Below are 53,717 nucleotides of genomic sequence, written 5' to 3' on the forward strand. Positions count from 1 at the left end.
CGCACCAGCCTGGACGCCCCCGGATCGGGCCGCAACTCCGGCCGAGGGAGGCCGGCGCGCGGTCAGCGGACGCCGTGGGGGCGGAACTGGATGCTGATGCGGGGGCCGACGGCCCGCGCCGACTTGGGCACGGCGTGCTCCATGGTCCGCTGGCAGGAGCCGCCCATGACCACGAGGTCACCGTGCCCCAGGGGCAGCCGCAGCAGGGTGGCCCCGCCGTCCCGGGGGCGGAAGGCGAGATCGCGCGGGTCACCGACGGACACGATGGCCACCATGGTGTCCTCGGTCGAGGAGCGGCCGGTCCGGTCCCCGTGCCAGGCGACGCTGTCGCGGCCGTCGCGGTACAGGCACAGCCCGGCGGTGGTGAAGGGCTCGCCCAGCTCGGCGGCGTAGTGGCCGGTCAGCGTCTCGCGGGCGGCCGTGAGCGAGGGATGCGGCAGGGGCTCGGCCTCGCCGTAGAAGGCGAGCAGCCGGGGCACCTCCACCTCGCGCTCGTACATCTGGCGCCGCTCGGCCCGCCAGGGCACGTCGGCGGCCAGCCGCTCGAAGAGCGCGTCGGCCCCGCTCAGCCAGCCCGGCAGGTGGTCGACCCAGGCCCCGGCCCCGAGCCGGGTCCGCCGCATGCCGTCGAGCGGACCCGGCACGATCTCGTCGCCCTGGTCGAAGAGGGAACCCTGGAGGCCCTGGACTGCGTGCATGACCCCAGCCTAACCCCATGAACCGAACATGTGAGCGAATCAATCGGGCTGCGGCGGCCGGTGCAGGCCGAAGGGCGTGCCCTGGTCGTCGTGGCACAGCCGGAAGCGGCCGAACCGGGCGATCGACTCCTCGCCGCTCCCCGGGCCGGCCTCGTCGACGGAGCCGCCGAGCGCGCGGACCCGCTCGAGGGCCGCGTCCATGTCGTCGACCGCGAAGAAGAGGTACGGGCGGGCGCCGGGGTCGTCGCCGTGCAGTCCGCCGGGGACGTTGGGCGTCCGGATCGCGAAGCCGCCGCCGTCGCTCGGGCCGGGCTCGAACGCCCAGCCGAACAGGCCGCCGAAGAACTTCCGGGCCCGCTCGCCGTCGCCCACGCCCAGCTCGAAGAAGGAAACCTCACCGGCCATCGTCGGCTCCCGTCACTCGCCCGTGGTCCCACGGTAGGTCCGGCCCCGTCCCGACGCACCCGGCCCCGTACGGCGGGTCGGGCGGCGGGACGGGCGGCACAGCACGGTGACCGCCACCGAGATACCGGCGACAACGGCTATCGCGGTGCCCGGGGCGAGGTACTGGGCCAGGCCGCCGGCCATCGCGGCGCCGAGGCCCTGCCAGGTCATCCGGCCGGCCGACTCGACCCCCTGGACCTGGCCGCGGATCCGGTCGGGAGTCTGTTCGAGGAGCTGTTCCTGGAGGGGCAGGGTGGCCGCGAACCCGGCACTGGCGACGAACACCGCGACCGCCAGGACCGGGACGGGCGGATGGACGGCGAACAGCAGGAAGGGGACGGCGAGCAGCAACCGCAGGGCGAAGGCGCAGCGGCGTCGCCGGCCGGCGTCGAGCAGCCGGCCGACGGCCAGGTCCCCGAGGAGCATGCCCGCCGCCCCGGCGGCGAGGAAGGTGCCCGCGTGGCGGGGGTCGTAGGAGATGAACAGGGCTTCGCAGCCGACGATCAGACCGTTCGGGACCCACAGGTTCAGCAGCAGCGTCCGGCGGCCGGGGTGGGAGAGGAGTTCGGCGTTCGTCGTCCAGGTCCGGCGCAGGCCGGGGCGGCGGGTGGGCCGGATCGAGTGTTCCCGGACGGTGGCCGCCACCACGGCCGAACCGAGGGCGGTCAGGGCAGCCGCGACGGCGAAGACGCCCTGCGGGCTCAGGTGCCGCAGCAGCACGGCTCCGACGGCGTAGCCGGCGATCGCCGTACCGCCCGAGGTGATGTTCATCAGCGAACGGGCGGGCGCGTAGGCGCTGATGGGTACGACTTCGGCGAGGAGCCCAAGCCGCGTGCCGGTTCCGAGGGACTGGAAGAGGCCCAGCGTCAGCAGCAGGGCGAACCGGGCAGCGAGCGGCAGCCCCGGTACGGCCTGGGCCCCGACCCCTGCCAGCGAGGCGAGTTGGAGCACGACCAGGGTGCGGCGGGGCCGTTTCCCGTCCGCGACCGACATCAGCGTCAGTGCGCCGAGGACCGTCGCGAAGGTGGCGCCGTACATGCTCACGGCCGTCAGGAACGGGGAGCCGGTCTGCCGGTCGACCAGGGTGCCGAGCGCGAACCCAGACAAAGTGCTCGCGGCGACGGTGAGGGTGAAGCCGGCGTAGAGGCCGCTGAACTCCTTGTTGCGGAGCAGCTCCCGGTAACCGGTGGAGGGGGTGGTGGAAGGGTCGGCGGCAGGACTCGTGCAGGGATGTGAGGGCATGAAAAAAGCCTCCGGACACATGCACGGGGCACGCACGCCGAAGGCCAGCGGAGCCATTCTAGCAGTCCTGGCCGTCCAGTTGGTGGACTCTGCCGGCTCCCCCGAACGGACCGAAGCCGCATTACCGCAGCGTAGGCGTGTGATCAGAGACTCACGGTCTTGGCCGCAGGCCCGGCGCACGGTAGCGTCACGGCGACATTTCCACATAGCGACGACGGCGAGACGGAAGTCCGGTGTGAATCCGGCATGGTCGCGCCACTGTGTGCTGCGACGGCACCCCCCGGGGTGGCGACGCGGCGAGTCAGACCCGAGGACCGTCGTCCTGCACCACCATATGGGACGCGTTGTTCCCCGAGGAGGTTCCATCATGGCCGAGGCTGTTGCTTCCGCTGCTGTATCCACCCCCGCCGGCTCCCTGTCGGCCCCGCTGCCCGTGCGCGCCGTCCTGCCCTGGGCGCTCTTCGTCGGTCTCCTGATGCTCGTCGCCCTGTACTTCGTCGGTGCCGAACAGGGTGCGACGGCCGTGTTCGCCGGCGAGGGCGTGCACGAGTGGGTGCACGACGGTCGTCACCTGCTCGGCTTCCCCTGCCACTGAGAGGCCACGCACATGTACGCCTCCACTGTCAGAGGTCTGCTGGTCCGCGGCATGCTCGCGGGCCTGATAGCAGGACTGTTCGCCTTCGCCGTCGCCTACATGGTGGGTGAGCCGCCGGTACGCGGTTCCATCGCCGTGGAGGAGGCCCAGGCCGCCAAGGACGCCGCGAGCGCCCCGAGCGGTCACGCCGGCCACGGTGGTGACGCCACGTCGGGCGCGGCCGCCGAGGAGGAGGAAGAGCTGGTCAGCCGACCGGTTCAGTCGACCCTCGGCCTGGCCACGGGTGTCCTGGTCTACGGGGTCGCGCTGGGCGGCATCGCCTCGCTCGCGTTCTCGTTCGCCCTCGGTCGCGTCGGCGGGTTCAGCCCGCGGGCCACGGCGGCACTCACCGCGGCGGGCGCCTTCGCCACGGTCTACCTGGTGCCGTTCCTCAAGTACCCGGCCACCCCGCCGGCGGTCGGCAACCCGGACACCATCGGACAGCGCACCACGCTGTTCTTCCTGATGATCCTGCTCAGCGTGCTCCTCGGCGTCGGCGCGATCATCCTCGGGCGGCGGCTGGCACCGCGCCTGGGCAACTGGAACGCGACGCTGGCCGCGAGCGGCGGCTTCATCGTCGCCGCCGCCGTGGCGTTCGTGTTCCTGCCGGACAACAGCGACGCGGTCCAGCCCGGTTTCCCCGCAGCCCTGCTGTGGGAGTTCCGGGTCGCCTCGCTGGCCGTCCAGCTGGTGCTGTGGGCGGTGTTCGCCGTCGTCTTCGGTGTGCTCGCCCAGCGGCTCCTGGCCGCGCGCACCGCTGGTGCGGACGTCGCGGCTGCGGATCAGCAGAAGGCGCCCGCCCTCGGCTGACGCCACCCGCCACGCCTTCGTGCCCGGGTTCCGCCACCCCCTCGTGGGGCGGCGGGGCCCGGGCACAGGTGCGTACGGGCAGCACGCGCCGGCGGGCCACCGCCTGCGCTCCGGGAGAAAGATCTGGCCCGTGGCGGTGGGGAGCGCTACGATCATCGTGATGACCACTCATTCTGCTGTTCACAGATTGGGGGTCCCCACCACGCAAGGTGAGCGCTGATGCTCACTCAGAACGTGCAGGGGAATTCCCGCCTTTCCTTCTGGCTCCGCGTACGCGAGTACGCCGTGCCGGCGTCCATGATCGAAACTGCGACCGCCCGCCGCTCCGCCGGTGACTGGGCCGGTGCGTGCGCCGCCGCAGGCATCGACGTCGATTTCAATCTGCGTTACCTGGCGCGCTCGCGCGGCCACGACCTCGCGGCCCGGATCCGGGCCGATCTCCGCCATCTGGCTCCCGACCTGTTGCGCTGGCACATGCCGCGCATCGCTCCCGACGGACTGCTGCGCCCCGGGCTGACCGTCCCACTGGCCCGCTACGACACGGCATCACAAGGCGATCCACGCCCCGTGCACCTCGTGGCGCGGACTCCGCCCGCGTGGGCGGACGGTGGCCAGCGGATCAGCCTCGCCCTCTGGGACGGCTCCCGCTCCGAGGCCGGCCCCTGGGGCGATCCGCGTCGCCGGGCCCGTCCCGACCGGCGGTTCCGCTTCGACCTGCACCGTCATCTGTGGGACGCCCGCAGGACCGACGAGCTGCGGGTCCGCGCCGGGGCCGACGTGCTGCCCGGCAACGGCCTTCCCGAGCCGGACCCCGAGCTCCTACGGGCCCTCCCGCCGGGGCACCGGTGCGCCGTCGACCGGTGGGCCGCCGAGGCCGGCATCCTGCTCCGCGCCGAGGGCCGGCACACCGGCGGCCTCGTCGTGCGGCTGGGATCCCGGCAGCGGCTGCTGCTGGACCTGGTCGCGGACGGCCCGGGCCCTCCCGTCCTGCGGATCGGGGCGCCCGCCGACGGCAGCGCCTCCGCGCTTGCGGTACTCCCCGACGCCGCGACGTGGACCCTGCCCGACCTGGAGCTGATCCGCGACGGATCGATCGAGGCGGGCCGGCTGCACCCGCTGGTCGCCTCGGCGCTGGTACCCGACCGTGCGCCCACCGGGCCGACCGCGACCGCGGACCGCGCGGGCGGGCCACGCGTCGTCGAATGCCGGGGAGATCTGCACCGGATCGGTCTGGTCGACGGGGTGCTGGCACCACTGGACCACGACCCGGCCGAGATCCGCCGGGAGGAGCTGCTGGCCGCGCTGACCGGCACTCCCCTGCCCTGCATGCAGGCCATCGACGCGGCGCACCGTCAGCCGGACTGCCTGACCGGGGTCCGCGAACGGCTGGACCACGGCGACATCGCCGGTGCGCTCGCCGTGGTGGAAGGGCTGCTCGGCCCCGACGCCCTGCTGCGCGCCGGGGCGCTGCGGGACGAGCTGGAGGCGGCCGCGCTACGGCGGGTCACCTACGGGCTGTTCCGGTCGGGCCTGACCGGACCCGCACCCGGCCGGACCCGCCCGCGAGACCGCCGCCCGCGCGACCACCGGCTCCACCCGCGCCAGGCACAACGCCGCTGACCCGGGGGCCCGTTCCCCGGGCCCGCCGGACCACACCCTCTCCACGAACCCACAGGTGATCACCCATGCCCTCGTACACCCCGTTCGCATCCGCCGGTACCTCCGACCGGCCCGGCAACCCGGGCATCCCCGGCATCCCCTCGGAGACGGTCCACGGGCACCCGTCCCGGCTCGCCGTCGCCGACGAGTTGCTCACCCTGCTGCGCGACACCACCACCGAACCGCGCCCCGACGACCAGCTGGAGGCACTGACCCTGGCCGTGGCCGCCGACCTGCCGGTACTCCTGTGGGGTGAGCCCGGCATCGGCAAGACCGCGGCCCTGACCCAGCTCGCCGAAGCGCTGGACCTGCCCCTGACCACGGTGATCGCCAGCGTGCACGAGCCGTCCGACTTCTCCGGTCTGCCGATCGTCGGGGACGATCCCGCGGAGCAGGGTGTCCCGATGGCCCCGCCGGACTGGGCCGTGCGGCTCGTACGGGCCGGGCGCGGGCTGCTGTTCCTGGACGAGCTGTCCACCGCACCGCCGGCCGTCCAGGCCGCTCTGCTCCGGCTCGTGCTCGAGCGGCGGATCGGCTCGCTGCAACTGCCGCCCGGGGTCCGGATCGTGGCCGCGGCCAACCCGCGGGGCTCGGCCGCCGACGGCTGGGAGCTGAGCCCGCCCCTGGCCAACCGGTTCGTCCACCTCCAGTGGGCCCACGACCACGACGTCGTGATCCGCGGGCTCGGCGGGACCTGGCCCCGGGCGACGCTCCCGCACCTGGACCCCGCGAAGCTGCCGGCCGCCGTGGACCACGCCCGCCGTGCGGTGTGCGGACTCCTCACCACCCGCCCGGCGCTCGTGCACCGGCTGCCCAGCACCGAGACCCGCCGGGGCGGCGCGTGGCCGTCGCCCCGCAGCTGGGACATGACGATCCGGCTGCTCGCCTTCGCGGAGGCGGCCGGATCCTCCAGGGAGGTGCTCTCCATGCTGGTCAGGGGGGCGGTGGGGGACGGTCCGGGGCTGGAGCTGCTGGCCTGCCTGGACCGGATGGACCTCCCCGACCCGGAGGAACTGCTCGCCGACCCGGCGTGCGCCGACCTCCCCGAGCGCGGAGACCGGCGCCAGGCCACGCTCGACGGGGTGGTGGCGGCGGTCCGCAAGCGCCCGGACAAGGCCCGCTGGGACGCGGCGTGGGCGCTGCTGGTGCGGGCGCTGGAAACGGGCGCCCCCGACCTGGTGGTCGTCCCCGCGACCACGCTCGCCACGCTGCGCCAGGAGGACTGGGACGTTCCGGAGGCCATCGAGCGGCTCGCCGGAGTGGTGACGCTGTCCCGGCGGGCGGACCTCTCGGCGGAGCGTGCGGCCGCGCGCACCGCAGACCCCGTGGGGGCCGGCCGATGAGCGCCCGCCCGGCGGGGGCACGTACGGCGCCGGCACACGACACGGGAGCACTTCCGGCGGAGCCATCCGTGGCAGGGGCCCTGGATCTGGAGAAGCTCTTCGCGGCCCGGCTGCACGCCGCCCGAGTACGGCCCTACCTGGCGACGGCGCTGTTCGCCCTGCACACGGTGGAGTCACGGCGGGTTCCGACGATGGCCGTCGACCGGCACTGGCGCTGCTACGTCTCGCCCGGGTTCGTGGACCGGACACCGGTCGAGGAGCTCGCCGGGGTCTGGGTCCACGAGGTGTCCCACCTGCTGCGCGACCATCACGGGCGCGGTGACCGGGTGGCACGGGAGCGCGGGCTGACCGGCCCGGGGGAACGGCTGCGGATGAACATCGCCGCCGACTGCGAGATCAACGACGACGTGTACGGCGAGGGGCTGGTTCAGCCCGAAGGGGTCGTGACACCGGAGTACTTGGGGCTGTCCCCGGGACAGCTCATGGAGGACTACCTGCGCCAGTTCGGGCTCGGGGCCCGGACCCAGGACCTGGTCTGGCTGGACTGCGGCAGCGGCGCCGACGGCCTGGAACGCGCCTGGGACCTGGGGCCGGACGGAGCGCACGGGCTCAGCGCGCAGGAGCAGGACGCGGTGCGGTTCCGGGTGGCGCAGGGGATCAACGGCCGTCCGGGCACCGCCCCCGCGGGGTGGCGGCGGTGGGCGGAGGAGGCCTTCCACCCGCCGCAGCCCTGGCGGGAGCTGCTGGGGGCGGCCGTCCGGTCGGCGGCCTCCGGGGCGGGTGCGGGCGAGGACTACAGCTACGCCCGGCCCTCGCGGCGCTCGGCCGCGGTGCCCGGGGCCGTGCTGCCGAGCCTGCGGCGCAGACCTCCCCGGGTCTGTGTGGTCATCGACACCTCCGGTTCGGTCAGCGACGACGAACTGGGCAGTGCGCTGCTGGAGGTCGCGGCGATCGCCCGCGCCGTGGGCGGCCGTAGCGACATGGTCAGCGTGGTCCCGTGCGACGCGGCGGCCCGTATCGTGCACCCGCTGTGCACCGGCGAGGGAATCCCGCTGCTGGGCGGCGGGGGTACGGATCTGCGCACGGGCTTCGCCAAGGCCCTCGGTACGGGGCCCCGGCCGGACGTGATCGTGGTCCTGACCGACGGACAGACGCCCTGGCCGGCCGGCCGGCCGCCGTGCCGGACGGTGGTGGGGCTCTTCCCCCGGCAGCGGGCGGGCCGGTGGAACGAGAACGATCCCGACTACGTGCCGGACGCGCCGCCCGCCTGGGCGCGTGTGGTGACCATCGGTTCCGGCTCCCGCTGACCCCGTACGCGGGGCGGTGGATCCGGCGCGGAGTCGGGGCGGCGGCCGGACACCCGGGGGCCGAATGTGACGGAAGCGGGCCGGACAGGATACGAAGACCCTCGTGAACGAAGAACCCCAGGCAGCGACCGTCCGCGTGTTCATAGCGCTCGCCCCGCCCGACGACGCGAAGAAAGAGCTGGAGCAGCGGCTGCTGCCCGCCTACGCCGCGTACCCGCGCATGCGCTGGAACCGCATCGAGGACTGGCACATCACCCTGGCCTTCCTGGGCGAGCTCCCGGTCAGCGCCGTCGCCCTCCTGGAGCCGCCGCTCGCCGGCCTCGCGGCGACCAGGCCGCCGCTGCGGCTCGGGCTGCGCGGCGGCGGGCACTTCGACGAGCGGGTCCTGTGGACCGGGATCGACGGAGACCTCGAAGGACTGCACCTCCTCGCCGCCGACGTACGGACCGCGGTCACCGACTGCGGCATCCCCTTCCACGGCCGGCCGCTGCGCCCCCATCTGACACTGGCCCGCGCCCGGCGCCACGACACCACCAGCGCGGTGGAGGCCGCCGCCGGGCTCGACGCCTTCACCGGCCGCCGGTGGGAGGCCGGGCGGCTGCACCTCGTCGGGAGCAACACGGGCCGCGGCCCCGGCCCCATCCACTACCGCGACATCCGCGCCTGGCCCTTCGACGGCGCGAACTGAGCCCGGCGGCGCCGCTACGCTGACAGGTCTTCCGGACAGCGAGGGGGCCGCGGGGTGACGGCGCAATCATCGGACGGGGCCGCGCGGCGGGCCGCGCGGGCGGACGAACGCAGGATGGCACTGGCCCGCGAGTGGGACGAGCTGGTGGAACGGGTGCGGGGGACCTCCGGCTTCGAGGACTTCCTGCGGCCGCCGGGGCTCGACGACCTCCTTCCGGCCGCGCGGGGCGGCCCCGTGGTCCTGGTGAACATCAGCCGCTGGCGGTGCGACGCCGTCATCGTCACCCTCCGGGGCGTCCGGGTCACCCCACTGGGTGACCTGACCTCCGCCGAGGTCCAGCAGCGCGCCGAGGGCTACCTGGCACTGCTGCGGGCCGTCGAGCAGGCGGTGCGGGAACTGCTCCTCGCCCGGCGGGCGTTCGAGAACAGCGCGCCCACCCTGGAGGCGACCCGGCGCCACTCCGCCGCGAGCCGCGCCCTGCGACAGGCCCGCGACACCATGGAGTCGGGGCTGACGGACCTCGCCGCGTGGATGGGGGACCGGATCACCGGCCCGGTCCTGGAGACCCTCGGGATCCATGACGCACCGGCGCCGGGCGAGGCGTACCCCCGGGTGTGGTGGTGCCCCACCGGGCTGCTCAACCTGCTGCCGCTGCACGCCGCCGGGCACCACTCCCCCGCGCCCGCCGGCGTCGCCCCGCGCACGGTCATCGACCGCGCCGTGTCCTCGTACACCCCGACGCTGCGCGCACTCCTGGAGGCGTCCCGGCCGGGCCGCCCGCCCGGCCACGGCGACCCGCGGATGCTGGTCGTGGCCCTGGCGGAGACGCCCGGCGAGCTTCCCCTCCCCGCGGTGAACACCGAACGCGACCTGCTGACCGGCCTGTTCGCGGACCGGCACACTCTGCTGGAGGGCAGGGCCGCCACCTGGGACGCCGTGCGCGCCGGGCTGGCCCGCCACCCCTGGGTGCACTTCAGCTGCCACGGCGACCAGGACCTGTCGGACCCCTCCCGCGGCGGGCTGCTCCTCAGCGACCGGGTCCTGACCGTCCAGGACGTCGCCGCCGGGCACCACCGGGGGGAGTTCGCCTTCCTGTCAGCCTGCAAGACGGCGACCGGCGGACTGACGCTGACCGATGAGGTCATCACCCTGGCGGCGGCACTCCACGATCCTGTACACCGGATACCGGCACGTCATCGGCACCCTGTGGTCCGTCTACGACCGGTCGGCCGCGGCCGTGTCCGCCACGGTGTACGAGGAGCTCACGGCGGGCGGGCGCTTCTCCCCGGCCCGGTCCGCGCACGCGCTGCACACCGCGACCCGGCGGCTGCGTGACGCCGAGCCGGACCGGCCCAGCGCGTGGATGCCCTTCGCCCACATCGGGCCGTAGCCGGCGTCGCACGGACACCCTGCCACCACCCTTCGCCCTTCCGCACTCCACCATTTCCACGTTCCGAGGAGCCTCATGGGCGTCACGCCCCCACCCGGCTCGCAGCCCCTCGATCTGCCCTACGAGGAGATCACCGCACCCGAGTACGCGGCGCTCGCGGCCGCCCTCTTCACTCTGGAGGAGGGCGGACCGGACGTGACGGTGCTGCGCGGCAGCTGCCCGAGGTGCGGGGCGGTCCTGGAGGTTCCGGTGGCGGCCCAGGTGTTCCGGCGCCTTCGCCTGATCCCCTTCCAGGACGTCGTCCGGCGCCTGCGGGCCGCGCCCCGGGCCGGCGATCGCGTCGAACCGATGCTGTGCACTTGCGAGGACACGCATCCGGGCCGTCCCGAGGGGCGGGCCGGGTGCGGCGCCTACTGGACGCTGCTGCTGACGGAGGAGCCGGGGTGACCGGCGCCGCTCCCCCGCCGCCGCGTGCCTCAGCCCCACTCCGCGCCGATCCGGCCGAGCCGGTCGACCAGCTGCGGGTCGGGCGATGGTTGCCAGCTCGTGCGCCGCAGCGACGGCACGGAGTTCGGACCCATTCCCCCGGGTTCGCTGCCGGACGGCTACCAGATTCCAGCAGGCGCCCCGAAGTCCGTTCAGACGGACATTCGTTGGGGTCTGGTACAGCTCGGCACCCCCTATCAGTGGGGCGGGATTTGCTCCGCTCCTCGGGGACGGACCCGAGGGGGCGATGCGACTGCTCCTCCCTCATGCAGATGGCCCACCAGGCCGGCGGCGTCTCACTCACCCGCACCCCTACACCCAGGCCAACGAAGGGGCCGTGGTGAGCACCGACGCCCTTCGGGCGGGGAAACGTGATCAGTTCCGTCAATCTCTTCGGGATCATGGCGCCTCGCAGTTTCAGAACGACTGGTTGAACTGGCTCGGCGACAGGTTCGCCCGGCGGCCCACTTCCACGGACAGGTCTGCGTCCGGGTGATCGGCAATCCACTGCTGGATCTCGCGCATCACTGGCCGGTGCGCGACCTGCGCCCGCATCTGGGCGCTGAACTGCCACTGCCCACCAGAGCGGCGCAGGAAGACGATCATGTACCGCGCCACGGTCACGTCGGCGTCCCGCCCAAGGCCCTCTTCCACGAAGGCAAGGGCCGGATCAATCCCAGCCATCACACCCGCGCCCGTAAAGACGGTGCCGTCCTGCACGAAGACCGGGGTCGGATCCACCGCGGCATCCGGATACGGAACTCCTCCACGGCTACGGCTTCGTCGCAGTGTTCGTCGCGGCCTGCACGATCCGCAACGCCGAACGAGCCCATCGCTACCACCGCGTCATGCACGCCTTCACCGATCAGGTCGAGAGGCTTCTCACGGCCGTCATCCTCTTCCTCGTCGGCGGCTTCATCGCCGACGGTGGCCTTGCTGCACTGACCTGGCGCGGAGCTGTCCTGGGGCTGATGCTCTTCCTGGTGATCCGCCCGGCCGTCGGCTGGGCCGTCCAGATGCGGGGCCATGCCACGGGGAAGGAACGAGTCGTCATTGCGGTGTTCGGTATCCGGGGCGTCGGCTCGTTCTTCTCTCTTGCGTACGCTCTGGGCCAGGCCGATTTCGCCACGCCCGCGCGCGAGCCGTGGGCCGTGGGCCGTGGGCCGTGGGCCGTGGGCCGTGGGCCGTGGGCCGTGGTGACGTTCACCGTGTTGCTCTCGGTACTCGTGCACGGCGTCGCAGCGACACCCGTCACGGCCCGGCTTGACCGCTCGTCCCCGGATCGATGACCGATCAAGGGCTCAGGGCCGAGAGCGTGGGGTGGCAGTGCCCCTGCCGATCCGACTCGGGTCGGGTCGGGAAGGGCCGTGCGCCGCAGTTGTCAGCTCGGGGTGCGGCCCGGGTCCGAGTGCGGGTAGAGCGGGGCGACGGTCGCCCAGTACCGGTCGAGGTGCGCGTCGGCTGTCTTCAGCGCTTGATTGCCGGCCAGGTCGAGGAAGGCGGCGTGCAGACCGACCACACGCTCGTGACCCGCGCCGGCCCCGGCCGTGGCGGGTGTCCGGCGCCAGGGGGCGCGGGCGGCACTGGCACCGTGTCCGCTGTTGCGTCGGGCGCGGGTGTACCACCACCGCCCCGTGAGGACGCCGGCGGCGACAGCTGCGGCGGCCAGGACGTGCAGACCGTGTTGCACGGCCATGGCTTCCTCCACGAAAGGAGCGTTGTCGGTAGGGGTGCGTCGGGCGGGCGGTGCCGGCCGGCTCGGGGAAGGTGGCCGGCACCGCGGCTGATCAGCCCGGCCAGGTGCCTGTCACACGCCGAATCGTCACAGCCCCCGACCGGTCGACCGAGGCCTTGACCACGGCGAAGATCGCCCCCTGGATGGCTGCGGCGAGCAGGATCTGCTTCCAGGTCCGGTCCTCGTCGGTGGCGTCAGGAGCATCGCCCTCGCCCTCGATGAGCTTCCACGCCTGCTTGAAAGCAGCGCCTGCGATCGCGCCGCTGAGGGCGCCCAGGGCCAGCCCAACAGGCTTGTAGGCGATCTTGGATGCCTTCATCGGCGACGTCCCCGGCTGCGGCGGACCAGTAGGAAGACGGCTACGGCAGCTCCGACCACCAGGAGCGGGGTGCGGTTGGCGCGTGCAGCCGTCGCTGCCTGCCCGGCTCGTTCCAGAAGCGGGTCGGGCGTCTTGTCCGTCGCGTACTGGCCCGCCTTGGCCGCACTTTCCCGTACATGTGCTGCGGCCTGCGCGGTCTTCTCCAGGAGCGGGTCGGGGGTCTTGTCCTTCACCGCTTGGACGGCCTGCCCCGCCGTCTCGCGGATCTGTTCGGAGACCAGCACTGCCTTCTCGGCGGCCTGGCCCTTGACAGCGGCCGTCTTCTCCTTGGCCTGGGCCTTGATGTCGGCCTTCGCGGCGAGGGCCTCGACGGTCCGGCCGAGCTCGTCGCGGGTGCGTTCGACCTGATCGCGCAGTTCGTCGGAGCCGGGGCCGTCAGGGGTAGGGGCGGGGGTGCCGATGTTGGTTCGGGCGTCGTCGTTCATCGGTGTGCCTTCTCCTTGATCTCGGCCAGGTCGGCCCTGACGCTGTCGATGGTCTGCCCGGGAGCCGGGGTACCGGCCCGAGCGATCTGCTTCCTTCCGGCCAGGCCGGTCCCGGCCGCCACGATCCCCAGGGCCGCGGTGATGAGGAGGGCGGACGCCCACACCGGCAGGACCAGCGCGAGAGCGGCAATACAGGTTGCCGTCAGCGCCTGGAGTGCCAGAAGGCCGATGACTCCTGTGGCGCCGAAGAGGCCGCCGCTCTTCCCGTAGCGCTTGCCCTTCTGGGTCATCTCCGCCCGGGCCAGTTGCATCTCCTCACGTACCAGCTCGGATATCTGCTGCGAGGCGCGGGAAACCAGGACGCCCACCGAGTCGTCGGCGGCGTGGGGCTGCCGCTCTACCGTGCTCATGATGGGGACACCTTGCCTTTCGTCAATCGGCTGGAACGGGCGACACGTCAGTCGGGTCCTCTGCTCAGCGCCGGTGGTGTCCTGGATGGGGGCGTCGGCGCTGCGCGTGACCGAGTCGATGCCGTTCTGGGTTCAAGGGTGGTCATGTCGTCGTCACGGCGCGCCTACCCCGCAAGCGCGCTGGCACCCGCGCGGCAGCCGGCGTTGTACGAAAGGTGACTCGACAGCAGCCCGGGGGCGACCTCACACGACCATGGTGTGCTGGGCCGCGCCCTCGGTCGGCGGCCGCAGTCGGCGCCGGAGGGGCCGTGCCGTGCTGGTCTCACGGCGAGCCGTGTTCACGCATGAGTCGGTGCTCCGCCCGGCGGCGGTCGCCGTCGCTCCACGCACGGGTGTCGCGGGGCTCGACGTACGGTTCGTCGTCCTCCGGCAGTCCGCCGGCGATCGCGCGCTGCCTGGCCATTTCCGCGTCGAACTCCAGCCCGAGGAGGATCGCGAGGTTGGTGATCCACAGCCACACGAGGAAGATGATCACGCCGGCGAGGGTGCCGTAGGTCTTGTTGTAGGAGGCGAAGTTCGCGACGTAGAACGCGAAGCCTGCCGAGGCGGCCATCCAGATCGCCAGCGCCAGGAGGCTGCCCGGTGTCACCCACGTGAAGCCGCGGCCCTTCGCGTTCGGGGCGGCCCAGTAGAGAATCGCGATCATGATCGTGACGAGGAGGACCAGGACCGGCCACTTCGCGATCGACCACACGGTCAGGGCGGTGTGCCCGATCCCCAGGGCAGTGCCGGCCTGCCGGGCGAGAGAGCCGGAGAAGACGACGATGAGCGCGCTGGCACAGGCCAGGACCATCAGCGTGACGGTGAGGGCCAGGCGCAGCGGGAGGACCTTCCAGGCGGGGCGGCCTTCGGGCATGTCGTAGACGGCGTTCGAGGTGCGGATGAACGCGGCGATGTAGCCGGACGCCGACCACACCGCGACGACGAGGCCGACGACCGCCAGGAGCGATCCGACGCCGGAGTGGCCCTGGAGCTGCTGCACGGCGTCGGTGATCACGTCCCGCGCCGAGCCGGGTGCCAGTTTCTGCAGGTTGTCGAGGACCTGCTTGGTGGCGGACTCCCCCGCAAGGCCCAGCAGGGACACCAGCACGAGCAGGGCGGGGAAGAGGGCGAGGACTCCGTAGTAGGTCAGCGCTGCGGCTCGGTCGGCGAGCTCGTCGTCCTTGAATTCCTTCACGGTGCCGCGCAGGACAGCCTTCCACGACCGCTTGGGCAGCTCGGTGGGCCGGTCGGGTGCCCGCTCCTCCACCTGCGGGTCCGGGCCCGCCGAGTTCTCGTGGCGGGTGTCCCCGGGATCGTCGTCTCCGCCTGGTCCTGGCTCGGGTAGGGGTGTGGGTGTCATATCCTGCGGCTTTCCACCGCGGCGCCACTCATGTCCGCGGGGGCACACGAGAACCCGGGCCTTGCCTGCAGTGGCGTCTGGATTGCCCACGTCTCGGTGGGGGCCGGCTGCCGCACCTGCCTGCGGCGCGACACCAGGACAGGGAGCTGGCGGGGCCGGGGTCCTCGGCCAGCTCCACCAGTTCACCTTCCGAGGGGCCTGCCAGCCGGACCCAGGCGAACTCGCCGTCGCCCCTGTCCCGCAGTCGCTGGCGTACCGGGCGATCGAATTCCTGTCCGCGCACATCCCGGACCCCTCGGGCCCGGGCGAGGAATGCCTGCTCCTCGTCCACATCCGCCAGGTCGTCGGCCAGGTCCGCTACAGGATCTGCCCCGACTGCGCCCGGGGTGTCATCGCCGCGGTCATCATCGACGAGCGCTTCCACAGCACCGGCCTGGGAACGCAAGCGCTTTGGCACCTGCGTTCCCGCCACCCGACGACTGCCTGGCGCAGCACTGCCACGAGGCGCACCGCACGCGATCTCCTGCGCCGCATGCGTATTCCCGCAATCACCTCCGGCACCGGCTGCGACCATGCGCGCCAGCCGCTGCTTGGCCCGGTGCCGGCCACTTCCTGACCAACAACCTGCCGTCTGTACGAAACTGCTGAACCGGACGGTCACCGCCCTTCTCCCGGGCCTGGTCCTCGAAGCCCTGCGCCGCGGCACCACCACGCCGCTGGCCCAACACGATGGCTGCGCCCTTGCCCGGTGTTGGGCGGGAGCCGCCGGCCCCCGGTGGTCCGACTGCTGCTGACGGCGAGCTCGCCCGCCGGAGCTGTCAGCCTCCCTCGGCCGCCGTGCGGGCCCGTACCTCCTCCGGGGTGAGGTAGTGGTCGGTGTACTCGAAGTCCCGCAGCGTCCCTGGTTTGTACGTCTGGAATCCGGTCCGGACGAAGTCGTCGCCGGCCACCGCGTTCAGGAGCCAGTTCGTCATCACCCGGGTCTTCGCGGCGCCGGTGCGCAGTGCCGCCCAGTGGTAGCCGCGGGCCACGGCCTGGGCGGGCATCCCGCGCAGGTCGATGCCGAGCGGCCGGGAGACGCCGTCGCGGCCGCCGAGGTCCACGACCAGTCCGAGGTCCTTGTGGACGTACGGGCTCAGCGGTGTGCCCCGCAGCGTGGCGACGACGTTGTCGGCGGCGACCTTGCCCTGGCGCTCGGCGTGCTGCGCGGTGGGCGGGCAGACCGCACCGTCCCCGCCGCCGGCGAGGTCGGGCACGGCGGCCGCGTCACCGAGAGCGAACGCCCCGTCCGCCCCCGGAACCCGCAGGTCCGGAGCGACGACGAGCCGGCCGCTCTTCGCGGTCTCGGCGCCCAGCGTGGCGACGAGCGGGCTCGCAGCGACGCCGGCGGTCCAGATGAGGGTGCGGCAGGGCAGCACGCGGCCGTCGGTGAGGGTGACGTCCTCGGGGCCCGCCTTGGCGACGGAGGCACCGAGCGAGACCTCGATGCCCCGGCGGCGCAGCACGTCGAGGGCTGCCCTGCCCAGCCGGTCGCCCAGCTCGGGCATCAGCTTCGGGGCCACGTCCACGAGGTGCCAGCTGATCTCGCGCCGGTCCAGCCGCGGGTAGCGGCCGACGGCGTTCGTCGTGAGCCGCTGCAGGGAAGCGGCCGTCTCGGTGCCCGCGTAGCCACCCCCCACCACGACGAACCCGAGACGTGAGGCCCGCTCCGCCGAGCCCGGCGCGGCGGCGTCGGCCAGGTCGAGCTGGGCGATCACGTGGTCGCGCAGATGGGCCGCCTCCGCCAGCGTCTTCATGCCGCGGCCGTGCTCCGCCAGACCCGGGATGTCGAAGGTGCGGGTCACGCTCCCCGGCGCGAGCACCAGGTGGTCGTACGGCTGGTCCACCAGCTCCCCGGTGATCTTCCGGATGACGCAGACCTTGGCCCGGGTGTCGACGCCCACGGCCCCGCCGGGCACGATCCGGGTCCGGTGGCGGCGGCTGCGGCGCAGCGACACCGCCACGGACTGGGGGGTGAGCACCCCGGAGGCCACCTGCGGCAGCAGCGGCAGGTAGAGCTGGTAGGAGAACGGAGTGACCAGCAGGATCTCCGCCTCCCCGGGTGACAGCGTCCGCTCCAGGCGGCGAACGCAGGAGACGCCGGCGAAGCCCGCGCCGACGACCACGATCCTCGGTCGTGCCATGGTGTCCGTCCCTTCTCGGGTGTACGGGTCCCCTGCACGCCTTCCCCGGAAGGCCGTTCCATGCACGCGGAGAGCGGGGTGGACGGCTCGGCAGAGCCTGGACGGCCACCGAATGGCCCCGGCTGGCCCCGGACGTCTCCGCTCCGGGGGAATGCCGACCGCTAATGCTCGTGCAAGGGCGTGCGCAGTGCGCTGCGTTCGTGGTCCCAGGCTTCGCGGATGTGGCTCGCGAGGCGGTCTTCGAGGAGGACGGTCGCCGCACAGCCGAACGCGATGTCCTCCTCGAGGTCCGGTTCGTCGACGAGGAGGCCGCCGATCACTTCGTGGCGGACGACCTGCTCGTGGACGGCGTCGGCCTCGACGTGTTCGGCGTAGAAGTGCTCGGCGGCCGGCCCCGCGCCGCAGCGTCGCATGGCCTTGGCCAGCCGGCGGGAGCCGGGCGAGGAGGTGACCTCGACGCACGCGAAGTGACCGACGAGCGCGCCGCGCAGCGCCCGGTGCAGGCCGAACAGGGACATGAGGTTCACGGTCGCGAGCAGCGGGGCCGGCGCCCGGTCCAGGTACCGGCCGTACGTGGGGTCCAGCCGGAGGTCGGACATGAGGTCGGCGAAGAGCTGCGCGTGGATGCGCTCGGCGCGGCCGGCGCCGAACTCGTCGTACTCGATGGCGACCATGGCGGCCTTGGCCCGCCCGGTCAGCCGGGGGATGACCCAGGCGTGCGGATCGGCCTCCTTGAGGTGGTAGAGGGAGCGCAGGGCCGCGTACTCGCGCAACTGCCAGAGCTCCCCCTCCGTTTCGAGGTGGTGGCTCAGGCTGCCGGAGAGGTCGACGGGCTCGACGAGGAGCGGGGCGAAGGCGTCCTCGACCGTCCGGGGTGCATCGGACAGCTCGGTGCGCAGAGCGTCCAGGAAGCGCTCTTCCATTGCCTGGCGCAGTCGCAGCAGGTCCGGGTCCCACTCGCGTGCGTCGTCCACGCCGTCGAAGCCGCGGTAGTGGAGCTCGTAGAGGAGGTAGAGGGCGAGCTGGAGGTCCTCGCCCCACGGGTCGGCCTCCAGTACCGCCCCGGGGGCGCACCGCGGCGGACCCCCGGACCGCAGGGCGTCTGACACGGTGCCGGACAACTCGCCCCGCCCCTCCACCAGTTGGGGGCTCCGGTCTGCGACGGTGACCGGGTCCGGGAGGGGAGGGCGCATCATGGGTTCCTGTCCTCAGGCTGCGGCGAGGTTCGCTCGCGGGGGCGGTGGCTGGTGTCGCACCAGGGGTACGTACGGCTGCGACGGCATGTGCAGATGGCGACCGTGAAGCGGTCGGAGCGGGCGATCGTCCCGTCGTCCAGGACGATTTCGACGGGGCCCTCGATGAGGACGGGCCCCTGCGGGTCCACGGACAGGCGGCGCGCGGGCTGCACTCCGCCAGCCGGGCACGGACGGGGGTCAGAGGTTCTGGGCACGGATGACCACCAGCTCTTCCCACTCCTCGGCCTTGCTCGCCAGGCCTCTCCGCTCCAGCCAGATCCGCCGCGAGCGCAGGACCGGGCCCCAGGGAACGGACGCCTTCGCTGTGACCTGCGCGGACAACCCTGCCCCGGCCAGCCGGTCCACGGTCTCCTCGGCCCCGCACATGCCGGAGTGCACCATCAGCAGAGCGCCGCCGGGGCGCAGCAGAGTGGAAGCGGTCGCGCAGATCCGGTCGATCACGAGGCGTCCGTCCGGTCCGGCGTCCCAAGCGCGCTGCGGCCCCCGCGAGGGCAATGCCGCGCCCGGAGCGGGCACGTACGGCGGGTTCGACACGATCAGGTCGAAGCGTCGGCCGACGGTACGGGCCCTGAAATCGCCGTGCAGGACGCGCAGGGGAAGCCGATGGAGCAGGGCGTTCATACGCGCTGATGCGACGGCCGACCAGGAGACGTCGACGGCCGTGACCATGGCCCCTCTGCGAGCGGCATGCAGAGCGAGCGCGCCGGTTCCGGTGCCGATTTCGAGGACGCTGGTGCGGGGGCCCAGCTCCTCGCAGGCAAGTGCCTCGGCGAGCAGGTGGGTGTCCGCCTGCGGGCGGTAGACACTCGGCAGGGCGACCAGGCCTCCGGTGAGGGTTCTCACGCTGAGAGCCGTACTGGACATCGCGCACCTCCGGGGATCGCGGCGCCCGTGAGGCCGCTTCTTGGACGTCATCCGGCGGCTGCCCAAGGTGGGCGACCTCATGCAGCGCGCCGGCGATCTTCGGAGCATCGGACGGAATCGGAGAGGGGAACACGGACGAAGGCCAAACCGTCGGAGATCGGGCCGATGAGGAGGCCGTTCCCCGCCGGGCGAAGGGGTAACGGCAGGCGGGAACGGGCTCACCGCAGACGTCACGGTGGGCCCGTTCTCGTCGTTTGCCGCCTCCGGCGCCTCAGGCGGCGGGCGGGAACCTGTCCCAGGCCCGGTGCTCGGCCAGGGCTGCGGCAACGGCCCCTACGACGGCCGTACCGTCCTCTCCCAGGGCGATACCCGGGTCGTCGGCCGTGATGCCGGCGGTCTGGAGGAGCTGCTGCGCGCCGTTCCAGCCGCCGATGGCCTTGCCGTGCCGGTACGCCTCGGTGACGAGCAGGAGCACGCGCGGGTCGACGGCTCGTGGGGGCCGGGCAGTGCCGGCCTTGGCATCGCGGGCGCCGTACGCGTCCGCTCCGGCCTGGGGCACACCGGCGAGCAGGACGGCGTCGAATTCGGTGGAGCGGGCGGTGGCGTAGGTCCGCCGGGCGGTGATCGGATCGCCGTCGGGGTCGAGGGTGCCGCCCGTCGGGGCAATGACGAGGGGCACCATACCTGCGTCGAGGATGGCTTGCCGGGCGGCCCGTACGCCGTCCAGGTCGGCCTCCGCGTCGGCGATGATGCCGATGACGCGGCCGTCGGTCGGCCAGGTCCCGCCCATCTGGGAAAGGGCCGGGCTGGGGTCGGGCTCGGCGAGCGGCTCGGTGGCCGCGGGGGCCGGCAGACCCAGTCCGGTGGCGACCTGTTCGCACAGCTGCGGGTCGATGTTCGCCAGGACCTGGAGGGCGCGCTCCTTGATGGCCTGTTCGTAGCACTTGTTCAGTTCGAAGGTGTACGCGGCGATGATGTGCTCGCGCTCGGGCGGAGTCATGCTGAGCCAGAACAACCGCGGTTGGGTGAAGTGGTCCGAGAACGAGGCCGGCGCCTGACGGACCTTGCTCGCCGCCGGGATCTTCACCGGCGTTTCGATGAAGGCGCCCGTGTCGGCTCCGGCGAAGAAGGGGCAGCCTCCGTCGAGGCTGTTGGGGTGATAGGGGGCGACCCCGGTGTGGACGGCGGTCTGGTGCATGCCGTCGCGGAGCATGTCGTTGACGGGGGCGTGCGGCCGGTTGATCGGGATCTGCCCGAAGTTGGGGCCGCCGAGGCGGCTGATCTGTGTGTCGAGGTACGAGAAGAGGCGGCCGGCGAGCAGCGGGTCGTCGGTGACGTCGATGCCGGGAACCAAGTGTCCGGGATGGAAGGCGACTTGCTCGGTCTCGGCGAAGTAGTTCTTGGTGTTCGCATTCAGGGTCATGAGCCCGATCGGCTGGACCGGGGTGAGCTCCTCGGGGACGATCTTCGTCGGGTCGAGGAGGTCGATGCCTTCGAAGGTCTGGTCGTCGGTGTCGGGGAAGACCTGGATGCCCAGTTCCCACTGCGGGAACGCGCCGGATTCGATGGCGTCGAACAGGTCGCGGCGGTGGAAGTCGGGGTCCATCCCGTTGATCAGCTGGGCTTCCTCCCAGACCAGGGAGTGCACGCCCAGCTTGGGCTTCCAGTGGAACTTCACCAGCACGCTTTCGTCGCCCGCGTTGACCAGGCGGAACGTATGGACGCCGAAGCCCTCCATCATCCGGTAGGACCGCGGGATCCCACGGTCGGACATGTTCCACAGGGTGTGGTGCGTGGCCTCGGTGTGGAGCGAGACGAAGTCCCAGAAGGTGTCGTGCGCGCTCTGCGCCTGCGGGATCTCCCGGTCGGGATGCGGCTTGCCGGCGTGGATGATGTCGGGGAACTTGACGGCGTCCTGGATGAAGAACACCGGGATGTTGTTACCGACCAGGTCGAAGGTGCCTTCCTCGGTGTAGAACTTCGTCGCGAAGCCACGCGTGTCGCGCACCGTGTCGGCCGAGCCACGCGAGCCGAGGACCGTGGAGAACCTGACGAACACGGGTGTCTCCACGTCCTTCGCCAGGAAGGCGGCACGCGTCACTTCGCCCGCGGTTCCGTAGCCCTGGAAGACCCCGTGGGCGGCGGCGCCTCGCGCATGCACCACTCGTTCCGGGATTCGCTCGTGGTCGAAATGCGTGATCTTCTCGCGCAGATGGTGGTCCTGGAGAAGGACCGGCCCTCGCGGTCCGGCCTTCAGCGAATGGTCGGTGTCGTAGAGCCGTGCCCCTTGAGCGGTGGTGAGGTGGGCACCGCTCTGCGCCGTGCGCGCCTGCTCCGCCCCGGTGGGCTGCCCGGTGGGGCTCACGGTCTCCGGTCCTTCCTGGTCCGCCTTCGGCGGGAGGGGCTCCGAGGGCTGCGTCGGCTCGGCCACGGCCGGGGACACCGGTCCCGGCTTGCCCGGCACGCCGTTCCCTTCCGGCTCCGACGTTGCAGGGCTGTGCTTCGTGGTCATCGCATGTCTCCAGGGAGTGGGCTGCTGAACGCTTGAGCCATGACCGGGATGCACCCGCTCCCAAACGGCGGCCAGGTGCTTCTCACCCGCCGCAGCGGCGTTCCGGGCATCTGCGCCGACAGCAGAGCGGTTGCGCGTGCGCTGACCGCCTGTCGGCCCGCGCACCCCGGAATGCAATCGGCGACGCACCACCGCAGGATGCCGCGGGCGGTCGGATCAGGGGGTGAAGAGGACCTTGACGGCGCCGTCCTGCTTCTTCTGGCACATCGCGTACGCGTCCGGCGCCTGCTCGAGGGGCAACCGGTGCGTGGCGAAGTCCTCGACGCCGAGGGGTCTCCGTCGGTGAGCAGCGCCACGCAGGAGCCGCAGCCCCGGGCCGGCCCCGGCCGCCGCTGCGGCAGGCGGCCACCCGGGTGACCTCCGCTCGGGACACGGCCCTGCGCTGCCGGGCGCGTGCGCGGCACCGCAAGGATGCACGGACAGGTTCCCCTTCCCGTGGCTGGAGTCTTCCCGTGCTCGAACGCAAGCAGGTCAAGGGCCGTACCCAGGTCACCTTCGTCCTCCCCGACAACGCTCCGGAAGGGCCCGTCAGCGTCGTCGGAGACTTCAACCACTGGAACCCTGCCGCCCACCCGATGGCTTCCCGCGGAGACGGAACCCGCGCCGCAACCGTCGCTCTCCCCGCCAACAGCGCCCACTCCTTCCGCTACCTCGCGGTCGGCGACTACTGGTTCGACGACGAACAGGCCGACAGCCACGACGGCGTCAACGGCCGCCTCCACACCTGATCTGCGGCCTGCCTGATTCCGCCCCAGCTGGGGGCACGTCCTCGCGATCGTCAGGACCGCGGCGCCAGCACGCTCGCCGCCCTGATGGCCGGATCCCGACCAGCACCGAGGTGAGTCCCCCCGTGAGCAGCCCGACCGGCCTTTCCGAAGGCTCCCTTGCCTCGCTGCAGCACATGAGGGAGCAGCGTGAGATCAACACGGTGGTCCTTCGCTACGCGGGCGCCCAGGGTGTCCTGCTTCCGGAGGCGGAGGGAAACCTGACCCACGACGAGCTGGTGGAATCCCTGCCCGCGGACGAGCCGCGGCTGATCGTCCACGAGCTGGCCTACGCCAGCCCCGAGGGCACGCGGCGGCACGCACAGCTCCTGATCTTCTGGATGCCGCCGGACGCCGGCGAGCAGGAACAGGCCTATACGGACGGGTTCACGGCCCTGAAGGAGTTCCTCCCCGACGTTCACGTCCACCTCACGGCCAGGCGTGCGAGCCAGCTCGAGCACCGAAGACTCGTTGCCCTCGCCGGCTGACAACCCGTTTCAGCGCTGACGCCGGCGGCGGCCCGGCCTGCACCACCGGCCCTACCAGGGGGCACGGGCGCAGATGGTCTTCCCGCCGTCGGGGGTGGGTTCGATGTGCACGTCAGTGGTGAGGTGAGTGATCAGTTGCCACCCCCACCCGCCGGTTCCGTCGAGGTGGGGCGGGCGCGGCTCGGGCGGGTCGGGGCTGGCGTCGGTGACGCGGATGTCGATGTGGTCACCGTTCAGTTCGAGGTGGAGCGATGCGGGCCCACGGGTGTGGCGCATGGCGTTGGCGACCAGCTCCCCGACGACCAGGAGCACGGCATCGCCGCTCCCCGGTTCGGCGGGCTGCCGGATGTCTGCGGCATGGTGGAGGAAGGCTCGGGTGGCGTCGCGCGCCGATGTCGTGGGCTGCCCGCTGCGGGGCAGGGACCGATCAAGTACGGGTGCATCCATACGTCCTCCTTCCGCCGGGCTCTACGTCGCACCTGCCCGATCCATGGAGGACAAACCCGGCAAAGCCCCCGGTGATGCTCCTGGGCCGGGCGTCGGCTCAGGTCTTCGCGCGGCGGATCCCGGATGACGGGCCGTACCAGTCCAGGCACAGGACGGTCGCATCGTCTCTCGGCGGCCGGCCGTCATAGGCGTCGATGACCGCCGCGACCAATGTGCGCACGACCTCGCGCGGATGCTCGGTTGCCGTCTTGAGGATGAGGCTGGGCAGGTCGACTGCTTCGGCTTCGCGTTCCTGCACGCCATCGGTGTGGAGAACGAGGCGGTCGCCGGGGCGCAGGTCGAGGACTTGGACCTGGTAGGAGCCTTGGTGGGTGACGCCGAAGGGCAGGTCCACGGACAGGCTCAGTTCATCGACGGCGCCGTCGCGCAGCCGCAGGGGCCAGGGGTGGCCGGCGTTCACGAGCCGGGCGCTGCTGCCGTCCAGGGAGACGCGCAGCAGCTGGCCGGTGGCGAAGTTGCGGCGGCCGTGGTCGAGGAGGGCCTGGTGCGTTTGGCGGGCCTGTTCGGCAAGGTCCGTCCCCGCGCGGCGCGCGCCGCGGGAAGCGTTGACCAGAAGGGTGGCCATGAGCGAGGCATTGACGTCGTGGCCCATGGCATCGGTGATCGACACGTGCAGGGTGCCGGTGTCGAGGCTGTAGTCGTACGTGTCGCCGGCGATGTCGGAGGCCGGGACCAGGGCGCCGGCGAGGGCGAACTCGGCAGCTTCGCAGGAGGGGGCCGAAGGCAGGAGCTGGCGCTGGATTTCCGCGGCCAGGCTGACCGAGGTGGTGCGGTTGCCCCAGTGGTAGAGGTCGGTGAAGCGGCGGTCGGTGACGATGATGTATGCCAGAGCGTGCGCGGCCTCTTCGACCTGTTCCAGCACATCCGGCGCGATCTGGGTGAGGAACAGCTCCAGGACACCGATCGTGTCGCCGCGATTGGTGACAGGGGCGAGCACCCGATGCCCCTGCTCGCCCTCCGGTGCCAGCACCGGTTTCTGGCTGCGCAGGACCTCGTCGTAGACGCTGCTGCCGGCGAGGGGTACCTGTACGGCGCGCTCCTCCCGGTAGGCGGCCGTGTCGTGGACGCGCAGGAGGCGTCGGCCGACGACGTCGACGAACAGGAACGAGACATACCGCGCACCGAACCGGTCATGCAGATTGCGCGCGACGACGTCGAGGGAGTCCACCGGCGCGGCATCCTCCGCCGCCGCCAGCACCTCGGTCAGTCCGATCCGATCACGCCCCACATCAGCCTCCGCCTCCGCTGCCGCAAGACAAGCCGTGCCGTTTCCCTCCTTCAAGTCCACCTCAGGCGGGGCAGAGCTGCATGTCAGGCGCGCCGACGGGCGGGGGACCGTGGGCGCGAGGGTGCGGCAGGACCTCTTTCGGACATTCTGAGCTCGATGTAAGCGGGGCAGAGCATGTGCGGCTTTTACGGGCAGGCGAAGGCTGACCACAACCATGCACCGCCCCCGGGCGCCCGGCTCCGGCCGAACGACCGGAGGGCCAAGCGGTGTTCTCTTCAAGGAGGTCCCACACCATGCTGATCACCGTCACACGCACCGGCGGGTTCGCAGGCGGGGAGAAGACGGCGTCCCTCGAAACGGAATGCCGCGCCGACGGGCCCGAGCTGGAACGGCTGGCCGAACTCGCGCTCAGCACTGAGGGCCCCGCGGGTCAGGAACCCGTTCCCGACGGCTTTCGCTACGTCGTCCGCGTCGACAGCAAGCTGGTGGAATTACAGGATCCGTACCTCACCGCGGACCAGCGGCAACTGATCGACGCCGTTCTGGCCACTGCCGTCTGAGCGGCCCGTCCACCCCGCCGCCGGCCGGCGGCGGGGTACCGGCCAAGGCGGGGCCGGTACGGCACGGGCGAACTATCCCGCCGTACCGCTCAAGGTCCGACCGCCCTGTGCCGCCGCCTCCGGGTCGTACGCGTCACCGAGCCATGCCGTGTCCATCCGCTCCCGCGCCGCGGCCAGCGCTGCGTCTATGTCACGCGTCCCGGTCGACACGCACAGCGTGTAGACCACGTCCTCCATCTGCTGCCGTACAGGCCCGTGGGGGCCTGCGGCCCGGAGCTCCGACTCCCTCTCGTACTCCTCCACCAGACGTGTCAGCACAGCGGGGTGAGTCATCAGCACGATCTCGCTCCTTCACACACGTCGCAGTCACGGGCGGCCAGCGGCCCCCGATGCGCCGCCTGCCCCGGCACTGGCGTCCCATGCGCCACAGGCGCCGTCGCGGAAGCGGGCCCGTGGTCCTGATACCTGAGCCCTGCATCTACCCCTCCGCTGGGGGTGGATGCGTACCGCGCGCTGCGGTGCCGGCTTTGGTGTCAGGACCTTCTTCATGCCGTCCTCGCCCCCGTGGGGTTCCGGTCGGCTACGGGGGACCCTGAAGGGGAACCTGCGGGGGAAACACGGGGGGGGAAGCTGAGGGGGACGCGTTCCGCGCTCTCACCACGCATCGCCGCTGTTCAGACCCCGTCGCACGCCAGATGCGTCCGCCGGACGCTTTGGGTATGTGCATCCATTCGGGCTTCGGCGTACGAAGTGTCTTGGTGGTGATGGCGTCGTTTCGCCGGGAAGGAGAGCCCCGTAACCCCTTGGAGGCTGATGTGGCGGATGGTCGGATCGGGCTGGCGGAGGTGCTGGCGGCGGCGGAGGCTGCCGCGCCGGTGGACTCTCTCGATGTCGTGGCGTGGAATCTGCGGGACCGGTTCGGGGCGCACTACGTGTCGCTCCTGTTCGTCGACGTGGTGGGCCGACGTCTACTGCGGGTCCATGACACGGCAGGCGAGCATCACGAGGATCGCGCCGCGCAGGTGTCTCTCTCGGGCCGCAGCGTCTACGACGAGGTTCTGCGCAACCAACGCGTGGTCCTCGCTCCGGACGGCGGGCAGGGACAACGCGTCCTCGCGCCGGTGACGAATCGCGGCGACACCATCGGTGTCCTGGAACTGTTCCTGACCGATGTCACAGCGGACGTGCTGGAGCAGGTGTCGGAGGCCGCGCACGCTCTGGCGTACATCATCGTGACCGACCGCCGTTTCACCGACCTCTACCACTGGGGCAACCGCACCACGACGGTGAGCCTGTCGGCGGAGATCCAGCGCCAGCTCCTGCCCACCGCTGCCGCCTGCGAGGCCCCGCAGTTCACCCTCGCCGGCGCCCTGGTTCCGGCGTCCGACATCGCTGGCGACACCTACGACTACAGCCTCGACACGGAGACCCTGCACCTGTCGATCACCGATGCCATGGGCCACGACGTGGGCGCCTCCCTCATGGCGACCCTCCTGGTCAACGCCTCCCGCGGCGCCCGCCGGGCCGGGGAGGACCTCGCCGAACAGGCCCGCCAGGTAAACCGGGCGCTCCTCGACCACGGCCGCCAGACCATCGCCACCGGGCAGCTGCTGCGCATCGCCCTGGACGGCACCAGCGCCCAGCTCGTCAACGCCGGCCACCCCTGGCCGCTGCGCCTGCGGGACGGCACGGTCGACGAACTCCGCCTGGCCGTGAACATGCCCTTCGGTGTCTCGGCCCAAGGCGCCTACCTGGTTCAGGACCTCGACCTGCAACCTGGTGACCGACTCCTGCTCCACACGGACGGCATGCAGGAACGCGACGCCGAATCGGTCGATTTGCCGGGCCTGCTGCGCAAGACTGCGGAGGAGCACCCGCGTGAGGTCGTGCGTGCGCTGGTCGGTGCGGTCAGCGACGCCTACGACGGCGGGCCTCCGAAGGACGACGCCACCGTCCTGTGCCTCGATTGGCACGGCCCCCACGACGAAAGCCCCTGAACGAACACCTGATCACGGAGACTGGCACGGGTGGGTCGAAATGGGGTGGGGGCCCGCAGCGGGGGCAGGTGCAGGGCAAGCCCACCTTGGAGGGTGACTCCGTGGTTTCGCCCGTGCTCGTCCCTGATCAGCCTGTGCCCCGCACCGGCCGGCCCACGACGACTGCCCGGGGTATCGCCCACGACTTCCTCCATCATGCCGCGCAGGTCCGGGTGCCCGCACGGGCTGAGTACACCGACGCGGTCCTCATGGTCGTCACGGAGCTCGTCACCAACGCGATCCGCCATACCGCCGGCTCTGCCGTCCTCCACCTCGAACTCCACGACGACCACATCGAAATCCGCGTCACCGACACCAGCCCCGAACCGGCGGAACCACGCCTGCCCCGGACCGACGGGAGCGGCGGCTACGGATGGCACCTCATCGACCGCCTCACCACCCGCACCCACACCGAACCCACCCCCCGGGGTGGCAAAACCATCTGCGCCCACGCCCCCTGGTAGGAACAACAGCCGGGCCTTGGCGCCCTCCCGCCCTGGTGGGAGGACATGGGCGGGTGCGGTCTGGCCTTTGCAGCGGGCGCGTGACACGCTCGAGGGACAACCAGCCTGGTCTGGTGGGAGACCCCGCGCCACCGCGAGGCCACTCGGGTGGCCAGTGGAGGTACGGGTGGTCTCGCTCGGCTTTGCGCGGCCCATAGCGGCCGCGCGCTTGACGGCCTTCTCCGCCCGAATCCGGGAGCCGACCGTAATGGGCTCCGACCCACAAAGGCGGATCCGACAACCATGCGCCCCACCTTGAACATCGACACGGCCACGCACGCCGGACTACGGACCGTCCTGACCATCACCGGGGCGCTCGACATGGACACCGTCCCGCACATCACTGCGGCCACCGACCCCCTTGCCCTGGGTGGCCTCACCCTCGTCCTGGACCTGTCGGCCGTCACATTCATGGACTCCTCCGGCCTCAACACCCTCCTCACCCTCCGCAACCGCGTCGAAGCCGAGCAAGGCATCCTGGAACTGCGCGGGCTCCCCGACCAGGCCCTGCGCCTTCTGGACATCACCGGCGCACGCGCCCTCTTCACCCTCACCCCGTAAGCGCGAACGGGAGGGCCCGCCCACGCCAGCCGCAAGCCCTTGACCTGTGGCGGGACGGCTCGCCGATTGCGGCAACGGGCAGGCGGCTGGCGCGCTGGTCTGGCCGCCTCTGGAAGAGGCGCAGCCGTGAGGAGATCCAGTGACACGCAGACCGCCGGTTGAGCCGATGCCGGCGCAGGCCGCGGAAGCCGTGCCGGACCCCGCCGCTTTGCGGGCGGGGGCGGCGTATGAGCAGAAGCTGTACGGCCACCGGGCGGCTCCTCTTCACCTCAGCCGTCCCGGGCGACACGGTGCTGGTGCAGACCCGCCGCGGGGCACTGGTGCAGGACCGGTCACCGGGCCTGGTGGCGGCCGCCGAAGCGCAGATGCCGCACGGCCTGGTCCTCGACGGCGCAGCACGACTGCCAGGAGCTCCCGCCCCTACGCCGAACGCCGCGCCCTGATGGCCCCGTGGACGCTGCGTGGCATGCGAGGACCCTGGAATACCGCAGTACGGCTCCTGTGCCGCGGCTACCCGGGGTCGCGCGCCGGTCAGGTGTGGATGCGGCTGTTGGGGCCGTCCTGGTCATCGGCGGTGTCGTCGTTGAACCAGTGGTCGCCGGCGGCGAGGTAGCGGAAGGAGTGGGTGCTGCCCTTGGGGAGTTGCACGGTGACGGCCCGGTGGCCTCTTTGCGCGGCGGGGTGAGGGCATGAAGGCCGGGGCGCCAGTCGTTGAAGTCGCCGACCACGCTGACCTCGGCCGCGGGGGTGTCGGCGGGCAGCGCGAAGGTGATCTTGGCGCAGTTCTTGCGCAGGGCGCGTTCCAGCACGGTAGGGCTGCTGACGAGGGTGGGGCGGGATACGGGCCCATGCTCGACGTCGGGCATGGGCCGGGACCGCTGACGTTGCCGTCCAGGTCGCCGGGTCACCCACCCGCCACACTCGGCACGACCCAGGCACCCCCGCGTGTGACAGTCCAGATGGGAAGACCGAACGACGGGTTGTCCCACGCAAGCAGGGCCCGGCCGCCCGGTAGCCACACCGGCCGGGCCCTGCGCCACACGACACAGGTGGAAGGGGTCGCTGCCGCGACCGGCACCACGGTGGAGGTGACCCGCCCGGGCAAGGGCTACGCCCACTTCCGGGACAACGACATCCTCTCGGACCGGTTCGGTCTGCATCTCGCACGCTCGGGCATCCGGCTCACCCAGCGCCAACCGTACGAGGGCGTAGGCGATCCCGGGCGGGGTTGCTCCCCTCCGCGCAAGGTCCGGCGCTCATGGCACGCCGTCCGTCTCCCGGTCGGACCGGGGCCATACGTACGGCAGGTCGGCCGGCACCCCAGGGAAATGCTCCTGATAGAAGGCCGGGTCCTTGCGCACCAGCGCGGACTGATGGCTTCGATGGAAGTCCGGTGCGCCCAGCCACGGCGGCAGGTCCCCGTCGACGGCCAACTGCTCCTGCGCCCGCGGGGCTCCCCCCGGCTGCCACGCATCGAAGTCCTGGACCAGGGTGACGGCGCAGGTATCGGCATGCCCTTCGGCGGTCCAGACCCCGCAGATCTCCAACCCGTACCGGACGAGTGCCTCCTCGTACCCCGCCCACATCCGCACCGCGGGGTGCCTGCGCCATCCGTACCCCGGAACGACCAGGCCACGCAGCACCTGCACGGCCTCGACGCGCTGCTTGCCGAGCCTCCGCACGTCCAGCACGGCCGCCGAGGCGTCGAACGAAGGAAACGGAAGGAACGTCTGCACAAGGTCTCCCTCCGAAACGGCGGCTCAATCGGAACCCCTGTGCCGCGGCCCACTGCCCTGCAGGCACAGTGCGAGCCTGGCAGAGGCCACGGAGTAACGCGCCCGCGCGCCTCCCGTTCGGACGATCGGCTCCCGGTCTCCCCATGTGCCACAACGAACACCACGACAAGCCTTCGCGACAAGAGCTATCGGTCCGAATTGCGTGAGATGCGGCGTAATCGGGGTACGCGCACCATGACCGTGACATCACACCGGCGACGAAGGGTCCGTCATGCCCCGAGGGTCCAGCCCCAAGCGCGAGCGTCAGTACGAACACATCAAGGAGTCGGGCGAGAAGCGCGGCATGTCGGAGGAACGCGCGAAGGAGATGGCCTCCCGCACGGTGAACAAGGAACGCGCCCGTTCCGGGGAGAGCAAGACCGCGAGCCGCAGTTCCACGCAGGGCAAGTCCGCCTCGCAACGCGGCGGCGAGAAGTCCCGCGGCGGCAGCTCCTCCGAACGCACCAAGGACGACCTCTACCAGGAGGCGAAGAAGCGCGGCGTCGATGGCCGCTCCACGATGACCAAGCAGCAGCTCAAGAACGCCCTCGGCCGCTGACCGTGTGACACGCCCTCGGGGGCCGGGCCCCTCCGCCCTCCCCCGGCTCGGGTACTACTCACGCGATGCGCACCGTCCGGCCGTTCCGGTAGCAGGAGGAGTTCCCGTGGCAGTCCGTCATCAGCTCATCCGGCGCCCCCCTCGAAGTGTGTGGGCCGTGCTCGCCGACCCGACCCTGTACGGGGAGTGGGTGGTGGGCCCGTCCGAGTCCACACCGCTCGATCAGGACTGGCCGGAGGTCGGATCCCGGCTCCGCTACACCGTACGGCTGGGCCCCTGGTCGACCGAAGGGGTGACCACGGTCCGGCATCGGGAGCCCGGCCGGGAGCTGGAACTGGAGGCGTCGTTCAAGGCCCTGGGCACCGCGAGGATCTTCCTCCAGCTCCGGCCGTGGGGCGAGGAGACTCTCGTCGTCTGCGACGAGCATCCCCTGCGCGGCCTGGGAGGGTCCCTGCACAACTCCGTCGTCGAAACGGCCCTCCAGCTCCGGCACCGGGGCATGCTGGCCCGCCTGGCCAGGGTCGTGGAGCAGCAGCCCGGCGAGGTGCTCCGTGCCTGACGCGGTGGTGATCGGCGCCGGCCCGAACGGGTTGGTGGCTGCGAACCTGCTGGCCGACGCCGGATGGAGCGTGGAGGTCCTGGAGGCACAGGAGGAGCCCGGAGGAGCCGTACGCAGTGACCGCGGGGTGCACCCCGACTACGTCTCGGACGTCTTCAGCGCCTTCTATCCGCTCGCCGCCGCCTCCCCGGTCCTCGCGGGTCTCGACCTGGCCGCGGAGGGCCTGCGGTGGAGCCACGCCCCGTCCGTACTGGCCCACCCGCTGCTGGACGGGCGGTGCGCGGTGCTGGAGCGCCGGGTGCAGGACACCTGCGCCGGCCTGGCCGGCTTCGCCGCTGCCGACGCCGACGCCTGGGAGGACCTGTACCGGACGTGGGCCCGGGTGGGGCCGGACCTCGTGCAAGCCCTGTTCACGCCCTTCCCCCCGATCCGCTCCGGGCTCCGGCTGGCTACGAAACTCCGCGCCTCGGGGGGCCTGCGGATGGCGCGGCAGCTGGCCCTGCCGGTGCGCCGGCTGGGCGAGGAGGAGTTCGCCGGGGACGGGGGCCGGCTCCTGCTCGCCGGCAACGCGCTGCACGCCGACCTGGCTCCCGAGGCGGCGGGCAGCGGCGGTTTCGGCTGGCTGATGTCGATGCTCGGCCAGAGCCACGGCTTCCCGGTGCCCGTCGGCGGGGCCGGTGTCCTGACTGTGGCGCTCGTGAGCCGCCTGCGGCGCAAGGGAGGTGTCCTGCGCTGCGGGGAGCGGGTCGCGTCCGTCGTCGTACGTGGTGGCAGGGCGGTCGGGGTCAGGACCGCGGGCGGGGAAACCGTCGGCGCGCGGCGGGCCGTACTGGCAGACACGTCGGCACCGGCCCTGTACCGGGACCTCGTGGGCGAGGAACACCTGCCGTCCCGCCTGCTGCGGGACCTGGAGCGCTTCCAGTGGGACTTCGCGACGTTCAAGGTCGACTGGGCGCTGACCGGCCCGGTGCCGTGGACGGCGCCGCAGGCCACCGGGGCGGGGACGGTCCACGTGGCCGACGGCGTCGACGGCCTGACCCGCTTCGCCGCACAGATCGCCATGGGACAGGTCCCCGACGAGCCGTTCGCCCTGTTCGGCCAGATGACCACCGCGGACCCGACCCGCTCACCGGCCGGCACGGAATCGGCGTGGGCCTACACGCACGTCCCGCAGCACATCACCTCCGACGCCGGCCCCGACCGCATCACCGGGCGCTGGGACACCGGCGACCAGGAAGCCATGGCCGACCGCATCGAAGCGCAGGTGGAACGCTTCGCGCCCGGCTTCCGCGGGCTCATCGACGCCCGGCGGATCCTGGCCCCCACCACGCTGCAGGCCATGAACGAGAACCTCCACAACGGCGCCATCAACAACGGCACCACCGCCCTCCACCAACAGGCGGTCTTCCGCCCCACCCCCGGCACCGGCCGCCCGGAGACCCCCATCAAGCACCTCTACCTCGCCTCCGCGGCCGCCCACCCCGGCGGCGGCGTCCACGGCGCACCCGGAGCGAACGCCGCCCGGGCCGCCCTGCGCGCTCACGGCCTCCACGCCCTCCTCCACCGCGCCCAACACGTTTGAGGCATACGGCCACGTGCGACCACATCCCAACCCCGGCACGGCGAAGGCCCGGGTCCGCACAAGGGAACCGAGCAGCACGGTTGGTCGCCCGACGTCGACGAGACCCGGCAGCGGGGCAATCCGAGCGCGCATCGCTCCTTCCACCCGGAGGAGTACGCCCCCGCCAAGGGCCCCGGCCGCAAGGTCTCCAAGGACCCATCCGCCTCCACCGGCGTCGACCCGCAGGATCCGCCCGGGACGCGCAGCGCCGGGTGACTCACGGGCCGCTCGCAGCCCGAGCCCGCCCGTACGAGGGTCCTCGGTCAGGTGTCCCGGCCGGCAGGCTTCGCGTTCCCGGCGGCTCGACGCTGCGCATGGCTGCCCGGAGTCGATACGTCGCCGGCCTCGCCTTCGTGCGTGTCGGGAAGCACCGCTTCCTCCGCCTCCTCACGGGCCTCCGGGTCGCCGCTCTCGCCGGGAGCCTGCGACGGAGGGGTAGGCGCCGGGTCGCGCTTCCTGGACGTGGTCATCGCGTACTCCGCTCATCGCTCGTCACATTCCTGTCGGTAAGCCTCGCGTCCGCCCGGTTCGGCCTCCACATCACATCGGCCACGGACACGGAGGGTCCTGCCCGAGCCGCCGCGGCGCCTCACGGCTTGATCGTCGCCTCCGCACACCGAGTGACGACGGATGCGAGTTCGTGCCCGTCGGCGTACAGCCGGCGCTGCGTGCGGGCGCCGTTCCCCCGTTCGTGCAGGTGCGCGATGCCTTCCCGGACCCGCTCGTCATCGCCCTGCCCCTTCAACGCAACGCGGTCGAGGCCTTGTACCAGCACGTGCGCGAGGGAGTCAGGGGCAGGACGCAGTCAGTGCTTGGCGCTCGGGACGGCAAGGGGCTCGCCCGGAGCCTTCTTCTTCGCCTTCTCCATCTGTTCGCCGAGTTCCGTGAGGCGGTTACGGCCCATGGCCTTGCGGACGTCGGGGAACCACTCCTTCTCCTCTTCCTCGACGTGGTGGCGGACGTTCTCCATCAGCACGCTCATCTTTGCGTCGAACCGCTCGTCTGCTGCGTCGAGGTCCTTGAGCTCGGAGAGCATCCACAGCACGACGTGGTGCTCCTCGATGCTCTCCAGGACGTGGTCCTTGGTGTCGGGCGCCGCCTCCCGGGCAGCCGGGTAGAAGATCTTCTCCTCGATCCAGGTGTGGGTGGTCAGCTCGTCGATCACCTGGTCGGCGATTCTCCGCTTCTCCGCGTGGGCATCGTCGCCGGCCTTCTCGAACTGCTTGAACAGCTTCTCGACCGTCTTGTGGTCTTCCTTGAGCAGCACGATTCCGTCCACCACAGCCTCCAGACTTCGCAGCACCGGGCGACGCGGCCGGCCACCCCAGGCCCGTGTACCCGGCCCACCCTCGGATCGCTCGTCCGGAACGGGGGATTGGCCAGGACGGGCGACACGTCTACGCCGTCCGCTTGGGAACACAGGGAAGGCACACCCTTCGGCATAAACCCGTTCGACGTCTGGTATGTCCGCGCATCGCGGGTAGGGGCCGCGCATGACTGCTATCGAAACAATCGCGGCCGAAGGCCAGGCCTCACTCTTCCTCATCTTCGCCGGAGTGGTCCTCGTCGTCCTCCTGATCGGTGCATTTTGGTACGGGAGTAGACGCCGGCGCCGGGAGACACCTCCAGCCGCGCAGAACCCCGTCGCACAGCGCCGCGAGGACTCCTGGCAGACCCCGGACGAGCATGCGCGCGACCAGAAGGACCAGGAGTATCCCCACGCGTGAACCGGACGGGTCGGCCCGACCGATCCGACGGCTCGTACCGGCCACAAGGATTTTGGGCCCCGAAGCCCCGCCTATCCCCCTGGTCAATAACTCTGCCGGAGGAAACATGCCTCATGGGGAGAACGATCCCCTCGCCTATCACGACGGGCGGCCGGCCCGATGAGCAGGAGCTCTGCGCGGGCCTGCGCAGGAACCAGTCGGAGAACCAGCCGGATCGGGACGGTGGTGGAGACCGGAGACCGGAGACCGGAGACCGGGGCGGGCTCCCCCATGTGGCGGGCCTGTCGTTCGGGTGCAGTCGAGGCCACGGCGGGACGGCTGCAGGGCAGCGGGTAGGCGTCGTGTATGAACTCACGCACCCGCAACACCTCTCCCACGGACGGGCCGACCACGGCCCTCGACACTGCTTCGGCATGCTGGCTGAAGACCCTGGACCGGCTCAAGCGGACGACAGTGGCCGATCCGGCCATCAGGGCGCTGCAGCGGGGGATCCGCTCACTCCCCCTGGGCGGCATGCGCGATCTGCTGCGTGGCAGACCGCTGGGCCACCCCGTGCACCCCGTGCTCGTGCAGGTCCCCATCGGATGCTGGCTGTCAGCCTCGGTACTCGACTTCGTGCCCGGAACACACCACGCGGCTACCACCCTGACCGCCGTCGGCCTGGCCGGCGTCGCACCGGCCGCGGTCGCCGGCTGGGCGGACTGGGCGGACCTGCCGCCCGAGCAGGCCCGGGTCGGCCTGGCCCACGCAGCCTCCAACGTTGCTGCGGTGGCCTGCTACACAGCGTCCCTGACCGCACGGCTCCGCAGCCGCTCGGCGAAGGGCCGGCTGTGGGCCCTGGGCGGGCTGGCTGCCGTAGCCGTCAGCGGCGCGCTGGGCGGACACGTGGCCTACCGGCAGGCCGTAGGAGCGCACGCTGCAGCATGAGGAGCCTGTGCGGCGCGCCTGCCTCATCCCTCTGTCGAGATCCCTCTGTCGAGCCGCGGTCGGTCACCTGGGTTCCGGCGGCCCTCACCCACGCCCCCAGCCGAGCGCGGCCTTCTTTCAGGAGGGGGGCGTTGCGGTGTGATCAGGATGGTGAGGGGTGCGGCGAATCGTTTTGAGGCGGGCCTCCAAAAGGTGGTCGCGCCCTCCGGCCACCTCGTCGACGATTCTCCGTTCCACCGCGGCGAAGGGCTGGTAGTAGGTGGCGTTGTAGGCCTCGATGATCTGGAACGTCCAGTGGCCCGGGATGACGTTGCGGCCCACGATCTCGCGCTCGACGCGGGCGGCCTGTTCCTCGTGCCCCGCCTCGCGCAGGAGCTGGGCCGCGTCGCCGAGCTCGAAGTCCGCGGTTCCGGTCAGCTGGTGGAACCCGTAGAGGTGGCCGCGGGCCCTTTCCGTGGTTTCCAGCGCCTTCGAAAGCGCGCCCAGAGCGCGCACCGTCTTCTCGTCGACACCCTCCGGAATCTCGTGGGCCGGATCCATCTCGTGATTGCTGTCCATGGAGAATGTTCTGCCCCAACGCCCTCTCGCCGAGTGGCCGATGGGGCCATCCGGCGTAAGGCGACTCTCCACGTGCGCGCGGCCCCGGCGCGGGTTTCGCGGTGAAGATTCTCTGGTGGGTGGCTATCGCAGTCCTGATCCTGTGGCTGATCGGTTTCGTCGCCCGCCCCAAGGGCGGTAGTGGCCGCTGGTAGCCGTAACTCAGCAGGATCCTGCTCACCCCCAATGATCGACGGCCGCCCCCGGTCCGGAATTTCGATCCGGGTGCGTGAAGTCGCAAAGGCGGGGCAGGCGAAGTTCAGGCGGAACGCAGGACCATCCGCCGAGCACGACGTACGGAACAAGGAGGATCGACGGAGAAGCACCTTTCCGTCGTCCTCCATTGACCGGAGGAGTTGTTTTTCGCGTGACTGAGCATGTGTGGAGTTACCAGCCGACCTCGGGCCACCTGGCCGGTACGGATCTGACCGGCTACAAGGTCGAGGCGACCGACGGCAGCATCGGCAAGGTCGACAAGCACTCCGACGAGGTCGGTGACGCCTACCTGGTGGTCGACACCGGTGTCTGGATCTTCGGCAAGGAGGTCCTGCTGCCGGCCAGCACCGTCGTCAGGATCGACCCGGAGGAGCAGAAGGTCTTCGTCGACCGCACCAAGGAACAGATCAAGGACGCTCCCGAGTTCCACCGCGACAAGCACCTCGGCGACGCCGGGTACCGGGAGGAGCTGGGCACCTACTACGGCACCGGCGCCCCCTTCGGCGGCCGCCCCGCCTGATCGCATTCCCGTACGACGAGGCTGGTCCCGGCACCCCCTGGGTGCCGGGACCAGCCTCGTGACGGAGTCAGCCACCCTCGAATTCGAGGACCTCGGCCAAGACGGTTTCCTGCTCCTCCACGTCCCCGGCACTCCTGGCGATCACCGCGTACCTCCAGGAACGGCCGTCGGGCGGCGCGTCCGCGTAGAGGACCACGCCCTCGCCGAGATCCGGGTCGAACGCAAGGCGGGAAGCGCGCAGCCGGGCGAGCGCCTCATCGAAGTCCATGGGGGTCCGGGTCGAGCCCTTCGCCACCGACCATGCCGGGGGCGGCGCGGCCGATCCCGCAGTCAGCCGGGTGACCATGGCGTGGGGTGTGGTGGTGGCCGTACGGCGGATGTTGCTCTCACTCGCGTACGCGACACCCTCGGTGTCCACCAGCGCGTCGAGCCCGAAAGGCCCGGCGTAACCGTGGTCGGCCAGGTGGCGCCCCAGGGCCGTCCCCCACTCCTCCAGCGCGTCGGCCACGGGCGCTCCGGACGGCGGCAGCGGAGAGGCGTATCCCGTGAAGGAGCCCTGAACCGTGCGCATCGCACCGCTGAAGAGCGCGCGCGTCCCGGAGGCGGAGACTTCCAGCTGGATGCTGACCGACTCGGCGACGTCGAGGCACTCCTCCACTACCCACAGGCCCTCGGGCCCACCGACCGTGTCGAGCATCAGGCTCGCCCCGCCACGCAGGTCGTCGCGGGACACGAAGCGCATCCCGTGCCCTCCGGCCGAACGGTCGGGCTTCACCACGACACGCTCGTGATCCCGCAGGAGATCGCGCGCCGCGCCTTCCACCTCGGGGCGTCGGCACATCCGGCCCGCCGGCAGCCGCATGGCCAGTTGTCCGGCCGTCTCGCGGAAGCCGGTCTTCGTATTGAGCAGCATGGTCATCTGCAGCGCTGCTTCGGCGGCCTCGACCGTCGGGTACGGGTGCACCGCGATGCCGATGTCCCGGGCGAACGCGATCGCCGCCGCGTCCAACGCCGTCGGCAGCAGCGCCGCACCCCGGTCACCGGCGAGAGCCCGGACCTGCTCGACGAGGCCAGCCTCGCGCACCGCCCGCGCCAGCGGAACGGCTCCGGCGGGGGGCACCTCGACGACCGCCACCGATTCCGGGGGCACCCCGGTCAGGTCGTACACGTACCGCAAGAATTCCCGGCTCAGCGGCACGGGAGTGACGAACACGTCCCCCGGCCGCAGCAGCCACGCCTTCCGCGGCGCCCACGTCGTCAGCATCTGACCCTCGTCGAGGTCCACCGCCAAGTCCGAGAGGAAGTTCGCGAAAACGACGATCGGGCCCGTCTCCGTCACCGCTCTGCTCCTCTGGTCGCCGCACGGCCGTCTCCGGTCGGGCACGAGTTCGGCACTGATCCCGCTGCCGGGCGCGGCTGGACGTAAACGGGAGGCCGCGTCCTCCGATTCGTCCGGGCAGGACCCCCTGGTGCTTGCCGTCCCGCCCCAACGGCATCGCGCGACTCACGACCGGCATCGCGCGACTCACGACGGTCGCCCTCTCGGGAACCGACCGCCGAGCACACCGCCGGGCCGCAGTCCCCCACCGGACGTCGCCACCTGGAACGTGGAATCGGTTAGGGAAACGGTTCCCACGCCTCGGGGCCGGCCCCCCTCCACTCCACGAAGTCGGGGTCGTTGAGGTCGACGTCCTCGGCGTTCTCCATCCCGGCAGCCGCGAGAAAGGCCCGAACATCTGCCGGACGGTGTGCCACTCCGATGGCAACGCCGTCATAGCGGACGCGGCGCCAGCCCTGCTGGTCCGGCGGGTAGATGATCAGCTTGGCGGCCATGGGCCCAGCCTCTGCCGCACCAGCCGCACCGGCACTTCTTCGCATCCGATCGGGTGACCTTCACCGGCAGCTGCCGCCGCGGGAGCCGTCCGCGGCCAGTCCAGGCCAAACTGTCCGCCTTCAGTCGGGAGCGTGCCCACGCACCACAGGCATCCCGCCTCGTGCCTCGCCTCTGCCTGCGTCAGAGCCGGTGGTGCCCACTGACGGCTGATTCGATCAGCCAGCGACAAGCACGGAGTCATCGAGGGTACCCGTGCCAGGCAGGTGATGGCGGGCGGCAATAAGGGCGGCGTGCACATCTGTCGTACCGGTGGACACGCAGAGCGCTCGCTCGACGTCCTCGATCTCCCTGCGCACGGGTGAGCCGCCTTCTGCGGCGTCGAGCACGGACAGCGCCCAGTACCGGTCGACGAGACCGGGGAGCACGGCCGGGTGAGCCATCAACATGGGTGGTTGCCTTTCACCGGCGGATTCAACAGGTGGCCGTCGCCTACCCGCCCGATCACCGTTGAACCCCGTCACGGCCTGCAGCCGCGTACGGCGAGCGACTGGCCTTCGTCGGGGTCAGACGGTGCTGCGGTCAGGGTTCGGTCGCGGACTCGGCCGCGGGATGGAGTGGGAAGACCTGGTCCAGTCCGACGACACGCAGGACGCGCAGCGTGTTGGCCGGCACCGCAGCGAGGGCGATGTCGGCTCCGGCCGACTGGGCGTGGTTGCGGGCGGCGATCAGCGCGCTGATGCCACTGGAGTCGCAGAACTCCATGCGGGCAAGATCCAGAACAAGGCGCTGGCTCGGCTTGAGAGGGAGGGCGGCAAGGAGGTGGCGTAGCTCGGCGGAGGTGTCGTAGTCGAGCTCCCCGATGACCGCTACCACCGGGCCGGTCTGGGTGTCCCGGACCTCGATGGTCAGCGGGCTCATGCCGGCTCCCGCGAACTGGCGGCGGGGACGCCGAGGGCGAGGAGGGCGGTGTCGTCGTCGAGGCCGTCACCAAAGCTGTCCAGCAAGCCGGTCAGTGCCCTCATCACCGATTGCGGGGACCGGCTGGCCTGATCGGTGGCGAAGGCGCGCAGGGCTTCGTCTCCGTACAGGTCAGTGCGGCTTTCGCCGGTGCGGGCTTCGGTGAGGCCGTCGGTGTACAGCAGCATGGTGTCGCCGGGCCCCAGGGTGGCAGTGGCGGGGGCGAAGGTCGCGGTGGGCAGGATGCCGACGAGGAGGCCGCCGGGGGTGGGCAGGAAGTCGGCTGTGCCGTCGGCGCGCAGGATCAGGGCCGGCGGGTGGCCGCCCGAGGCCAGGTGGACCGTGGCCTGCCCGGTCACCGGGTCGGGTTCGAGGGTGCCGAAGATGGCGGTGCAGTAGCGGGGGTCACCGCTGCTGTAGCGCTCGTGAAGGACTCTGTTCAACGTGGTGAGGGCTGAGACGGGGTCGGGGTCGTGGAGGGCTGCGGCGCGCAAGGTGTAGCGGGTCAGCGAGGTAACGGCGGCGGCTTGCGGGCCCTTGCCGCACACGTCGCCGAGGAAGAAGGCGAAGCGTGTGGCGTCGAGGGGGAAGACGTCGTAGAAGTCGCCGCCGAGCCTGTCGGGTGAGGCGGTGCGGTAGTGCGCGGCGCTCTCCATGCCGGGGATGGGCGGCAGGGTGTCGGGCAGCAGCGACGACTGGAGCGCGGCGAGGGCGTCCTGGAGGCGGGCCCGGTCGGCTTCGGCCTGCCGGTGTGCTTGCTCGGCGGCTTTGCGGGCCCGCAGGAGTTCTTCTTCGTAGGCGCGGCGGTCGCGGGCGTCGAAGAGGGTGGTGCGGATCAGCAGCGGCTCACCCGTGACCCCGCGCTTGACCGTGGAGGAAACCAGCACCGGCATGCGGACGCCGTCGGCGTTTTTGATCTCCAGGGCCACGCCGCCGATCTCGCCCTGCATCCGCAGCAGGGGCGCGAAGTGGGTCTCGTGGTAGAGCTTTCCGCCCACGGTCAGGAGGTCGGTGAACCGCATCCGGCCCGCCACCGCCTCCCGGTTCAGGCCCAGCCAGTCCAGCAGCGTCGTGTTGATCTTCGCGATGGTGCCGTCCATCAGCGTGGACAGGTACCCGCACGGTGCGCACTCGTACAGCTCCTCCGCGCTGTCCTCCAGCAGCGCGGCGAACACCGCATCCGAGGTCTTTTCGTCGTCGGCGTCGTACGGGTCCTGCTGACCGGTGCGGCACATCACCGCAGGCCCGCCAGGAAGCCGGCGATCGCTTCGTTGGTGGCTTCGGGTGCGGACAGGTGCGGGCAGTGCCCGGTCGCATCCAGGGTGATCAGTGTCGAGCCGGGGATCGCCTGGTGCACGAAGGCGCCGACCTCGCGCGGGGCGATGGCGTCCTGGGTGCAGTCCAGCACCAGCGTCGGCACGCTCACCTTGTTGAGGTCGTCCCTCGAGTCGGACAGGAAGGTGGTGCGGGCGAAGACGCGCGCCATCGCCGGGTCGGTTGCGCAGAAGCTGTTGGTCAGCTCCTCACCGAGTTCGGGCCGGTCCGCGTTCCCCATGATCACCGGCGCCATCGCCGCGGACCAGCCCAGGTAGTTCGACTCCAGCGAATCGAGCAGCTCCTCGATGTCCTCGGAGGAGAACCCGCCCCGGTAGCCCTCGTCGTCGATGTACCGGGGAGAGGGCGCCACCATCACCAGCGCCCCGATCCGCTCCGGAGCCATCTGGGCGGCCAGCACACCGATCATCGCGGAGACCGAATGCCCCACGAACACCGCGCCTCGCAGGTCGAGCGCGTCGCACACGTCCACCACGTCCTGGGCGTAACCGCCGAGGGATGCATAGCGGGTCTCGGAGAACGCGGAGAGATCCGAGCGGCCCGAACCCACGTAATCGAACAGCACCACCTGGTAGTCCTCGGCCAGGGCGGGGACGGTGAGGTGCCACATGTTCTGGTCACAGCCGAATCCGTGCGCAAGGACCACCGTCGGGCCATGGGGATTGCCGGTGACGGTGACGTTGTTCCTGCGCTGGATATCCATACCGAGCAGTCTCTCAGGCCCTCCACACCACTCCTGCAAGCCCCCGGATCACCCCACACACCCCACCCCACGCCTTCACACGTCCCTGAGGCTGCCTTGCGGACGCCGACCGATTCCGGCGCCGTCGGCCGCCGGGATGGGCTCGATCCCCCCCCAGCCGGCCACGCGGACGGTACGCAGACGCCGGTCAATCAAGCGCAGGCGCCAGGGCCGTAAGCACCGCACCGGGGTGCTCGGGGTACCCGGCGGCGGATGCGCTGCATGTGGGCGCTTGGGTGGAGCTTGGGCGCGTGACCAGGTAGCGCTCGCGAGGTGCGCCCCGGGCAGAACGCGGCCGAGAGGTCCGTACTCGCGTCGCTCGCCGCGGTTGGCGGCCGCAGCCAGGCCGCCACCGCCTTGCTCTTGCGGCCACCTGTCGGCCCCGCAGTTGCTACGGCCGGAGCCGGCGCACTAAGACCGTGTCCTATGTGGTGAGGCGTCGTTGACGTCGGTATGGGGCGGGGTACTTGGAGTTGGATTGTTCCGGACGGGCTGTGGGAGATCGCGGAGCCGCTGATCCCACCGTCGAGAGTGCGGCCGCAGGGCGGCGGGACGCAGGACACGCCTGATGAGACGCTGTTCGCCGCGATCATCTATGTGCTGGTCAGCGGGTGCGCCTGGCGGGCTCTGCCACCCTGCTTCGGGATATCGAAGTCGACAGCCCACCGCCGGTTCCTGATCTGGTCGAGGGCCGGAGTCTGGGGCCGGCTGCACGAGGAGATCCTGCACCGGCTCGACGACGCCGGCCTGCTCGACCTCTCCCGCGCGGTCCTCGACTCCGCCCACGTCAGGGCTAAAAAGGGGGCGAACTCACAGGTCCGAGCCCCGTGGACAGGGGCAAGCCGGGTTCCAAGATGCACGTCCTGTCGGACGCGGCAGGACTGCCCCTCCTCGTCGGTCTCTCGGCCGCCAACACCCACGACAGCCAAGCGCTGAAGCCCATGGTGCTCGGTCACCAAACGAGACACGACCCCCACCGCGGACGCCACTTCAAACCCCAGCGCCTCCACGCCGACAAGGCCTACGACATACCTGAACTGCGGAAATGGCTACGCGGCAAGCGGATCGGCGTCCGTATCGCCCGCAAAGGCATCGAGTCATCAGAGCGACTTGGGCGACGCAGGTGGGTGATCGAGCGGACCATGTCCTGGCTGACCGGCTACCGCAGACTCAACCACCGCTACGAACGCCATCCCCGCAACTACCTGGCCTTTCTCGGCCTCGCGGCAGCCCTGTGCTGCTACAAGCGACTCGTCCGCCTCACCACATAGGACACGGTCTAAGCCCAGCGGCGCGGCAGGCAGTCTTGGCCTGGGTCAGTCCGCGCAGCAGATGCTGCGCGGCCCAGGTCTCAGGCCGCGAGTCCCGCCGACGCTCAGGCGCTCTTGTCCGACCGGACTGCGGGCGCCCGTACGGTCGCAGGGCGGGGTGGGAAGGGTTACGCCGGGTTGATGTTCTCAGCCTGGGGGCCCTTCTGGCCCTAAGTGATGTCGAACGTCACGGCCCCCGAGGCGCTGATCAGGACCGCGGCATCGCTGGAGATGCTCACACGTGCTGTCCCGTCCACGCACCATGTCATGGACGACAGCGGAAGCCGCCGCGGCGCCCCCACCATCCACCGACCCCCCGCCAACTCGGTGCGGTGTTACCGCTGATCAGTGACATGCACAGCACCTGTCGAGACGCGCACGCGACGAAAAGCATCGGCCGGGGGCCCCGCGCAGAGCTGGGGGCTGCCGTTGCGTTTCCACTTACCCCCGCTTACCGGCGTCACGACCGTCAGGTGAACCAGGATTGGCAGAGGGGTTTTTCGGTGCGTTGGTATGGGACACCACCGACCACACCTGCACCGAGACCCCGCCGTCGGCGGCGCGGGCGGCCGTACGCGTCCAGGCGCGGGCCGTCGCTGCTGACCCGCTGCTCCCGTGTCCGCCAGGTCCGACGCGGGGCCGGCCGGGCAGCGCATCGGCGCCGTTTCCGCCGCCGTTCAGTACTGTACAGAGCGGCCGTTCCGTACCGTGCGGAGCACCGGAAGGGGACTCGCGATGGCCGGTCTGAGGCTGGGCCCGCTCCTGCGCCACGTGGACTGGGAGTCGGGCACGAGCGCGACGGTGTGGGTCGAGACCGACCGGGCGTGCACGGCGGAGGTCCGGTGCACGGGCGGCGGCGGTGGTTCGGCTCCCACGTTCTGCGTCGTCGGCCACCACTACGCACTGGTGGTCGTGACCGGGCTCGCCCCTGGGTCCGCCACAACGTACGAGGTGCTGCTCGACGGCGAGCGGGTGTGGCCCCTCGCGGACTCGCCCCAGCCCCCCAGCACCATCCACACGCCGCCGGTCCCGGCGACGGGCGCGGTGGTCGCCTTCGGCTCGTGCCGGTGGGCGGCGCCTGCTGCGGGCGAGCCCGATCCGGTGGGCCCCGATGTCCTCGACACCCTCTCCGCCCGGCTCGCCGCCGACCCGGAGGCCGAGCGTCCGGACGTTCTCCTCCTCCTCGGCGACCAGGTGTACGCGGACGAGACGTCCGCCGACACCCGCGCCTGGATCGCCCGGCATCGGCGGGCCGCCGGCACCGGCTCCGCCGCCCCGCCGGACCAGGTCGCCGACTACGAGGAGTACACCCACCTCTACGACGAGTCCTGGGGCGACCCCGAACTGCGCTGGCTGCTTTCGACCGTACCCAGCTGCATGATCTTCGACGACCACGACGTCATCGACGACTGGAACACCAGCGCCGCCTGGGTAGCCGACATGCGGGCAACGCCCTGGTGGCACGAGCGGATCACCAGCGGCCTGATGTCGTACTGGGTCTATCAGCACCTCGGGAACCTCTCCCCCGCCGAGCTCGCCGAGGACGAGCTGTACGCGGCGGTACTGGCGGCCGACGACGGCACGGAGGTGCTGCGCGCGTTTGCCGAACGCGCCGACGCCGATCCGGCGACGGTGCGCTGGAGCTACCGCAGGGACTTCGGCCGCACCCGGCTGCTGATGGTCGACACCCGGGCCGCGCGGGTGCTGGAGGAGCAGCACCGGGCGATGCTGGACGCCGAGGAGGCGGCCTGGCTGCGGACGCAGGCGTTCGATGATCCCGGCGGCGTCGACCACCTGCTGGTCGGGACCTCGCTCCCGTGGCTGCTGCCCCCGATGGTCCACTTCGCGGAGGGCTGGCACGCGGCGCTCTGCCGGGGCGAACGCGGGCCGCGCTGGGCGCGCTTCGGTGAGTGGCTGCGCCGACGGGCGGACCTGGAGCACTGGGCGGCGTTCACCTCGTCGTTCGAAAAGCTGACGGAGACGGTCGCCGAGGTGGGGAGGGCCGAGGCCGCCCCGGCGACGGTGTGCGTGCTCTCCGGGGACGTGCACCATGCGTATGTGGCGGAGCCCGTCTGGACCACCGGGCGGCAGCTGCGCTCCCGTGTCTTCCAGTTCACCTGCTCACCCCTGCACAACTCTGTGCCCGCAGTCATGCGGGTCGGATTCCGTTTCGGCTGGAGCCGGTTCGCCAAGGGGATCGGACATCTCCTCGCCCGCCACGGACGGATCGCGAGACCGGCGGTCCGGTGGGGGCGCACCGGCGGACCCTGGTTCGGCAACCAGTTGATGACGCTGACACTGCGCGGACGTACGGCCCGGCTGCGGCTGGAGAGGGCCTCGGATGGTGCCAAGCGGGGGCGCCGCGGGACCGACCGCGCGGGAGCGCGGCTCACCGGCGTCCTCGACCGCAGTCTGACGGACGGAAGTTGACGCCCCGCCGGACGGTCCCCCCAGTAGCTTCTTGGAGGCCCCGCAATGGGGTCACCCGGCCTCTTCCAGCGAGCCCAAGCTTCGCGAGACGTCCGGAAGGCTGAAGGCCAAGCCCGGCACCGGCTTGGTCCCGGGCCACCGCCCGCCGGCCTCCACCGGTGCCCCTGCCGCTGGCGGTGGCCCGGCGTTGGAGGGCTTCGAAGGACAGCCGGCCGGCAGCGGTGTCCCAGGCGACGAACTCGCCGTCGAGGACCAGGTCCTCGGGCAGTTGCTCGGCAACGGCGACCAGGACGGGAACGTGTCCTGGACGAGGCATCCGCGCCGGGTGTGCGGAAGCAGTCGGCCGCCGCGGCCTGCGCAGGTGAAGAGGAGCGCGCGATGGCCGTGCAGCGCGCTGTCCTGGAAGCCGCGGCCGCCGCCATGGCGGAGAGCGGCTCTTCCCTCGCTGTCGGGAGCGAGGCGTCAGCGCGCCTCGCACCGCCGCCTGAACGTCCTGTGGGCCCTCATACGCGACGGCCGAACCTTCGAAATCACCGCACCACCAAGCCCCATACCACTGAGCTAACACGCTCACAGCGAGTCACCAACCCGGCTTGACAACCCCATTGGGAATCAGTGGTACTGCCTGACACAGGAGCATTGCGCGGGGCCGGGCCGGGATGGTGCTTCCGGTTCGCCGGCTGTCTTGGAAACGAGACGTCAGTCCTCCCTCACTGTCCGGCGGACCAGCCCCACGGGTCCGGCCGGTCCCGCCTACAGCCCTCGGGCCACGCAGGCAGCACAGCACGCCTTCTGCCCCCGGCCCTTTCCCGATGGGTGTGCAAGGCAACGCCACCCGTCCCGCAGCCTCAGGCGTGGCTGTAAGGCTCACCGTGTCATTGCTGCGCCCGAGTGGAGTAGAGCACCAGCTCGGTGCCGGGAATCCAGCCGTTCGACGCGCAATCATCACAGCAGGGGCCGTTCGACCACTGAGCTCTTTCGGCCTGGCCACTGATCGGGTGACGGTGGCAGGGCATGTAACGCACGAGGCTCCCGTGCCGTTGGGGGAGGTGTTCGAAGTCTCAACCCATCGGCACAGGAGCCTTGTTGGTTCCCTATCCTGCCGCACTCGACCTTCCGCATGCTTTGGTCGAGTGGGTCACCATGCTCATCGTCACCCGTGAGGGTGACCGGCGCTGCAAGCTGCCGCCGCACCAGCGTGCGCTGGTCGCCTTGGTGTACCTGCGCAAGCACGACTGCCTCGCCCAGATAGCCGCGGGTTTCGGGATCTCCGTCGGCACCGCCCACGCCTACGTATCCGCCGTGATCGCTCTCCTCGCCGACAGGGCTCCTGGCCTGCTCAAGGTCCTGCGCGAGAGTGATCCGGACTACGTGCTGCTCGACGGCACCCTCGCGGAGTGCGACCGGACCGGAGACGGACGGGCCGACTACTCCCACAAGCACCGCCGGCACGGCGTGAACGTGCAGGTCGTGACCGACCCGACGGGCCACATGCTGTGGATCTCGCCCGCGCTGCCCGGCCGTGCCCACGACCTCACCGCGGCCCGCGCGCACCGGATCATCCGAATCTGCGAACGCCAGGGCGTCCCCGTCCTTGCCGACCGCGCCTACCAGGGAGCCGGACCGTGGGTGACAACCGGGCGCAAACGGCCTCCCGGCGGCGAACTGTCCCCGACCCAGCGCACGGTCAACCGAGCACTGGCCCAGGCCCGGGCACCCGTCGAACGCGGGATGGCGCGGCTGAAGTCCTGGCGCATCTTCCGTCGGTCCCGCGTAAGCCCCAACCGCATGACGTCAATCGCCGCAGCCGTGCTCACCCTGGAGAGGCAACGCTGAAAACGCTCACTGACTCACTCCGAGGAGCGGGGCCAGCTCGCCGACGTACCTGAGCGCACCAGCAACGAAGCCACGGCCGTGACGCCGGGATGGAGAGCACACGGATGAACAGGCCACGGCCCAGGTCCGTGAGAAGGCTGGCCATACGGCTGAGCTGGCGAAGAGCAAGACACCCGAGCCGCTCCTGCACACAGCCGCTCAAACCGCAGAGCACGTCCGTGACGCCGCATCGCGGGCCGGACACCTCGCAGCCGACAAAACCCCCGATGCAGTCCGTGAAAAAGCTGTTCGCGCGGCGCACGGAGCAGGATCCAAGTGGACCCCACTGCTTTCAGCGGGGATCGCCCTCCTCGTCTTTCTCCTCCTGCGCCGCAGGCGGCGGAACCGCTGAATCATCGAGAGGACTGTGAAGGTCTGGCACTGCCAGCACCCGATTTGCCCGAGCGACGCGACCGACGGGACTCTGCTGATGAGCTGGCCCGACCCACTGACATGCGATGCAGGCCGCCTCGACGACCGCGCTGCAGGTGGCAAGCGCGGAAGGAGATCGCTGCCCGTCCATTCCGGTTTCCCAAGCCGCCACAACCGCCGTTCTCTCGGCCGGGCCTGGAGCGGGGTTCCTCCTCCTGCCGAGCTCGCGCATGGATCGGCGGCGACGCGTCGAACGGTGCAGGTCGGTCCGGTGGTCACTGTGCCTGAACGGGCCCGCGGGCGGCTGTCTGCTGGTGTGAAAGCAGTCCCGGCGATGGCTTGGATCGTGTCACGTCAGGTGCTCGCGTCGGCCGTGGTGGCGAGCGGGGCCCGCCAGTTCTTGAGATGCGCGATTCCGTGCTCGAAGTGGATGCGGCGTGACGAGTGTGCTTGCGCCGGCGTTCGTAGATCCCCTCGTACCACTTCGATGGGTTCTTCTTGACCTTGCGGTGCGGTGGTGTCACCACGCCGCCGCCGGTCAGGGCGCCCAGGCCCTGATGGGCGGCGTCGGCAAGGACCTCCACGGCCGGGCCGCCAGTCAGGTGTTGACCAGGCCTGACTGCCGGGCGTGGGTAATGCCGGCGCAGCTCGCCGGCTGGGCCGGACTGCAGAACGGGAGCCCGACGCCGGCGTGAGTGAGGACCATGGCCTTGATGGCGTTCTGCTTGTTCTTGCCGAGGACGAACTTCTCCCGGCCCTTGCAGCCGACGGCATCCGCGGACCCGGATCTCCGTGCCGTTGCCTCGCCGCATGGGTACGGAGCAGGCCGCGTGCGCCACGGCCAAGATCCGGGCCTTGGACGCCGGCGCCGCCGACCGTGACGTAACCGTTCAGCATGGACGAGCTCCTGGCGCGCGTCCGGGCGGCCACTCACAGAGAAGAGACCCGGCAGCCACGCAGGCCACCGAGGTCTCGGTCGTCACAGCTGACGAACGCCGGTGGCTCTGGCCCAACCACCGGAATGGGTTCGGCGCGAAGATGGGCGCGATCGGCAACAAGCGCTGACCGTCGGTGCGTCCAGTCCGGAGCTCCCCCGCAGGGCGGCCCACCCTCCTGTCGGAGGGTGCCTTTCAGCGGCGGCGTGCGCAGGTCCAAGCCCCCATGCCCTGGATCTTGGCGAGTCTCCTCGCCGTCGCGATCTGCTCCGCCTTGGTGGCGAGGTCCGCGCGTGGTGCGTACTTGCGACCCCCTGCCGCGTTCCAGCTCGACTGGGTGAACTGCAACCCGCCGTAGTGGCCGTTGCCGGTGTTCGCCCGCCAGTTCCCGCCGGATTCACACCGTGCGATGGCGTCCCAGTCACGGTTCGGTTTGGAGTGCACCGCAGCGGCATCAGCCCCGGAGGCGTTCAGCAAAGCCACAGTCAACAGGACTACAGGGACCAGTAGTTGGTTGATCACGCTCCGGCTTCGCCGGTCCTTGCGTTGACGCGACATCAGTCCTCCTTCGCTGTTGGGGCGGGCCTGCCACGAACAGCGGGCGGGCCCGCGAACGGCCCCCTTCGGGCCGTTGCCACAGCACAGCACGGACCGACGCACCTTCAGCGGCACTTACCGTCGGCGAAGGAGTGACGCCACCCGAACGGACGCTCTACGGCCCCTCGGGAGGTCTCCCCTGTGCAGAAGGAACCCGCCCGGAAACGTGACACGCCGAAGTGACGGCTCCAACCAGCGCGCCCTCCACGCCGACCCCGGCGCTACCATCGCCGTCATCGGCGAGCACAACGCCCGCAAGACCACCTTGCTGCGCACCCACCCTCCGCGGTCTCACCCCGCCGCCGCTCGCCTAACTCTCCTTCGGTCAAACCGAGTTGCCGCACCTGGTCCCGCACCAGCGCGACATTGTCCGGCTACCACAGGGCAGGGGGGCCGTTGGCCGCGTCCGCTGCCCAACTCAGGCCGACGGCCTGCGCACCCACGACTACCCGATACCGTCCAGCTGGCCTCCCGGCTCCTCGTACCACCTGGGTACCGTCATGCGCATGGTGCACTCCGACCTGCCGGCCAGCACACGCACCGTGCGAGCGTCACGCGCCAACACGTGGCACGCCGACTCGGTCGAGTCCGAGAGCCACGCCCTCGGCGTCAAACGCGCCCGGCCTCACCGAGGATCGTGACGGTCAGTCCGCTCTGGCAGACATCTCCTCGACCAAGGCCGCCAGCTGAAGTCCGGCAACCATCGGTCGGCGACTGCACTTTGGCTGCGGAGGGCACGTACCAAGGAAACGCCACGATCCCGTCTCGATTCCGCCGATGCCTGAGGCAGTCCCCGATCCCCGCTGACCATGGACACCGCCCCTGCTGCGGCGTTTCGCGGTCGCCTCACCGATCGGCCTGGCCCGCTCCGCTACGCATGGCGGCCGGGGGATCGGGGAAGACGTATTGTGCAAGAAAGAGCCACTACCCACCCACTTGGTATATATGCACTACATGTGACGAGGGAGCGGGGATACTGTCATGAACTTTTCGGTTCGACGGAGTTCCGGCGACACCATGTGGCGCCGCCCCAGCGCGGGCTGGTTGGATCCCCGGCATCCTTTCGGGTCCATGCGGCACCACATGGGCCACTTTCTGGAGCAGGGAAACCTCGCCCAGGCCAGTCAGGGGTGGACGCCCTTGACCGAAGAGGAGGAGACCGAGGACGCGTACGTGATCAAGGCCGAGATGCCCGGCATTCCCCGCGAGAACATCACCGTGGAGATGAACGGCAACGATCTGTGCATCACGGGCGAGCTCGACAAGAGGTCCGACAAGGTGCTCACCCAGCGCAAAGGCAGGTTCTGTTACCGCGCCAGCCTGTCCGGGGGCATCGACAGCGACAAGACCGAGGCCACTCTCGACAGGGGCGTCCTGACGGTCCGCATCTCCAAATCGGGTGAATCCAAGCCGCGCCAGATCCCCATTACAGGCGGTGACGACCGGCGCGTCTGAAACCAGCACACCGGAAAGAAGACCGACAGGGGTCAGGCGACGGCCGACGTCCTGTTTGAAGGCGCGCCGCCTGCGCGCGGGCGGAGAAGTCCTGCGGCACTGTGCTCGGCCGAGAGCGCGGCCCGGACGGCCTTCGTCCTGGTCACCTACCGAAAGGCCACCCGACGGCCGGTCTCGAATGGACAGGCTCCTTGTCACTCCATGATGGTGATCGGAGCCCTGAAGCTGTCCTCGGTAAGCAGGTCCAAGTCGAATACTCCGTCATTGGCCTGCTGCCAGACGCGTACGTACTTGGTTCTCGCCGCCCAAGTGCCGAGATCGGCGGTGTCAGCGCTGTACTGCTGCCAGGTCGTTCCGTGCTCGTCCAAGTGATCCGGCCAGGTGTCGGGCCTGTACGCCCACACGGTGACGTGGGTGACGCAGCCGATGGCCTGGCGGAACGGATGGTCGGAGGCAGCGGCCTCGAGGGGGGCTTGCAGGGAGCCGAGGCGCCGCAACCCGAGGGAAGCGAGGGAGTACACGACGACACCCTCACCCCTGTCCCATCCATCCGGGCGCACCGTGATGGCGTTCCCCTGGTAGTAGGTCGCGTCGTACAGCCTCGCTCCGATCTTCAGGCCAGGGTTGTTCGGCATGTCGTACTCCCGCGCCTCCGGGCTTGCGGTCCCGTGTCTCTGCCGTCGCCGATCCCTGGGGGCTGAATCGCCGAAATGCCGAGGTCGGCCGCATTCAGGGTGGCCGCTCCTCCCCGTCGGCGTGCATGGGGGGGTGGCCAAACCAGCTTCCCACGTTCTGGGCACACTGCCGTGATCCGTCGACCGTCGGCTCCCGTATCCGGAATCTCAAGGAAAAGGTGAAGGACAGGCTCAAGCGCTGAATCCCGTGCGGGGAAAGCCCGCCCGTCCGGCTCGTGCGCGCCCGCTCGGACCGTTGGTGTTCGACGGGACGAGTCCCCCAGGAGCGGGGCTGTTCCTTAGCCGGATGCATCGTGGCCGGAAAACACAGCGATCCCTCGCGAGCGATAGGGTGTAACTCGCGAGGAGGAGGCTGTCATGGGTGAAGCAGCTTCAACGACCACCCCCCGTGAGCGGTACCGGCAGCAGGTTCGTTCAGAGATCAAAGAACGGGCCTGGGAGCAGATCACTGCCGCCGGAACGTCCGCGCTCTCCCTCAACGGGATCGCCAGACTTATGGGCCTGAGCGGCACAGGACTCTACCGATATTTCACGAGCCGCGACGAATTGCTCACAGAATTGGTTCATGACGCCTACCAGAGCCTGGTGGGGACACTCAGGACAGCGGCTGCCCAGGGAAAAGGGAATCTTGCCGGCCTGGGGCAGGCCCTGCGTATATGGGCGCTCGATGACCCACAGCGGTATTTCCTCGTCTACGGACCTCCGGTACCGGGCTACCGCGCCCCCGCTGACGTCGCCGCATTGACGGCGGAGATCATGGACATACTCACCGATGCCTGTGCCGCTGAACCCGACGCGCCCGCGAGTACGCCCGAGAGCCCACTGGCGGATGGCCCTGCGCAGTCGGTAGGGCAGGCCGAGACGGCGTCGGCTCAGCGCCTGGCAATCTCCTTCCGGACCCGGCTGCACGGGGTGCTCTCCCTGGAACTCGGCGGTCACTTCGCCGGAATGGAATGCGACCCCGCCCTGCTGTACCAGGCCGAGCTGGACCTGCTCGTGTCCCACTGAGCACGAGGCCGCCCGAAGCCCGCCCGTTCAGCTCGGGTGCCGAGGAATACTCCTGGGGCCGCCGCGCGTGCAGGTGGTTGGGGGCATCAGGGCATCAGCCGCGGGGCGGTAGGAGGGGCCCCAGGGGGCCCAGGTCGATGTTGAGGTCCTCCAGGGCGTAGCCATGTTCTTCGCAAAGGTCGGCGAGGCTGTCATGGAGGGCGAGGAGGGTGGCGCCGAGTTCTTCTTCCTGCTCGTCGGTGAGATCGCCGGCATCGACGCGGCGCAGCGCTTGGCGTTCGATGAGCTGGCGCAGCAGCTCGATGATGGTGAGGACGAGCTTCAGGAGGTCTTCCCCGACGGCGTCCGGGTCGGTTGTCAGGCGGTGGGCGGGGTGGGCGGGTTTGTCGTGGGGGGCGGGGGGCGCCTGGATGAGCCGGAAGGCCTGGGACAGGCTGTCGCCGAGGTCTTGGACTCGTCCGGGCCGGGGGTGTGGGGACGGGGGGTGTTCACCGCTCATTGCGTCCGTCCTCCTCTGCCCCGGCGGGGGCGATCTCGGAGCTGACGGAGACAATCAGGGCGCGCAGGGAGATACGGACGAGGTCGATGTCGGCGATGGACAGGACGATGTCGCCGGTGAGGACGACTCCGCCGCTCAGGAGCCGGTCGAGGAGGTCGACGAGGGCGACCTGGCGGCCGGGCAGGGGCTCGCCGTGTCCGCTGACGGTCATGGTGACGGCTCGGGGGCGTCGGTCGGGCCGGGGGCTGTCATGGCGAAGGAGTAGGGAGCCCAGGGGCCGGTGACCTCGATGCGCAGGTCGGGAAAGCGCTGGGCGGCGTCGGCGATGGCAGCCTGGAACTGCCCTGCCTGGTCGTCGGGGATGAGATAGGCGTCGTTGAACACGTTCTCCTGAGGACCGGTGAGTTCGCCGCGCTGGGGTGCATGCCGTACACGCTGGGTGGCATGGCGGGATGCGATGGCCTCGATGGTCTCGGCAGCCTGCTCTGCCTGCTGATAGACGGCGTCCCGGGAGTGACGCTGGGCCCTGCGGGCTTGCAGATAGGCCTTGCCCGGGCCGGCGGCCGGTGCGGGGGCTTCAGGAGGGGGCTGTGTGGCC

The 53,717-nt window shown here is 71.0% G+C and carries 61 protein-coding genes, 2 pseudogenes and 1 riboswitch (1 of these 64 only partly in view); of the genes and pseudogenes, 30 read left to right on the forward strand and 33 right to left on the reverse strand.

What is annotated here, in order from left to right:
- Positions 1-62: 62 nt before the first annotated feature.
- From OG753_RS07230 to OG753_RS07240, 3 genes are read right to left on the reverse strand one after another with little or no spacing between them, the layout of a single operon-like run.
- Positions 63-698 (reverse strand): alpha-ketoglutarate-dependent dioxygenase AlkB, encoded by a 636-nt coding sequence (locus tag OG753_RS07230; RefSeq protein ID WP_327260963.1) that lies wholly within the window; start codon positions 696-698, stop codon positions 63-65.
- 39 nt (positions 699-737) lie between these two features.
- The gene (locus OG753_RS07235; protein ID WP_405787712.1) at positions 738-1,103 is read right to left on the reverse strand and encodes a VOC family protein; all 366 of its coding nucleotides are present in this window, start codon (positions 1,101-1,103) and stop codon (positions 738-740) included.
- A gap of 12 nt (positions 1,104-1,115) precedes the next feature.
- Entirely contained in the window at positions 1,116-2,384 is a 1,269-nt protein-coding gene (locus tag OG753_RS07240) for an MFS transporter (protein WP_405787714.1), read from the reverse strand.
- Positions 2,385-2,608: 224 nt separating this feature from the next.
- Positions 2,609-2,691, forward strand: a riboswitch (cobalamin riboswitch).
- 60 nt (positions 2,692-2,751) lie between these two features.
- Here OG753_RS07240 and OG753_RS07245 point away from each other — a divergent pair.
- The 9 genes and pseudogenes from OG753_RS07245 (at position 2,752) to OG753_RS07285 (ending at position 10,662) form a co-directional block, all read left to right on the forward strand.
- On the forward strand, positions 2,752-2,979 hold the full coding sequence (locus OG753_RS07245; RefSeq protein ID WP_030708804.1) for a CbtB-domain containing protein: 228 nt from the start codon (positions 2,752-2,754) through the stop codon (positions 2,977-2,979).
- Positions 2,980-2,991: 12 nt separating this feature from the next.
- The gene (locus OG753_RS07250; RefSeq protein ID WP_405787716.1) at positions 2,992-3,828 is read left to right on the forward strand and encodes a CbtA family protein; all 837 of its coding nucleotides are present in this window, start codon (positions 2,992-2,994) and stop codon (positions 3,826-3,828) included.
- A 219-nt stretch (positions 3,829-4,047) separates the two neighbouring features.
- Positions 4,048-5,448: a hypothetical protein gene (locus OG753_RS07255; protein WP_405787718.1), complete on the forward strand. Its 1,401-nt coding sequence runs from the start codon at positions 4,048-4,050 to the stop codon at positions 5,446-5,448.
- 65 nt (positions 5,449-5,513) lie between these two features.
- Positions 5,514-6,830 carry an AAA family ATPase gene (locus OG753_RS07260; protein ID WP_405787719.1) on the forward strand — a complete coding sequence of 439 codons (1,317 nt, stop codon included), beginning with the start codon at positions 5,514-5,516 and terminating at the stop codon, positions 6,828-6,830.
- Positions 6,827-8,137, forward strand: coding sequence for a DUF2201 family putative metallopeptidase (locus tag OG753_RS07265; RefSeq protein ID WP_405787720.1), 1,311 nt, complete (start codon positions 6,827-6,829; stop codon positions 8,135-8,137). Before OG753_RS07260 ends, OG753_RS07265 begins: the two co-directional genes overlap by 4 nt.
- Before the next feature lie 103 nt (positions 8,138-8,240).
- Positions 8,241-8,825 carry an RNA 2',3'-cyclic phosphodiesterase gene (gene thpR / locus OG753_RS07270; protein ID WP_405787722.1) on the forward strand — a complete coding sequence of 195 codons (585 nt, stop codon included), beginning with the start codon at positions 8,241-8,243 and terminating at the stop codon, positions 8,823-8,825.
- Between the two features lie 531 nt (positions 8,826-9,356).
- Positions 9,357-9,974, forward strand: a pseudogene (locus OG753_RS07275) (CHAT domain-containing protein); the annotation flags it as partial.
- Entirely contained in the window at positions 9,961-10,215 is a 255-nt protein-coding gene (locus tag OG753_RS07280) for a CHAT domain-containing protein (protein WP_405787723.1), read from the forward strand. The pseudogene OG753_RS07275 and the gene OG753_RS07280, both read left to right, overlap by 14 nt.
- Positions 10,216-10,290: 75 nt before the next feature.
- The gene (locus OG753_RS07285) at positions 10,291-10,662 is read left to right on the forward strand and encodes a hypothetical protein (protein ID WP_405787725.1); all 372 of its coding nucleotides are present in this window, start codon (positions 10,291-10,293) and stop codon (positions 10,660-10,662) included.
- 456 nt (positions 10,663-11,118) lie between these two features.
- On the opposite strand, the gene OG753_RS07290 is transcribed toward OG753_RS07285, so the two are convergent.
- Entirely contained in the window at positions 11,119-11,442 is a 324-nt protein-coding gene (locus OG753_RS07290; protein ID WP_405787726.1) for a hypothetical protein, read from the reverse strand.
- 14 nt (positions 11,443-11,456) lie between these two features.
- Here OG753_RS07290 and OG753_RS07295 point away from each other — a divergent pair.
- A pseudogene (locus OG753_RS07295) lies at positions 11,457-11,990 on the forward strand (cation:proton antiporter); the annotation flags it as partial.
- Positions 11,991-12,082: 92 nt separating this feature from the next.
- Here the strand turns inward: OG753_RS07295 and OG753_RS07300 are convergent.
- From OG753_RS07300 to OG753_RS07320, 5 genes are all read right to left on the reverse strand, one after another.
- On the reverse strand, positions 12,083-12,397 hold the full coding sequence (locus OG753_RS07300; RefSeq protein WP_405787728.1) for a hypothetical protein: 315 nt from the start codon (positions 12,395-12,397) through the stop codon (positions 12,083-12,085).
- 91 nt (positions 12,398-12,488) lie between these two features.
- Complete coding sequence (locus tag OG753_RS07305; RefSeq protein ID WP_327260975.1) at positions 12,489-12,755, reverse strand: DUF4235 domain-containing protein; 267 nt, start codon at positions 12,753-12,755, stop codon at positions 12,489-12,491.
- Positions 12,752-13,240, reverse strand: a complete 489-nt coding sequence (locus OG753_RS07310; RefSeq protein WP_405787730.1) for a DUF3618 domain-containing protein — start codon at positions 13,238-13,240, stop codon at positions 12,752-12,754. The genes OG753_RS07305 and OG753_RS07310 overlap by 4 nt, the downstream gene beginning before the upstream one ends.
- A complete protein-coding gene (locus OG753_RS07315) occupies positions 13,237-13,650 on the reverse strand; it encodes a phage holin family protein (protein ID WP_327260977.1) in 414 nt (137 codons plus the stop codon). The genes OG753_RS07310 and OG753_RS07315 overlap by 4 nt, the downstream gene beginning before the upstream one ends.
- Before the next feature lie 322 nt (positions 13,651-13,972).
- Entirely contained in the window at positions 13,973-15,052 is a 1,080-nt protein-coding gene (locus OG753_RS07320; RefSeq protein ID WP_405787732.1) for a YihY/virulence factor BrkB family protein, read from the reverse strand.
- Positions 15,053-15,134: 82 nt separating this feature from the next.
- Between OG753_RS07320 and OG753_RS07325 the strand changes: the two genes are divergently transcribed.
- Entirely contained in the window at positions 15,135-15,668 is a 534-nt protein-coding gene (locus tag OG753_RS07325; RefSeq protein WP_405787734.1) for a hypothetical protein, read from the forward strand.
- A 202-nt stretch (positions 15,669-15,870) separates the two neighbouring features.
- Here the strand turns inward: OG753_RS07325 and OG753_RS07330 are convergent, their stop codons facing one another.
- From OG753_RS07330 to OG753_RS07350, 5 genes are all read right to left on the reverse strand, one after another.
- Entirely contained in the window at positions 15,871-17,235 is a 1,365-nt protein-coding gene (locus OG753_RS07330) for an NAD(P)/FAD-dependent oxidoreductase (protein ID WP_327260980.1), read from the reverse strand.
- A gap of 161 nt (positions 17,236-17,396) precedes the next feature.
- On the reverse strand, positions 17,397-18,431 hold the full coding sequence (locus OG753_RS07335) for an iron-containing redox enzyme family protein (protein ID WP_405787736.1): 1,035 nt from the start codon (positions 18,429-18,431) through the stop codon (positions 17,397-17,399).
- Positions 18,428-18,685, reverse strand: coding sequence for a CDGSH iron-sulfur domain-containing protein (locus OG753_RS07340; RefSeq protein WP_327260981.1), 258 nt, complete (start codon positions 18,683-18,685; stop codon positions 18,428-18,430). The genes OG753_RS07335 and OG753_RS07340 overlap by 4 nt, the downstream gene beginning before the upstream one ends.
- A complete protein-coding gene (locus OG753_RS07345; RefSeq protein WP_327260982.1) occupies positions 18,669-19,355 on the reverse strand; it encodes a HemK2/MTQ2 family protein methyltransferase in 687 nt (228 codons plus the stop codon). Before OG753_RS07345 ends, OG753_RS07340 begins: the two co-directional genes overlap by 17 nt.
- A 271-nt stretch (positions 19,356-19,626) precedes the next feature.
- Positions 19,627-21,867 carry a catalase gene (locus tag OG753_RS07350; RefSeq protein WP_405787739.1) on the reverse strand — a complete coding sequence of 747 codons (2,241 nt, stop codon included), beginning with the start codon at positions 21,865-21,867 and terminating at the stop codon, positions 19,627-19,629.
- Positions 21,868-22,379: 512 nt separating this feature from the next.
- On the opposite strand from OG753_RS07350, the gene OG753_RS07355 reads away from it, so the two are divergent.
- Both OG753_RS07355 and OG753_RS07360 read left to right on the forward strand, forming a co-directional pair.
- On the forward strand, positions 22,380-22,655 hold the full coding sequence (locus tag OG753_RS07355) for an isoamylase early set domain-containing protein (RefSeq protein WP_405787741.1): 276 nt from the start codon (positions 22,380-22,382) through the stop codon (positions 22,653-22,655).
- 122 nt (positions 22,656-22,777) lie between these two features.
- Entirely contained in the window at positions 22,778-23,179 is a 402-nt protein-coding gene (locus OG753_RS07360; protein ID WP_327260985.1) for a cofilin family protein, read from the forward strand.
- Between the two features lie 51 nt (positions 23,180-23,230).
- On the opposite strand, the gene OG753_RS07365 is transcribed toward OG753_RS07360, so the two are convergent.
- The gene (locus OG753_RS07365) at positions 23,231-23,626 is read right to left on the reverse strand and encodes an ATP-binding protein (protein ID WP_327260986.1); all 396 of its coding nucleotides are present in this window, start codon (positions 23,624-23,626) and stop codon (positions 23,231-23,233) included.
- 97 nt (positions 23,627-23,723) lie between these two features.
- Positions 23,724-24,914, reverse strand: coding sequence for a PP2C family protein-serine/threonine phosphatase (locus tag OG753_RS07370; protein ID WP_405787743.1), 1,191 nt, complete (start codon positions 24,912-24,914; stop codon positions 23,724-23,726).
- Between the two features lie 293 nt (positions 24,915-25,207).
- Between OG753_RS07370 and OG753_RS07375 the strand changes: the two genes are divergently transcribed.
- A complete protein-coding gene (locus OG753_RS07375; protein WP_327260988.1) occupies positions 25,208-25,474 on the forward strand; it encodes a protealysin inhibitor emfourin in 267 nt (88 codons plus the stop codon).
- A 72-nt stretch (positions 25,475-25,546) separates the two neighbouring features.
- Here the strand turns inward: OG753_RS07375 and OG753_RS07380 are convergent, their stop codons facing one another.
- Positions 25,547-25,807 carry a DUF5133 domain-containing protein gene (locus tag OG753_RS07380; protein WP_327260989.1) on the reverse strand — a complete coding sequence of 87 codons (261 nt, stop codon included), beginning with the start codon at positions 25,805-25,807 and terminating at the stop codon, positions 25,547-25,549.
- A gap of 482 nt (positions 25,808-26,289) precedes the next feature.
- On the opposite strand from OG753_RS07380, the gene OG753_RS07385 reads away from it, so the two are divergent.
- The 4 genes from OG753_RS07385 to OG753_RS07400 all read left to right on the forward strand — a co-directional run bounded on the left by OG753_RS07385 (position 26,290) and on the right by OG753_RS07400 (position 29,017).
- A complete protein-coding gene (locus OG753_RS07385; RefSeq protein WP_405787746.1) occupies positions 26,290-27,471 on the forward strand; it encodes a PP2C family protein-serine/threonine phosphatase in 1,182 nt (393 codons plus the stop codon).
- Positions 27,472-27,605: 134 nt separating this feature from the next.
- Positions 27,606-27,974, forward strand: coding sequence for an ATP-binding protein (locus OG753_RS07390; RefSeq protein ID WP_405787748.1), 369 nt, complete (start codon positions 27,606-27,608; stop codon positions 27,972-27,974).
- A 282-nt stretch (positions 27,975-28,256) separates the two neighbouring features.
- The gene (locus OG753_RS07395) at positions 28,257-28,574 is read left to right on the forward strand and encodes an STAS domain-containing protein (protein WP_327260992.1); all 318 of its coding nucleotides are present in this window, start codon (positions 28,257-28,259) and stop codon (positions 28,572-28,574) included.
- Positions 28,575-28,801: 227 nt separating this feature from the next.
- Entirely contained in the window at positions 28,802-29,017 is a 216-nt protein-coding gene (locus OG753_RS07400) for a hypothetical protein (RefSeq protein WP_405787750.1), read from the forward strand.
- Positions 29,018-29,830: 813 nt separating this feature from the next.
- On the opposite strand, the gene OG753_RS07405 is transcribed toward OG753_RS07400, so the two are convergent.
- Positions 29,831-30,310 (reverse strand): MSMEG_6728 family protein, encoded by a 480-nt coding sequence (locus OG753_RS07405; RefSeq protein WP_405787752.1) that lies wholly within the window; start codon positions 30,308-30,310, stop codon positions 29,831-29,833.
- Positions 30,311-30,581: 271 nt separating this feature from the next.
- Between OG753_RS07405 and OG753_RS07410 the strand changes: the two genes are divergently transcribed.
- From OG753_RS07410 to OG753_RS07420, 3 genes are all read left to right on the forward strand, one after another.
- Positions 30,582-30,908, forward strand: coding sequence for a plasmid stabilization protein (locus OG753_RS07410; protein WP_405787754.1), 327 nt, complete (start codon positions 30,582-30,584; stop codon positions 30,906-30,908).
- A gap of 106 nt (positions 30,909-31,014) precedes the next feature.
- The gene (locus tag OG753_RS07415; RefSeq protein WP_327260996.1) at positions 31,015-31,467 is read left to right on the forward strand and encodes an SRPBCC family protein; all 453 of its coding nucleotides are present in this window, start codon (positions 31,015-31,017) and stop codon (positions 31,465-31,467) included.
- Positions 31,460-33,049, forward strand: coding sequence for a phytoene desaturase family protein (locus OG753_RS07420; protein WP_405787756.1), 1,590 nt, complete (start codon positions 31,460-31,462; stop codon positions 33,047-33,049). Before OG753_RS07415 ends, OG753_RS07420 begins: the two co-directional genes overlap by 8 nt.
- A gap of 302 nt (positions 33,050-33,351) precedes the next feature.
- On the opposite strand, the gene OG753_RS07425 is transcribed toward OG753_RS07420, so the two are convergent.
- The 3 genes from OG753_RS07425 to OG753_RS07435 all read right to left on the reverse strand — a co-directional run bounded on the left by OG753_RS07425 (position 33,352) and on the right by OG753_RS07435 (position 34,367).
- The gene (locus OG753_RS07425; RefSeq protein ID WP_327260998.1) at positions 33,352-33,558 is read right to left on the reverse strand and encodes a hypothetical protein; all 207 of its coding nucleotides are present in this window, start codon (positions 33,556-33,558) and stop codon (positions 33,352-33,354) included.
- 119 nt (positions 33,559-33,677) lie between these two features.
- Positions 33,678-33,863 carry a hypothetical protein gene (locus OG753_RS07430; protein WP_405787758.1) on the reverse strand — a complete coding sequence of 62 codons (186 nt, stop codon included), beginning with the start codon at positions 33,861-33,863 and terminating at the stop codon, positions 33,678-33,680.
- 30 nt (positions 33,864-33,893) lie between these two features.
- Positions 33,894-34,367, reverse strand: coding sequence for a hemerythrin domain-containing protein (locus OG753_RS07435; RefSeq protein ID WP_327260999.1), 474 nt, complete (start codon positions 34,365-34,367; stop codon positions 33,894-33,896).
- A 214-nt stretch (positions 34,368-34,581) separates the two neighbouring features.
- Between OG753_RS07435 and OG753_RS07440 the strand changes: the two genes are divergently transcribed.
- Together OG753_RS07440 and OG753_RS07445 are read left to right on the forward strand one after the other, a co-directional pair.
- Positions 34,582-34,815, forward strand: a complete 234-nt coding sequence (locus OG753_RS07440) for a DUF6479 family protein (protein ID WP_405787760.1) — start codon at positions 34,582-34,584, stop codon at positions 34,813-34,815.
- A 345-nt stretch (positions 34,816-35,160) separates the two neighbouring features.
- Complete coding sequence (locus tag OG753_RS07445) at positions 35,161-35,742, forward strand: DUF2231 domain-containing protein (RefSeq protein ID WP_405787762.1); 582 nt, start codon at positions 35,161-35,163, stop codon at positions 35,740-35,742.
- 117 nt (positions 35,743-35,859) lie between these two features.
- On the opposite strand, the gene OG753_RS07450 is transcribed toward OG753_RS07445, so the two are convergent.
- Positions 35,860-36,300, reverse strand: coding sequence for a hypothetical protein (locus tag OG753_RS07450; protein ID WP_327261002.1), 441 nt, complete (start codon positions 36,298-36,300; stop codon positions 35,860-35,862).
- 406 nt (positions 36,301-36,706) lie between these two features.
- On the opposite strand from OG753_RS07450, the gene OG753_RS07455 reads away from it, so the two are divergent.
- Positions 36,707-37,075: a PRC-barrel domain-containing protein gene (locus OG753_RS07455; protein WP_405787763.1), complete on the forward strand. Its 369-nt coding sequence runs from the start codon at positions 36,707-36,709 to the stop codon at positions 37,073-37,075.
- Between the two features lie 67 nt (positions 37,076-37,142).
- Here the strand turns inward: OG753_RS07455 and OG753_RS07460 are convergent, their stop codons facing one another.
- The 6 genes from OG753_RS07460 to OG753_RS07485 form a co-directional block, all read right to left on the reverse strand.
- Complete coding sequence (locus OG753_RS07460) at positions 37,143-38,414, reverse strand: peptide ligase PGM1-related protein (RefSeq protein WP_405787765.1); 1,272 nt, start codon at positions 38,412-38,414, stop codon at positions 37,143-37,145.
- A 278-nt stretch (positions 38,415-38,692) separates the two neighbouring features.
- Positions 38,693-38,908, reverse strand: a complete 216-nt coding sequence (locus tag OG753_RS07465; protein ID WP_327261005.1) for a hypothetical protein — start codon at positions 38,906-38,908, stop codon at positions 38,693-38,695.
- Positions 38,909-39,124: 216 nt separating this feature from the next.
- Entirely contained in the window at positions 39,125-39,355 is a 231-nt protein-coding gene (locus OG753_RS07470; protein ID WP_327261006.1) for a DUF5133 domain-containing protein, read from the reverse strand.
- A gap of 133 nt (positions 39,356-39,488) precedes the next feature.
- Entirely contained in the window at positions 39,489-39,827 is a 339-nt protein-coding gene (locus OG753_RS07475; protein ID WP_327261007.1) for an STAS domain-containing protein, read from the reverse strand.
- A complete protein-coding gene (locus OG753_RS07480) occupies positions 39,824-41,101 on the reverse strand; it encodes a PP2C family protein-serine/threonine phosphatase (protein WP_405787767.1) in 1,278 nt (425 codons plus the stop codon). Before OG753_RS07480 ends, OG753_RS07475 begins: the two co-directional genes overlap by 4 nt.
- A complete protein-coding gene (locus OG753_RS07485; RefSeq protein WP_405787769.1) occupies positions 41,101-41,904 on the reverse strand; it encodes an alpha/beta fold hydrolase in 804 nt (267 codons plus the stop codon). The genes OG753_RS07480 and OG753_RS07485 overlap by 1 nt, the downstream gene beginning before the upstream one ends.
- A gap of 492 nt (positions 41,905-42,396) precedes the next feature.
- Between OG753_RS07485 and OG753_RS07490 the strand changes: the two genes are divergently transcribed.
- The 4 genes from OG753_RS07490 (at position 42,397) to OG753_RS07505 (ending at position 48,995) form a co-directional block, all read left to right on the forward strand.
- Positions 42,397-43,214 (forward strand): IS5 family transposase gene (locus tag OG753_RS07490; protein WP_405787056.1). Its coding sequence is split into 2 segments (ribosomal slippage): positions 42,397-42,739 and positions 42,739-43,214, totalling 819 coding nucleotides; the frame shifts between segments, so codons are not numbered across the junction.
- A 774-nt stretch (positions 43,215-43,988) separates the two neighbouring features.
- Positions 43,989-45,683, forward strand: a complete 1,695-nt coding sequence (locus OG753_RS07495; protein ID WP_405787770.1) for an alkaline phosphatase D family protein — start codon at positions 43,989-43,991, stop codon at positions 45,681-45,683.
- 1,086 nt (positions 45,684-46,769) lie between these two features.
- On the forward strand, positions 46,770-47,519 hold the full coding sequence (locus OG753_RS07500; protein ID WP_405787771.1) for a transposase family protein: 750 nt from the start codon (positions 46,770-46,772) through the stop codon (positions 47,517-47,519).
- Positions 47,520-48,740: 1,221 nt separating this feature from the next.
- Complete coding sequence (locus OG753_RS07505; protein ID WP_405787773.1) at positions 48,741-48,995, forward strand: hypothetical protein; 255 nt, start codon at positions 48,741-48,743, stop codon at positions 48,993-48,995.
- 65 nt (positions 48,996-49,060) lie between these two features.
- Here the strand turns inward: OG753_RS07505 and OG753_RS07510 are convergent, their stop codons facing one another.
- Positions 49,061-49,423, reverse strand: a complete 363-nt coding sequence (locus tag OG753_RS07510) for a transglycosylase family protein (protein ID WP_405787775.1) — start codon at positions 49,421-49,423, stop codon at positions 49,061-49,063.
- Positions 49,424-50,602: 1,179 nt separating this feature from the next.
- Here OG753_RS07510 and OG753_RS07515 point away from each other — a divergent pair.
- Positions 50,603-50,917, forward strand: coding sequence for an Hsp20/alpha crystallin family protein (locus OG753_RS07515; RefSeq protein ID WP_327261013.1), 315 nt, complete (start codon positions 50,603-50,605; stop codon positions 50,915-50,917).
- Positions 50,918-51,111: 194 nt separating this feature from the next.
- Here OG753_RS07515 and OG753_RS07520 read toward each other — a convergent pair whose 3' ends face one another.
- A complete protein-coding gene (locus OG753_RS07520) occupies positions 51,112-51,552 on the reverse strand; it encodes a hypothetical protein (protein WP_327261014.1) in 441 nt (146 codons plus the stop codon).
- A 417-nt stretch (positions 51,553-51,969) separates the two neighbouring features.
- Between OG753_RS07520 and OG753_RS07525 the strand changes: the two genes are divergently transcribed.
- Positions 51,970-52,620, forward strand: a complete 651-nt coding sequence (locus OG753_RS07525) for a TetR/AcrR family transcriptional regulator (RefSeq protein WP_405787777.1) — start codon at positions 51,970-51,972, stop codon at positions 52,618-52,620.
- 94 nt (positions 52,621-52,714) lie between these two features.
- Here OG753_RS07525 and OG753_RS07530 read toward each other — a convergent pair whose 3' ends face one another.
- The 3 genes in view from OG753_RS07530 to OG753_RS07540 are tightly spaced (each overlapping or abutting the next) and all read right to left on the reverse strand, a layout consistent with a single transcriptional unit that may run on beyond the window.
- Positions 52,715-53,119 (reverse strand): gas vesicle protein K, encoded by a 405-nt coding sequence (locus tag OG753_RS07530; RefSeq protein WP_327261016.1) that lies wholly within the window; start codon positions 53,117-53,119, stop codon positions 52,715-52,717.
- Complete coding sequence (locus OG753_RS07535; RefSeq protein WP_405787779.1) at positions 53,109-53,330, reverse strand: gas vesicle protein; 222 nt, start codon at positions 53,328-53,330, stop codon at positions 53,109-53,111. The genes OG753_RS07530 and OG753_RS07535 overlap by 11 nt, the downstream gene beginning before the upstream one ends.
- Positions 53,327-53,717, reverse strand: partial view of a GvpL/GvpF family gas vesicle protein gene (locus tag OG753_RS07540; RefSeq protein WP_405787781.1) — the 3' portion only. It continues 452 nt past the right edge of the window; the window shows 391 of its 843 coding nt (coding positions 453-843); its start codon lies beyond the right edge, outside the window; it ends in the stop codon at positions 53,327-53,329. Before OG753_RS07540 ends, OG753_RS07535 begins: the two co-directional genes overlap by 4 nt.

The sequence above is a fragment of the Streptomyces sp. NBC_00029 genome (assembly GCF_045160505.1).
Taxonomy (GTDB): domain Bacteria; phylum Actinomycetota; class Actinomycetes; order Streptomycetales; family Streptomycetaceae; genus Streptomyces.

Excerpts from the sequence above, each read along its gene's own strand:
- OG753_RS07485 (WP_405787769.1), bottom strand. The coding sequence starts at position 41,904 with ATGGATATCCAGCGCAGGAACAACGTCACCGTCACCGGCAATCCCCAT.
- OG753_RS07450 (WP_327261002.1), bottom strand. The coding sequence starts at position 36,300 with ATGGACAGCAATCACGAGATGGATCCGGCCCACGAGATTCCGGAGGGT.
- OG753_RS07250 (WP_405787716.1), top strand. The coding sequence starts at position 2,992 with ATGTACGCCTCCACTGTCAGAGGTCTGCTGGTCCGCGGCATGCTCGCG.
- OG753_RS07230 (WP_327260963.1), bottom strand. The coding sequence starts at position 698 with ATGCACGCAGTCCAGGGCCTCCAGGGTTCCCTCTTCGACCAGGGCGAC.
- OG753_RS07505 (WP_405787773.1), top strand. The coding sequence starts at position 48,741 with ATGGGTACGGAGCAGGCCGCGTGCGCCACGGCCAAGATCCGGGCCTTG.
- OG753_RS07310 (WP_405787730.1), bottom strand. The coding sequence starts at position 13,240 with ATGAACGACGACGCCCGAACCAACATCGGCACCCCCGCCCCTACCCCT.
- OG753_RS07255 (WP_405787718.1), top strand. The coding sequence starts at position 4,048 with ATGCTCACTCAGAACGTGCAGGGGAATTCCCGCCTTTCCTTCTGGCTC.
- OG753_RS07260 (WP_405787719.1), top strand. The coding sequence starts at position 5,514 with ATGCCCTCGTACACCCCGTTCGCATCCGCCGGTACCTCCGACCGGCCC.
- OG753_RS07530 (WP_327261016.1), bottom strand. The coding sequence starts at position 53,119 with ATGAGCGGTGAACACCCCCCGTCCCCACACCCCCGGCCCGGACGAGTC.
- OG753_RS07375 (WP_327260988.1), top strand. The coding sequence starts at position 25,208 with ATGCTGATCACCGTCACACGCACCGGCGGGTTCGCAGGCGGGGAGAAG.
- OG753_RS07470 (WP_327261006.1), bottom strand. The coding sequence starts at position 39,355 with ATGTTGATGGCTCACCCGGCCGTGCTCCCCGGTCTCGTCGACCGGTAC.
- OG753_RS07345 (WP_327260982.1), bottom strand. The coding sequence starts at position 19,355 with ATGTCCAGTACGGCTCTCAGCGTGAGAACCCTCACCGGAGGCCTGGTC.
- OG753_RS07535 (WP_405787779.1), bottom strand. The coding sequence starts at position 53,330 with ATGACCGTCAGCGGACACGGCGAGCCCCTGCCCGGCCGCCAGGTCGCC.
- OG753_RS07240 (WP_405787714.1), bottom strand. The coding sequence starts at position 2,384 with ATGCCCTCACATCCCTGCACGAGTCCTGCCGCCGACCCTTCCACCACC.
- OG753_RS07410 (WP_405787754.1), top strand. The coding sequence starts at position 30,582 with ATGCCCCGAGGGTCCAGCCCCAAGCGCGAGCGTCAGTACGAACACATC.
- OG753_RS07235 (WP_405787712.1), bottom strand. The coding sequence starts at position 1,103 with ATGGCCGGTGAGGTTTCCTTCTTCGAGCTGGGCGTGGGCGACGGCGAG.
- OG753_RS07395 (WP_327260992.1), top strand. The coding sequence starts at position 28,257 with ATGCGCCCCACCTTGAACATCGACACGGCCACGCACGCCGGACTACGG.
- OG753_RS07480 (WP_405787767.1), bottom strand. The coding sequence starts at position 41,101 with ATGTGCCGCACCGGTCAGCAGGACCCGTACGACGCCGACGACGAAAAG.
- OG753_RS07280 (WP_405787723.1), top strand. The coding sequence starts at position 9,961 with ATGAGGTCATCACCCTGGCGGCGGCACTCCACGATCCTGTACACCGGA.
- OG753_RS07465 (WP_327261005.1), bottom strand. The coding sequence starts at position 38,908 with ATGGCCGCCAAGCTGATCATCTACCCGCCGGACCAGCAGGGCTGGCGC.
- OG753_RS07495 (WP_405787770.1), top strand. The coding sequence starts at position 43,989 with ATGGCCGGTCTGAGGCTGGGCCCGCTCCTGCGCCACGTGGACTGGGAG.
- OG753_RS07335 (WP_405787736.1), bottom strand. The coding sequence starts at position 18,431 with ATGATGCGCCCTCCCCTCCCGGACCCGGTCACCGTCGCAGACCGGAGC.
- OG753_RS07365 (WP_327260986.1), bottom strand. The coding sequence starts at position 23,626 with ATGGATGCACCCGTACTTGATCGGTCCCTGCCCCGCAGCGGGCAGCCC.
- OG753_RS07525 (WP_405787777.1), top strand. The coding sequence starts at position 51,970 with ATGGGTGAAGCAGCTTCAACGACCACCCCCCGTGAGCGGTACCGGCAG.
- OG753_RS07265 (WP_405787720.1), top strand. The coding sequence starts at position 6,827 with ATGAGCGCCCGCCCGGCGGGGGCACGTACGGCGCCGGCACACGACACG.
- OG753_RS07425 (WP_327260998.1), bottom strand. The coding sequence starts at position 33,558 with ATGACCACGTCCAGGAAGCGCGACCCGGCGCCTACCCCTCCGTCGCAG.
- OG753_RS07510 (WP_405787775.1), bottom strand. The coding sequence starts at position 49,423 with ATGTCGCGTCAACGCAAGGACCGGCGAAGCCGGAGCGTGATCAACCAA.
- OG753_RS07445 (WP_405787762.1), top strand. The coding sequence starts at position 35,161 with ATGAACTCACGCACCCGCAACACCTCTCCCACGGACGGGCCGACCACG.
- OG753_RS07245 (WP_030708804.1), top strand. The coding sequence starts at position 2,752 with ATGGCCGAGGCTGTTGCTTCCGCTGCTGTATCCACCCCCGCCGGCTCC.
- OG753_RS07305 (WP_327260975.1), bottom strand. The coding sequence starts at position 12,755 with ATGAAGGCATCCAAGATCGCCTACAAGCCTGTTGGGCTGGCCCTGGGC.
- OG753_RS07380 (WP_327260989.1), bottom strand. The coding sequence starts at position 25,807 with ATGACTCACCCCGCTGTGCTGACACGTCTGGTGGAGGAGTACGAGAGG.
- OG753_RS07400 (WP_405787750.1), top strand. The coding sequence starts at position 28,802 with ATGAGCAGAAGCTGTACGGCCACCGGGCGGCTCCTCTTCACCTCAGCC.
- OG753_RS07285 (WP_405787725.1), top strand. The coding sequence starts at position 10,291 with ATGGGCGTCACGCCCCCACCCGGCTCGCAGCCCCTCGATCTGCCCTAC.
- OG753_RS07300 (WP_405787728.1), bottom strand. The coding sequence starts at position 12,397 with ATGGCCGTGCAACACGGTCTGCACGTCCTGGCCGCCGCAGCTGTCGCC.
- OG753_RS07330 (WP_327260980.1), bottom strand. The coding sequence starts at position 17,235 with ATGGCACGACCGAGGATCGTGGTCGTCGGCGCGGGCTTCGCCGGCGTC.
- OG753_RS07315 (WP_327260977.1), bottom strand. The coding sequence starts at position 13,650 with ATGAGCACGGTAGAGCGGCAGCCCCACGCCGCCGACGACTCGGTGGGC.
- OG753_RS07520 (WP_327261014.1), bottom strand. The coding sequence starts at position 51,552 with ATGCCGAACAACCCTGGCCTGAAGATCGGAGCGAGGCTGTACGACGCG.
- OG753_RS07440 (WP_405787760.1), top strand. The coding sequence starts at position 34,582 with ATGACTGCTATCGAAACAATCGCGGCCGAAGGCCAGGCCTCACTCTTC.
- OG753_RS07320 (WP_405787732.1), bottom strand. The coding sequence starts at position 15,052 with ATGACACCCACACCCCTACCCGAGCCAGGACCAGGCGGAGACGACGAT.
- OG753_RS07475 (WP_327261007.1), bottom strand. The coding sequence starts at position 39,827 with ATGAGCCCGCTGACCATCGAGGTCCGGGACACCCAGACCGGCCCGGTG.
- OG753_RS07350 (WP_405787739.1), bottom strand. The coding sequence starts at position 21,867 with ATGACCACGAAGCACAGCCCTGCAACGTCGGAGCCGGAAGGGAACGGC.